This window comes from Streptomyces sp. A5-4, from assembly GCF_051131715.1.
Lineage (GTDB): Bacteria > Actinomycetota > Actinomycetes > Streptomycetales > Streptomycetaceae > Streptomyces.
This window is the reverse complement of sequence record NZ_CP178591.1, coordinates 3690344-3746782: the sequence shown is the minus strand read 5'-3', so window position 1 is coordinate 3746782 and position 56439 is coordinate 3690344. Positions and strand designations below refer to the sequence as shown.

The 56439-nt window shown below is 67.9% G+C and carries 48 protein-coding genes and 5 pseudogenes (2 of these 53 only partly in view); 29 read left to right on the top strand and 24 right to left on the bottom strand.

Annotation, left to right across the window (positions count from 1 at the left end):
* The 4 genes and pseudogenes from ACLLJJ_RS17165 to ACLLJJ_RS17150 form a co-directional block, all read right to left on the bottom strand.
* Positions 1-512, bottom strand: the 5' portion of a protein-coding gene (locus ACLLJJ_RS17165) for an NAD(P)H-dependent oxidoreductase (RefSeq protein ID WP_434592071.1). The gene continues 133 nt to the left of window position 1, outside the view; 512 of the gene's 645 nt are visible here — the first part of the coding sequence; the start codon lies at positions 510-512; its stop codon lies beyond the left edge, outside the window.
* Between the two features lie 153 nt (positions 513-665).
* A pseudogene (locus ACLLJJ_RS17160) lies at positions 666-1504 on the bottom strand (class I SAM-dependent methyltransferase).
* Positions 1505-1582: 78 nt separating this feature from the next.
* Positions 1583-1797: pseudogene (locus ACLLJJ_RS17155) on the bottom strand (polysaccharide deacetylase family protein); the annotation flags it as partial.
* 184 nt (positions 1798-1981) lie between these two features.
* Complete coding sequence (locus tag ACLLJJ_RS17150; RefSeq protein WP_434592068.1) at positions 1982-2557, bottom strand: CGNR zinc finger domain-containing protein; 576 nt, start codon at positions 2555-2557, stop codon at positions 1982-1984.
* Between the two features lie 102 nt (positions 2558-2659).
* On the opposite strand from ACLLJJ_RS17150, the gene ACLLJJ_RS17145 reads away from it, so the two are divergent.
* Both ACLLJJ_RS17145 and ACLLJJ_RS17140 read left to right on the top strand, forming a co-directional pair.
* Positions 2660-3832 carry an epoxide hydrolase gene (locus tag ACLLJJ_RS17145; protein ID WP_434592066.1) on the top strand — a complete coding sequence of 391 codons (1173 nt, stop codon included), beginning with the start codon at positions 2660-2662 and terminating at the stop codon, positions 3830-3832.
* A gap of 132 nt (positions 3833-3964) precedes the next feature.
* Positions 3965-4480: a hypothetical protein gene (locus ACLLJJ_RS17140; RefSeq protein WP_434592063.1), complete on the top strand. Its 516-nt coding sequence runs from the start codon at positions 3965-3967 to the stop codon at positions 4478-4480.
* A 101-nt stretch (positions 4481-4581) separates the two neighbouring features.
* Here ACLLJJ_RS17140 and ACLLJJ_RS17135 read toward each other — a convergent pair whose 3' ends face one another.
* Positions 4582-5817, bottom strand: coding sequence for an SWIM zinc finger family protein (locus ACLLJJ_RS17135; RefSeq protein ID WP_434592061.1), 1236 nt, complete (start codon positions 5815-5817; stop codon positions 4582-4584).
* Complete coding sequence (locus ACLLJJ_RS17130; protein ID WP_434592058.1) at positions 5814-8702, bottom strand: DEAD/DEAH box helicase; 2889 nt, start codon at positions 8700-8702, stop codon at positions 5814-5816. Before ACLLJJ_RS17130 ends, ACLLJJ_RS17135 begins: the two co-directional genes overlap by 4 nt.
* Positions 8703-8893: 191 nt before the next feature.
* Here ACLLJJ_RS17130 and ACLLJJ_RS17125 point away from each other — a divergent pair, with 191 nt between their 5' ends.
* The 3 genes from ACLLJJ_RS17125 to ACLLJJ_RS17115 all read left to right on the top strand — a co-directional run bounded on the left by ACLLJJ_RS17125 (position 8894) and on the right by ACLLJJ_RS17115 (position 9943).
* Positions 8894-9205, top strand: coding sequence for a hypothetical protein (locus tag ACLLJJ_RS17125; RefSeq protein ID WP_434592055.1), 312 nt, complete (start codon positions 8894-8896; stop codon positions 9203-9205).
* A 100-nt stretch (positions 9206-9305) separates the two neighbouring features.
* Positions 9306-9545, top strand: coding sequence for a hypothetical protein (locus tag ACLLJJ_RS17120; protein ID WP_434592052.1), 240 nt, complete (start codon positions 9306-9308; stop codon positions 9543-9545).
* Positions 9542-9943 (top strand): DNA-binding protein, encoded by a 402-nt coding sequence (locus ACLLJJ_RS17115; RefSeq protein WP_434592049.1) that lies wholly within the window; start codon positions 9542-9544, stop codon positions 9941-9943. The genes ACLLJJ_RS17120 and ACLLJJ_RS17115 overlap by 4 nt, the downstream gene beginning before the upstream one ends.
* Positions 9944-10538: 595 nt before the next feature.
* Here ACLLJJ_RS17115 and ACLLJJ_RS17110 read toward each other — a convergent pair.
* The 5 genes from ACLLJJ_RS17110 to ACLLJJ_RS17090 all read right to left on the bottom strand — a co-directional run bounded on the left by ACLLJJ_RS17110 (position 10539) and on the right by ACLLJJ_RS17090 (position 15224).
* The gene (locus ACLLJJ_RS17110; protein ID WP_434592046.1) at positions 10539-10961 is read right to left on the bottom strand and encodes a PIN domain nuclease; all 423 of its coding nucleotides are present in this window, start codon (positions 10959-10961) and stop codon (positions 10539-10541) included.
* Positions 10958-11173 carry a type II toxin-antitoxin system VapB family antitoxin gene (locus ACLLJJ_RS17105; RefSeq protein ID WP_434592043.1) on the bottom strand — a complete coding sequence of 72 codons (216 nt, stop codon included), beginning with the start codon at positions 11171-11173 and terminating at the stop codon, positions 10958-10960. Before ACLLJJ_RS17105 ends, ACLLJJ_RS17110 begins: the two co-directional genes overlap by 4 nt.
* A 77-nt stretch (positions 11174-11250) precedes the next feature.
* Entirely contained in the window at positions 11251-13680 is a 2430-nt protein-coding gene (locus tag ACLLJJ_RS17100; protein WP_434592040.1) for a helicase-associated domain-containing protein, read from the bottom strand.
* 520 nt (positions 13681-14200) lie between these two features.
* The gene (locus ACLLJJ_RS17095; protein ID WP_434592038.1) at positions 14201-14479 is read right to left on the bottom strand and encodes a hypothetical protein; all 279 of its coding nucleotides are present in this window, start codon (positions 14477-14479) and stop codon (positions 14201-14203) included.
* A gap of 196 nt (positions 14480-14675) precedes the next feature.
* Positions 14676-15224: a hypothetical protein gene (locus ACLLJJ_RS17090; protein ID WP_434592035.1), complete on the bottom strand. Its 549-nt coding sequence runs from the start codon at positions 15222-15224 to the stop codon at positions 14676-14678.
* A 523-nt stretch (positions 15225-15747) separates the two neighbouring features.
* Here ACLLJJ_RS17090 and ACLLJJ_RS17085 point away from each other — a divergent pair.
* The 4 genes from ACLLJJ_RS17085 to ACLLJJ_RS17070 are packed head-to-tail and all read left to right on the top strand — an operon-like array spanning position 15748 to position 24515.
* Positions 15748-17007 (top strand): helix-turn-helix domain-containing protein, encoded by a 1260-nt coding sequence (locus tag ACLLJJ_RS17085; RefSeq protein WP_434592032.1) that lies wholly within the window; start codon positions 15748-15750, stop codon positions 17005-17007.
* A gap of 60 nt (positions 17008-17067) precedes the next feature.
* The gene (locus tag ACLLJJ_RS17080; RefSeq protein WP_434592029.1) at positions 17068-18312 is read left to right on the top strand and encodes a hypothetical protein; all 1245 of its coding nucleotides are present in this window, start codon (positions 17068-17070) and stop codon (positions 18310-18312) included.
* On the top strand, positions 18309-21638 hold the full coding sequence (locus tag ACLLJJ_RS17075; protein ID WP_434592026.1) for a hypothetical protein: 3330 nt from the start codon (positions 18309-18311) through the stop codon (positions 21636-21638). Before ACLLJJ_RS17080 ends, ACLLJJ_RS17075 begins: the two co-directional genes overlap by 4 nt.
* 24 nt (positions 21639-21662) lie before the next feature.
* Entirely contained in the window at positions 21663-24515 is a 2853-nt protein-coding gene (locus ACLLJJ_RS17070) for an RNaseH domain-containing protein (protein ID WP_434592023.1), read from the top strand.
* 338 nt (positions 24516-24853) lie between these two features.
* On the opposite strand, the pseudogene ACLLJJ_RS17065 reads toward ACLLJJ_RS17070, so the two are convergent.
* A pseudogene (locus tag ACLLJJ_RS17065) lies at positions 24854-25320 on the bottom strand (NUDIX hydrolase).
* Positions 25321-25601: 281 nt separating this feature from the next.
* Between ACLLJJ_RS17065 and ACLLJJ_RS17060 the strand changes: the two are divergent.
* From ACLLJJ_RS17060 to ACLLJJ_RS17040, 5 genes are all read left to right on the top strand, one after another.
* On the top strand, positions 25602-26999 hold the full coding sequence (locus ACLLJJ_RS17060; protein ID WP_434588185.1) for an IS1380 family transposase: 1398 nt from the start codon (positions 25602-25604) through the stop codon (positions 26997-26999).
* A gap of 209 nt (positions 27000-27208) precedes the next feature.
* The gene (locus tag ACLLJJ_RS17055; protein ID WP_434592020.1) at positions 27209-28438 is read left to right on the top strand and encodes a helix-turn-helix domain-containing protein; all 1230 of its coding nucleotides are present in this window, start codon (positions 27209-27211) and stop codon (positions 28436-28438) included.
* Between the two features lie 119 nt (positions 28439-28557).
* Positions 28558-28977, top strand: a complete 420-nt coding sequence (locus ACLLJJ_RS17050) for a hypothetical protein (protein ID WP_434592018.1) — start codon at positions 28558-28560, stop codon at positions 28975-28977.
* A gap of 177 nt (positions 28978-29154) precedes the next feature.
* The gene (locus tag ACLLJJ_RS17045) at positions 29155-29514 is read left to right on the top strand and encodes a hypothetical protein (RefSeq protein ID WP_434592015.1); all 360 of its coding nucleotides are present in this window, start codon (positions 29155-29157) and stop codon (positions 29512-29514) included.
* Between the two features lie 5 nt (positions 29515-29519).
* On the top strand, positions 29520-29981 hold the full coding sequence (locus ACLLJJ_RS17040; protein ID WP_434592012.1) for a hypothetical protein: 462 nt from the start codon (positions 29520-29522) through the stop codon (positions 29979-29981).
* A 9-nt stretch (positions 29982-29990) separates the two neighbouring features.
* On the opposite strand, the gene ACLLJJ_RS17035 is transcribed toward ACLLJJ_RS17040, so the two are convergent.
* Entirely contained in the window at positions 29991-31589 is a 1599-nt protein-coding gene (locus tag ACLLJJ_RS17035) for an ISL3 family transposase (protein ID WP_434588078.1), read from the bottom strand.
* 29 nt (positions 31590-31618) lie between these two features.
* Between ACLLJJ_RS17035 and ACLLJJ_RS17030 the strand changes: the two genes are divergently transcribed.
* From ACLLJJ_RS17030 to ACLLJJ_RS17020, 3 genes are read left to right on the top strand one after another with little or no spacing between them, the layout of a single operon-like run.
* A complete protein-coding gene (locus ACLLJJ_RS17030) occupies positions 31619-32581 on the top strand; it encodes a radical SAM protein (RefSeq protein WP_434592010.1) in 963 nt (320 codons plus the stop codon).
* Positions 32578-33483, top strand: coding sequence for a radical SAM protein (locus ACLLJJ_RS17025; protein ID WP_434592009.1), 906 nt, complete (start codon positions 32578-32580; stop codon positions 33481-33483). Before ACLLJJ_RS17030 ends, ACLLJJ_RS17025 begins: the two co-directional genes overlap by 4 nt.
* 36 nt (positions 33484-33519) lie before the next feature.
* Positions 33520-34290: a hypothetical protein gene (locus ACLLJJ_RS17020; RefSeq protein WP_434592006.1), complete on the top strand. Its 771-nt coding sequence runs from the start codon at positions 33520-33522 to the stop codon at positions 34288-34290.
* Between the two features lie 58 nt (positions 34291-34348).
* On the opposite strand, the gene aspS is transcribed toward ACLLJJ_RS17020, so the two are convergent.
* Positions 34349-35659, bottom strand: a complete 1311-nt coding sequence (aspS, locus tag ACLLJJ_RS17015) for an aspartate--tRNA(Asn) ligase (RefSeq protein WP_434592004.1) — start codon at positions 35657-35659, stop codon at positions 34349-34351.
* A 344-nt stretch (positions 35660-36003) separates the two neighbouring features.
* Here aspS and ACLLJJ_RS17010 point away from each other — a divergent pair, with 344 nt between their 5' ends.
* The 3 genes from ACLLJJ_RS17010 to ACLLJJ_RS17000 are packed head-to-tail and all read left to right on the top strand — an operon-like array spanning position 36004 to position 38985.
* Positions 36004-36480 (top strand): GNAT family N-acetyltransferase, encoded by a 477-nt coding sequence (locus ACLLJJ_RS17010; protein ID WP_434592001.1) that lies wholly within the window; start codon positions 36004-36006, stop codon positions 36478-36480.
* A complete protein-coding gene (locus ACLLJJ_RS17005) occupies positions 36480-37424 on the top strand; it encodes a hypothetical protein (protein ID WP_434591999.1) in 945 nt (314 codons plus the stop codon). Before ACLLJJ_RS17010 ends, ACLLJJ_RS17005 begins: the two co-directional genes overlap by 1 nt.
* A 43-nt stretch (positions 37425-37467) precedes the next feature.
* Positions 37468-38985: an amino acid permease gene (locus ACLLJJ_RS17000; protein ID WP_434591996.1), complete on the top strand. Its 1518-nt coding sequence runs from the start codon at positions 37468-37470 to the stop codon at positions 38983-38985.
* A 247-nt stretch (positions 38986-39232) separates the two neighbouring features.
* Here the strand turns inward: ACLLJJ_RS17000 and ACLLJJ_RS16995 are convergent, their stop codons facing one another.
* Positions 39233-39406 (bottom strand): hypothetical protein, encoded by a 174-nt coding sequence (locus ACLLJJ_RS16995; RefSeq protein ID WP_434591994.1) that lies wholly within the window; start codon positions 39404-39406, stop codon positions 39233-39235.
* A gap of 68 nt (positions 39407-39474) precedes the next feature.
* On the bottom strand, positions 39475-40461 hold the full coding sequence (locus ACLLJJ_RS16990; protein ID WP_434591993.1) for a hypothetical protein: 987 nt from the start codon (positions 40459-40461) through the stop codon (positions 39475-39477).
* A 343-nt stretch (positions 40462-40804) separates the two neighbouring features.
* Between ACLLJJ_RS16990 and ACLLJJ_RS16985 the strand changes: the two genes are divergently transcribed.
* The 4 genes from ACLLJJ_RS16985 to ACLLJJ_RS16970 all read left to right on the top strand — a co-directional run bounded on the left by ACLLJJ_RS16985 (position 40805) and on the right by ACLLJJ_RS16970 (position 43223).
* Positions 40805-41173 carry a hypothetical protein gene (locus ACLLJJ_RS16985; protein ID WP_434591990.1) on the top strand — a complete coding sequence of 123 codons (369 nt, stop codon included), beginning with the start codon at positions 40805-40807 and terminating at the stop codon, positions 41171-41173.
* A 265-nt stretch (positions 41174-41438) separates the two neighbouring features.
* Positions 41439-42158 carry a DUF317 domain-containing protein gene (locus ACLLJJ_RS16980; protein ID WP_434600442.1) on the top strand — a complete coding sequence of 240 codons (720 nt, stop codon included), beginning with the start codon at positions 41439-41441 and terminating at the stop codon, positions 42156-42158.
* 93 nt (positions 42159-42251) lie between these two features.
* Complete coding sequence (locus tag ACLLJJ_RS16975) at positions 42252-42689, top strand: hypothetical protein (protein WP_434591988.1); 438 nt, start codon at positions 42252-42254, stop codon at positions 42687-42689.
* 90 nt (positions 42690-42779) lie between these two features.
* The gene (locus tag ACLLJJ_RS16970; RefSeq protein WP_434591985.1) at positions 42780-43223 is read left to right on the top strand and encodes a hypothetical protein; all 444 of its coding nucleotides are present in this window, start codon (positions 42780-42782) and stop codon (positions 43221-43223) included.
* Here ACLLJJ_RS16970 and ACLLJJ_RS16965 read toward each other — a convergent pair.
* Positions 43185-44357 (bottom strand): annotated as a pseudogene (locus tag ACLLJJ_RS16965) (IS30 family transposase); the annotation flags it as partial. The gene ACLLJJ_RS16970 and the pseudogene ACLLJJ_RS16965 sit on opposite strands and share 39 nt — an antisense overlap.
* Before the next feature lie 110 nt (positions 44358-44467).
* Between ACLLJJ_RS16965 and ACLLJJ_RS16960 the strand changes: the two are divergent.
* Positions 44468-46066, top strand: a complete 1599-nt coding sequence (locus tag ACLLJJ_RS16960; protein ID WP_434588078.1) for an ISL3 family transposase — start codon at positions 44468-44470, stop codon at positions 46064-46066.
* A gap of 87 nt (positions 46067-46153) precedes the next feature.
* Positions 46154-46408, top strand: coding sequence for a hypothetical protein (locus tag ACLLJJ_RS16955; protein WP_434591983.1), 255 nt, complete (start codon positions 46154-46156; stop codon positions 46406-46408).
* A gap of 157 nt (positions 46409-46565) precedes the next feature.
* On the opposite strand, the gene ACLLJJ_RS16950 is transcribed toward ACLLJJ_RS16955, so the two are convergent.
* The 6 genes and pseudogenes from ACLLJJ_RS16950 to ACLLJJ_RS16925 all read right to left on the bottom strand — a co-directional run bounded on the left by ACLLJJ_RS16950 (position 46566) and on the right by ACLLJJ_RS16925 (position 53136).
* On the bottom strand, positions 46566-46946 hold the full coding sequence (locus ACLLJJ_RS16950; RefSeq protein WP_434591981.1) for a hypothetical protein: 381 nt from the start codon (positions 46944-46946) through the stop codon (positions 46566-46568).
* 202 nt (positions 46947-47148) lie between these two features.
* Complete coding sequence (locus tag ACLLJJ_RS16945; protein ID WP_434591978.1) at positions 47149-48798, bottom strand: relaxase/mobilization nuclease domain-containing protein; 1650 nt, start codon at positions 48796-48798, stop codon at positions 47149-47151.
* Complete coding sequence (gene mobC, locus ACLLJJ_RS16940; protein WP_434591975.1) at positions 48795-49331, bottom strand: plasmid mobilization relaxosome protein MobC; 537 nt, start codon at positions 49329-49331, stop codon at positions 48795-48797. Before mobC ends, ACLLJJ_RS16945 begins: the two co-directional genes overlap by 4 nt.
* 180 nt (positions 49332-49511) lie before the next feature.
* On the bottom strand, positions 49512-49958 hold the full coding sequence (locus ACLLJJ_RS16935) for a hypothetical protein (protein WP_434591972.1): 447 nt from the start codon (positions 49956-49958) through the stop codon (positions 49512-49514).
* 53 nt (positions 49959-50011) lie between these two features.
* On the bottom strand, positions 50012-51334 hold the full coding sequence (locus ACLLJJ_RS16930) for a hypothetical protein (protein WP_434591969.1): 1323 nt from the start codon (positions 51332-51334) through the stop codon (positions 50012-50014).
* A 274-nt stretch (positions 51335-51608) separates the two neighbouring features.
* Positions 51609-53136: pseudogene (locus ACLLJJ_RS16925) on the bottom strand (DnaB-like helicase N-terminal domain-containing protein).
* Between the two features lie 328 nt (positions 53137-53464).
* Here ACLLJJ_RS16925 and ACLLJJ_RS16920 point away from each other — a divergent pair.
* The 3 genes from ACLLJJ_RS16920 (at position 53465) to ACLLJJ_RS16910 (ending at position 56194) form a co-directional block, all read left to right on the top strand.
* A complete protein-coding gene (locus ACLLJJ_RS16920) occupies positions 53465-53989 on the top strand; it encodes a helix-turn-helix domain-containing protein (protein ID WP_434591966.1) in 525 nt (174 codons plus the stop codon).
* A 124-nt stretch (positions 53990-54113) separates the two neighbouring features.
* Complete coding sequence (locus tag ACLLJJ_RS16915) at positions 54114-54413, top strand: helix-turn-helix domain-containing protein (protein WP_434591963.1); 300 nt, start codon at positions 54114-54116, stop codon at positions 54411-54413.
* A gap of 11 nt (positions 54414-54424) precedes the next feature.
* Positions 54425-56194, top strand: a complete 1770-nt coding sequence (locus ACLLJJ_RS16910; protein ID WP_434591960.1) for a tyrosine-type recombinase/integrase — start codon at positions 54425-54427, stop codon at positions 56192-56194.
* A gap of 94 nt (positions 56195-56288) precedes the next feature.
* Here the strand turns inward: ACLLJJ_RS16910 and ACLLJJ_RS16905 are convergent, their stop codons facing one another.
* A protein-coding gene (locus ACLLJJ_RS16905; protein ID WP_434591958.1) for a type I restriction endonuclease subunit R crosses the window boundary here: on the bottom strand, positions 56289-56439 show its 3' end. 2927 nt of this gene lie beyond the right edge of the window; the window shows 151 of its 3078 coding nt (coding positions 2928-3078); its start codon lies beyond the right edge, outside the window; the stop codon is at positions 56289-56291.

The following is a 56439-nucleotide window of genomic DNA, read 5'->3' as shown; positions in this document are numbered from 1 at the left end:
AAGACGACCCGGCGAATGTCCTCGACCCCGGTGTACGGCAGGACGCAGGCGGCCCAGATCCGCTGGAGCGGGTCGCCGAACTCGCTCCCCTCGCGGTCGCCGGGGGTGTCGGACGTGTTGAGCACCAGGGCCCGCCCGGCCTTCAGCAGCCCGGTGGGCTTCCCGGCGGCCGTTCCCAGCTTGTAGGCGACGCCGGGGACGAGCACGCGCTGCATCCACCCGGTGAGTACGGCGGGCGGCATGCCCCACCAGTTGGGGTGGACGAACACCATGGCGTCGAGCGCCGCCACCTCCGCCCGATGCCGGGCCACCTGCGAGTCCGGCGGAAGGAGGGCCGGGAGGACCGTGTCCGTCTCGTCGGCGGACAGCACCGGGTCGAAGCCTTCAGCGCAGAGGTCATGGGCGAAGACGCTCGCCCCGCGCCCGCGCAACTCCCCGACCACGGCGTCGAAGAGAGCGTGGTTGAAGCTGCCTGGACGCGGATGAGCGAGATAGACCGCGATACGCACCATGGTTCACTCTTCCCGGCTGTCTGCCTGTTCCCGGCTGTCGCGGCTGTCCCCGACTGATCATCATTGTCGGCGGGGCCGGGGTCCGGCTCGTACGGAGTCGGCTTGATCGGGTGCGCGACCGGTGAGTGATCGGGTGGGTGACCGGATGTGCGGTCAGGCGTGTCGGCCGCGTGCGGTGACGCGGATCTTGGACTGGCCGTGTGGGCGTGTCTCCCAGTCCTCCATGAAGCGTGCGGCGAGGCCGCGCTGTTCGGCCAGCCGGATCAGCGTTTCCGTACGGTAGTAGAAGTCCTCGCGCAGGACCTGGTGTTCCACGCCCTCGGTCCGGTCGAAGGTGAAGTCGCAACAGCCGCCGGGAGCCGGCACCCGCCCCACGCGCGCCCGGCACCCGCCCCACGCGCGCCCGGCACCCGCCCCACGCGCGCCCGGCACTCGTCGATGATCTCGATGGGCGAGTGCGAGAACACGCTGTGCGCGTGCACCACGTCGAAATGCCCGTCGGGCAGGAAGTCGAGGGTGAGGTCCCGCGTGATCGTCAGATACGGAAGCCGATCCTGGAGCGCGGACCTGGTCACCGTCTCCTTGGCCGACACCAGAATGTCCGGCGAGATGTCGATCCCGTAAGAGTGGCCGGGGGCCAGGTACTCGATGAAGTACCGCCCCGCACGCAGGTTGCCGCAGCCGATGTCCAGCATGCGGTGCTCGCTCCGGAGGCCGTGCTCCGTCAGGTAGTCGAACCGCATCTGCCCGAGAACCAGCCATCGGTCAGGGCTCTTGCTGCCCACGGCCGCCTCGGGATTACGGGCCGTGTCCGACGTCATCACGGCCCGGCAATAGGCGACATGGTCCGGGTGCTTGAGGCTCAGCCACCTGTCACGGGCCGAGCGCCGCAGATGGGGGGCGACCCGGGCGGGGTTGCGCAGGGCGTAACCGGCGCGGTGGGAGAGGGCGGAGCGATTGGCGGAAAGTGACGTGGCCGTCTTCTTCGGCATGGGCTTCCTTCGAGTGGCGAGAGGGTCGGGCAAGGGCGTGCGGCAACTGACGGGCGGCAACTGACGCTTGGCGCCCCAGGGTTGGCAGACCGCGCCCGGCCACGCCGTCGCCGGCGTCAGGAGCTGGGGGACGGTGACGAAGGTGTAGCCCCGTGCGTTGAGCGCGCTGATGATCCCCGGGACGGCCGGCACGGTCCGTCGTAGATGTCGTGGAGCAGGATGATGCCGTCGCGTTCGGAGGCATCGAGGACGCGCCGGGTGATGAGGTCCGAGTCGGTCGTGAAGAAGTCCTTCGGACACGGAGCAGCCTCGTACGGCAGGGCTGCCGGCCTGCTCGATCTGCTTCAGACGGCGAGCCGCCTTCGGCCCGGCGTCGGCCAAGGCGGCGGGCGGTTCATCGAGGGCGTCGGCCAAGTCCCGGCCCTTGGGGATGAGGCAGGCCGCTTGCGTCGGACGTGGATGCACCGAGGGCAGCGATCACTCCGCTGAGCTGGGCTTTTTGCGCTGGTTGGCAGTGAAGCGCGCCTTCTTCTGGCGATTCCCACACGTGTTCATGTCGCACCATTTGCGGGAGCGACTTTGGCTGGTGTCGAAGAAGGCGGCTTGGCAGCTTGGTGATGCGCACAAGGCCAATTTTCCGTCTCGTTCGCCCGCGATGATGCTGACCGCGTCGGCGGCGACCACGCTGAGGGCGTCTTCCACGCAGGAAGTCGAGCCGAGTCGCCATCGCCGATCGCCCTCGGGCGTCAGGATCGCTGCGGCCCGGCCCTGAGCGCTGCAGTCATTGATGACTTGGACAGCAGACGCGGGGAGAGCGTCCTGGATCGCGACCGCTGTCGCGGCGGCGTGAATCGACTCCCTCAGTTCCCGAGCCAGGTCGAGCTGGGCAGCGGTGCAGGAGTCCACGGCGAGGCCGTTCACTGCCAGCCAGTCGACGAGTCGGCAGGGCGTGGGAATGCGCTCCACAGCGTTGCCATGACGTTCCGACAGAGTCCCCGTGAAGCTGGTCGCCAGCACGCTACCGAGGCGGAAGTCCGGGAAATCAGCACGCATGGAACCACCTTAGCCGGTTGCCCGTCGGCACGGAGGCATGTTAGAACCGCCTTAGCCGGTTCGAGGTGGTCTTGGCCGGTTCCGCGACGGCCAGGAGGTCTCATGCCCCGTCCAACCAGCGACGTACAAGCATTCGAAGCCCACGCAACTGACGCCGACCTCGACGATCTGCGCGCGCGATTGGCCGCGGCGCGGCTGCCGGAAGCTGAGACGGTCCATCGCGCCGCGCGCGGCCCTCGCCGATGGGAACAGGGCGTTCCGCTCGCCGACCTTGTCGATGTCGTGAACTATTGGCGCACCGAGTACAACTGGCGGTCATTCGAAGCGCGCCTCAACCGGATCGGCCAGTTCCGCACGACCATTGATGATCTGGGAATCCACTTCCTGCACCGCCGATCCGCGCGCGCGGATGCCACTCCGCTGATCTTGACGCACGGCTGGCCGGGCAGCATTGCTGAGTTCATCGATGTTGTGGACGAGCTGGCAGATCCGAAAGACGCGGACGCGCCGGCGTTCCACGTCGTGGTCCCGTCGTTGCCAGGATTCGGGTACAGCGACAAGCCGGCCACCACCGGGTGGGGAATCGAAAAGATCGCGGCCGCCTGGGTGGAACTGATGGGAAGGCTCGGCTACAGCAAGTTCGTGGCTCACGGGGGCGACTGGGGAGGTGTGATCACCACGGTCCTCGGCGGCAGGTTCCCGGCGCACGTTCTCGGCATCCACACAACGACCGCGCAGGCACCACCCGGATTGACAACGGACGGGCTGACGGCTGCGGAGCGCGAATGGACCGAGGAAACCCGCGATTTCTGGAGCCGACACGCGGCGTACGCGAAGCAGCAGGCGACCCGGCCGCAGACCATCGGCTACTCGCTCGTCGACTCACCGGTCGGGCTTCTTGCCTGGATCCTCGACAAGTTCGCCGAGTGGTCGGACACCGAGGACAGCCCATTCGAGACGATTTCGATGGACAGAGTTCTTGACGACGTCACCCTTTATTGGCTGACGCGGACCGGCGCATCGGCAGCCCGCATTTACTACGAAAGCCACAACTCACTCGACCCCGAACTTCGGGTCGACGTACCGTCAGCAATCAGCGTGTATCCCCGCGACATCGAGAAGTGTCCGCGCGGCTGGGCCCAGGAGCGGTACCGACGGATCGTCCGATGGAGGTCGCCCGAAACCGGGGGGCATTTCCCGTCGCTGGAGGTTCCCGAGTATTTCGTCAAAGATCTACAAGAGGGCCTCGCGGCAGTGCTGGCCGCCCATCGGTGAACGCGGCTGGGCGCCGTCACTCGATCACCGCCCGATCCGGCTCAAGGCATTCTCCAAGCCGGTCCGGGAGGCCCGCGACAGTATCCGCGACCTGCCGTCGAACTGATGCCGAAGTCCTGGAGAGAAGAGACCATGACGACCATCGCGGTAACCGGGCACACGGACCTGACCGAGGGCAGTGTCCTGCTGGTCCGAGCCGCCTTGACCAAGCTACTGAAGCAGTACGACGCGGGCGATCTCGTCGGCGTCTCCTGTATCGCCAGGGGCGCCGACTCGCTGTTCGCCGAAGCGGTCCTCGCCGCCGGCGGACGCCTGGTAGTCGTCATCCCCTCCCAGGACTACCGCCGGAGCAAGGTCAAACCCGATCACGAACCCCTCTTCGACCGGCTCGTCGAGGCGGCCGACGAGCTCCTCGTCATGGACCACGAGACGGCGAACCGGCCGGCGTACGAGGCCGCCAACGCCGTACTCCTGGAGCGGGCCGACCGGCTCGTGGCCGTATGGAACGGAGAACCCCCAGGCGGTAAGGGGGGCGGCACGGCCGACGTGGTTGTGGAGGCGCGGGAGGCCGGCCTTCCCGTGGACGTGGTCTGGCCCGATGGCACGGCCCGCGTCGGCCGACGGCTGATTTCCCGGCCACCGGACTGAAGACCACCGCCGTCGCGATCGCGTCGCCTCCCGCCGCAGGACGGTCACCGCGACGGACGGAACGGAACGCCGTGGTTGCCGGTCAGCGGGGGACCGTCTCCTCACTCCCCGTTCTGCGACCAGGCCGCGGTGAGAGCCGCGACCGGGTCGGCGTCGGCCGGTGCCGCGGGCCACCATTCGCCTCCTTCGTCCTGGAGGCAGGGGTACCAGCGGGCGTCGGGGCCCAGGCGCAGCTGGATGCCGTGGTCGGTGAGGGTGAGGCGGTTGCGCCACGCTCTGAGGTGCACGGGGGAGTCGGTCATCTCGGTGAGGGCCGCGGTCAGGGCGGTACGGGCGGCTGTCATCACCGCCGGGTCGGGGGTGTGGGGCTGTTCGGCGACGGTTAGGCCGGTGGGGCCGCCGTGGCGCCAGGCGCGGGTGAGGCGGGCGAACGCGGTCGGTTTGGTGCCGGTGTTCTGGATCAGGTGGTGGAACCACTCGGGTCCGGGGGTGCTCGCGGCGATGCGGACCGCGTCCTGGTGCTGGGTCAGGTGCAGGCTGGTGGTGTCGCCCGTGAGGATCTGCGCGGCTCGCGCCGCGGCGTCGGTCATGAGGTGCTCCAGGTCCGCGGTGGTCAGGCCGGCTCCGGGGGGTGGGGCGACGGGGAGCGCGGCGGCGTGGGCGGCCGGTTCCGGGAGTTCGGGCAGGCGGGGAGTGTGCTCGGCCCAGTGGGCGTACGCGGCGGTGGCCGGGATGCCCGCCGGTGCCGGTGGGGCGGTGGTCTCCTGTGCTGCCGTGCGGCGAGCGCGCAATTGGGCGAAGACCTCTTCGCGGCCGCGGCCGCGCAGCGCGAAGAGCACGAACGGGTCGGTGTCGATGGTGGTGGCGATGGCGTAGCAGAGCGCGGCGGCGTGCTTGCAGGGGTATCCCCAGTCGGGGCAGGAGCACTCGGGATCGAGTTCGGTGGGCTGTGGGAGCAGGGGGATGTCTGCTTGCCGGGCGTCGTCGACGAGTTCGGCGGGCATCTCGTCGTCGAGTAGAGCCGCGAGATGCCCGGCGCGGGCCGCGATGGTGTCGAGCAGGGTGCCCCACTGTGGGGTGGTGAGGACAGGCAGGTGGACCGAGGAGCGGTACGGGCGCGGGCGGCTGCCCTGGACGGCGGCCTTGACCTGGCCCGGGGCGACGGTGATGGGGCCGACCATGCCTTTGCGGGCGTAGGTGCGTCCGCGCGCCAGGCGCCCCGCGTCCAGGGTGGAGTCCTCCAGGGCGGTCACCCATGCCTGGCCCCACCAGGTCGTGGCGAAGGCGCGCTTGCCGAGGGCGGGTGCGCGGCGCGGGCCGGGCAGGGAGGAGCTCATGACTGCCTTCCCAGGGCGACGAGTTCGACGAGATCGGCGTCGGACAGTTCAGTCAGTGCGGCCTCGCCGGAGCCGACGACGGATTCGGCGAGCGCGCGCTTTGCTGCGAGCAGCCGCGCCACCTTGTCCTCCACGGTTCCCTCCGCGATCAGCTTGTGTACTTGGACGGGCTGCTCCTGGCCGATGCGGTAGGCGCGGTCGGTGGCCTGGTCCTCGACGGCCGGGTTCCACCAGCGGTCGTAGTGCACGACGTGGGTGGCGCGGGTGAGGTTGAGTCCGGTGCCCGCCGCCTTCAACGACAGCAGGAACACCGGCACTTCACCGTTCTGGAAGCGGTCCACCATGTCCTCCCGTCGCGCGACGGGGGTGGCGCCGTGCAGGAAGAGGGTGGGGATGCCGCGTTCGGCGAGATGCTTTTCCAGGAGGGACGCCATCTGTTTGTACTGGGTGAAGACCAGCACGGATTCGCCCTCGGCGGTGATGGTGTCGAGAAGTTCGTCGAGCAGGTCGAGCTTGCCGGACCGACCCCGCAGGGGTGTGGCCTGGCGCAGGCTGTGCTCTTTCAAATACTGGGCGGGGTGGTTGCAGATCTGCTTCAGTGCGGTGAGCAGCTTCAGTACGAGGCCGCGCCGGGCGATGCCCTCGGACTCCTTGATCCTGGCCATGGTCTCGCGGACCACCGCCTCGTACAGGCTGGTCTGCTCGGCCGTCAGCGAGACGACGCGGTCGGTCTCGGTCTTGGGCGGCAGTTCGGGGGCGATGCCCGGGTCGGACTTCTTGCGGCGCAGCAGGAAGGGACGTACGAGACGGGACAGGCGCTCGGCGGCCTCGGGGTCCTCGCCCGACTCGATGGCACGGGCGTACCGGTCACGGAAGGCGGTGAGTGTGCCGAGGAGTCCGGGGGTGGTCCAGTCGAGGAGCGCCCACAGCTCGGAGAGGTTGTTCTCCACGGGGGTGCCGGTGAGGGCGACGCGGGCGCGGGCGGGCAGGGCGCGCAGTTCTCGGGCGGTGACGGCGTAGGGGTTCTTGACGTGCTGGGCCTCGTCGGCGGCCACGAGCGACCAGGCGGCCTCGGCGAGGACTTCGCGGTCTCGGCGCAGCACGCCGTAGGTGACCAGGACGATCTCGTCGTCGGCCAGGTCCTTGAGGTGGCGGTCACCGCCGTGGTAACGGCGCACGGGGGTGGCCGGCGCGAATCTGGCGGCCTCGCGCTCCCAGTTGCCGAGCAGCGAGGCGGGACAGACGACGAGGGTGGGGCCCGCGATGGCGGGGTCGCTCTGGCGGTGCAGATGCAGGGCGAGCAGGGTGATGGTCTTGCCCAGGCCCATGTCGTCGGCGAGGCAGCCGCCGAGGCCGAGTTCGCACATCTCGGCCAGCCAGGCAAGGCCCCGCTTCTGGTACTCGCGCAACGTGGCCTTGAGAGCGGCGGGCTGGGCAGCGGGAGTGCGGGACTCGGGGTCACGGATACGGGCGACGAGGTCGCCGAGCGTACCGACCGCTTCGCAGGCGAAGGTGTCCCCGGCCCGCTCCACCTCGCCGGTCAGCGCGGCGCTCAACGCCTCCATGGGCGTGAGCGGTTCCATCCGGCGGCGCCTGGCGCGGGCCACCAGCTTCGGGTCGGCGACCACCCACTGGTCGCGCAGCCGGACCAGAGGGCGCCGGGCCTCAGCCAGGGCGTTCATCTCGGCCTCGGTGAGCGGCTCGCCGCCGAGCGAGACCTGCCAGCGGAAGTCGAGGAGGGCGTCGGCGTCGAGCAGACCGCCCGCGCTGGAACCGGGGGCGGTGCGCTGCCCGATCTCCGCGGTCGCGGTGAGTGCCTTGACCAGTTCGCGCGGCCAGTGCACGTCGATACCGGCAGCGCGCAGCGCGTCGGTGGCGCCCCCCAGCAGCTCGAAGGCTTCGTCGTCGGTCAGCCGGAGCTGTTCGGGAGCGGCGTCCTTGAGGAGCCGCTGAAGCGGGGGCCAGACGCGGGCGCCGCGGCGTAGCGCGAGCAGGGTCTCGGTCTCGGCGCGCGGGCCGAGCAGCCGCTCCACCTCGCCGGGCTCGCTCCACAGCCGTGCGGTCTCGACGACGAGCGCCGGATCCGCCGCGGTGTGCAGTTGCAGGACGGCCCGGAACTGCCGGCGCCGCCCCTCGGGTACGTCGACGCGCAGCGAGACACTGACCTCGGCGGTGAGCGCCGCCTCGGTTTCCTCGGCCCACTCGCGCAGGGCGGGTACGGCACGCGTCTCGCGCCAGGCATACGGCAGCGCCCCCATGGCGAGCGGAGCGGCCGGAGTGCGGACCAGGTCGTCCGCGACCGCGTCACAGAACTGGCGTACCAGCGCGGCCGGTTCGGCGATCCGCACCGGAGCCGGGCCGGGCTCCGGCAGGCAATGGGCGTGCGGTGGGAAGGCGGTGGCGAGGGCGTCCAGCGCCTGACGCTGGGCGGCGGTGAACGGGCCCGCCCGCCAGCTGTCGTAGCCGGCCGGGGTGAGAGTGGGGTGGAGACGGCCATCGGCAAGCAGGCGCAGCGCGAAGCGGGCGGCGGCTTGCCAGGCGGCGGAAGAGGGATGCGTCGGCCCTGCTTCGACCAGGGCGGAGACAGCGAGGGCGATCGGCAGCGCGTAACCCTCGACCCTGCGCCGCCTGGCCGAGCGGCCGTGCGGCAGGACCAACTCCACCGCCTCGGTCTCGACGCCCGCGGGCGCCAGGCCGTCCTCGGAGGCCGCCCCGGCGGGCTTCCACAGCAGCAGCCGCCCGAGGCGGGCGGGCTCGCCGGGCAGGAACACCGCCGCCCAGCCGCCGTCGAGCAGCCGCCTCGCGAAAACGGACGCGTCTGGCGCGGCCGGCGGCGGCGCGCTCCTCGCGCCCGTACCCGGTTCTCGTACCACGACTCGTGTCACTCTCGCCCGCCCTGTCGCCCGCCGGGGCCCAGGCCCGTGCCCCGATCACCACCGAACCACACCAGGCACGGTCACCCACTGGCAAGTTCGGGCCTTGCCTTCACCGCCGGAAACGAGCCCTGTTCGCAGCGGATACGTAGCCTTTGAACACAAGGGCTGTCGCCCCTGCGGCGCAGCGCTACGGTGAGGCCATGAGCGCCTTGGACCCAGCCGCGCTGGAGACGTTGATCGAAGAGGCCACCGTCGACGCCTACGGTGAGGAGGAGCAGCTCAGCGGCCTCTTCGCGATGATCGAAGAGAACCTCGCCCTACCGTTCACCACGACTGTTCTCGGCGTCGAGGTGAACGTGATCGGTGTCGATCTGGCCGAGGGCGGGCACGTGATCGCCTGCTGTACCCGGGGGTCGGTCCGACAGAACATCGGGATTCTGGACCTGCCGCTGCCCGAGCCCGCCCCAGAAGGGTCGCGCTGGATCGAGGCGTACCGCCACTGGGCCCGCTGAAGTCATCTGGGACGGCGTCGAGTTGACGGATCGGGCCGACGAGGATCGACCGCAGAGGCGAGCAGGTACGCGGTGCGCATACTGGAGCATGCTTGCGCCTATGGCTGATACCACTCGCATCACGGTGACGCTCCCCGCCGAGCGGGTGGCGGAGCTGAAGAAGCTCACGGACAACGTCTCCGGTTACGTGGCCGAAGCGGTGGCCCGGCAGATCCGGCACCAGCTGCTCGGGTCCGACCTGCGCAGCCACACGGACGAGCACGGGGCCTTCAGCGAGGAGGAGCTGGCCGAGGCCCGAGCGCGGATCTTCGGCGCGACGCAGGCCGCGGGCGCCGTGTGAGCGGGCACATCGGGACCGTTGTCCTCGACAGCGAGGGGCTGTCGAGCTGGACGGCCCAGGACCGGAAGATTCTGGCGATGTTCCAGGTGTTCCACGACATGGGCGCAGACCTCGTCGTCAGTGCCAACACCATCGTGGAGGTGGGCCACTCCCGGGTGAACCTGCCCCGGATGCCATGGGCGCTGTCCCGGGCCAAGGTGGAGCCGGTCACGGAGGCGGCGGCCAAGGCGGCGGCACAGCCACTCAAGCCCACTGGTCTGCACGGGCACAAGTACGCGATCGACGCGACAGTCGCGGAAGCGGCCCTGCGCCAGCCCGGCCCGGTCGCCATCCTCACATCGGACGTCGATGACATGACCCGGCTGTGCGGCGGCAAGGTCCGGGTGATCGGGCTCTGACCGCGGCATCGTCCCGTCACCGTAGGCGGATCCGCAGAATCGCCGCGGGCCGGCCCGAGATGGGTGAACGATGCTTGGCCGATGCGGGGGCATGACTGCGTTCGATGCCAAAGCTCCTCAGGGGCGCAACGCCTGCTGGCGGCTCAGGGCGGCGACCACCGCGTCGTCGACGCCGTTGAGGGGACGGCCAACTCATCTATGGGGCCTGGCGGTCGGCAATCGCGGTGACGTATCCCGTCAGATGCCGTGACTCCGCCGCGCAGTCCGCGTCAGTCGCCCCATGGGGCGTGCGCCCTTCCCGCTTGAAGATATGTCCCAAACGTCGGCTATAAACGCAACCAAAACTGCAACCAGCGCACGCCGAAGAGTCGAGCCACAATCGCGGCTCGGCTCTTCGTTTCGCCTGGTCAGGCGGGTGCGGAGGATACGAGATTCGAACTCGTGAGGGGTTGCCCTCCACACGCTTTCCAAGTCTTCGTCTGGGGGTTCTGGGTCGTACGGGAATGTTCTGACCTGCGGTGCAGCCAGGTCGGGCGGCGCTTCTGGGCGGTGCTGTACGGCGGTGAACGCAACCAGAACCGCAACCACGGCCGACCTACTTGCCGCGCTCCGGGCCGTACCACTGGAGAGGTTGCCCGGTTACTGCGGCGATGCACTCGAAGTCGTGATCGCGATGGAGCAGGGTGAGCCCTTGCAACTCGGCCGTCGCGGCGACGACGAGGTCGACCGCCCCCGCACTGCGGTGCCTCCCCTGCTTGGTGAGGGCTTCCTGGACTTGGCAGGCGCGGTCGTAGGCGCGGTCGTCGACGGGAACCCAACCGAAGATCAGTCGCATCTCCTCGAAACCTAGTGCCCGGTCGGCAGCCGACCGGGCACTGTAGAAGAACTCCAGCTCTGTGATGGGGCAGGTGGCGATGAGTCCGGCGGCTGCCGCCTGGTCCCAGCCGTACTGCTCCGCGTCCGCGCGCAAGAAGCGTGCGAGCGCGCTGGTGTCGATCAGGAACTGCGCCGCGTTCACAGCCGGTAGTTCCCCTTGTTTTCGAACAACTCCAGATCGAATGCGCCTTCACCGGCCGCGGCCCGCAGGCGGGCGAGAGCCAGGGCGCGGCGTCGGCTTTCCAGCACCTCGCGAAGGGCGGTGTTGACCGTCTCCTTTTTGGTGCTCGTCCCGAGGGCTTTCGCCACATCGGCGACCAGCTCGTCGTCCAGATCGATAACGGTCCGAGTCATCTGCGCCTCCCTGATATCAGGTATGGGTCCAAGTATATCTCCAGAGGTGCATCGGGTCGCGGTCGGCTGCGAGGGCCCTACGCGGGCATAACGCCGTGGATCCGGGAGAGGGTGAAGACGCGTTCGGCTTCGCGCAGGTGGCACCAGGCGTCGAGGTAGGGCGGATCGAGAGCCACGCCGCTGAGGGTGCGCACGGTGCGGCTGCCCGAGGTGGCAACGTACTCGACCGTGATGGCTGCACCGGCATCGATGGCGTGGGCGAGCTGGCGGACGTCGCTGTAGGACAGATGCTTCGCGTATCCGGCAACGATCTCCTCGGTGTCCGTTCCGAAAGGGATCCCGCTGCCGAACGGGTCGGGTTCGGGTGCGGTCGGTGGGCTCTTCAGGAGCCGGGCGGCCAGGACGTCCATCCCGGCGGCGGTGGGTACTCGCGAGAGGGGGATGGCTGTGGTTCGGGTGCCGCGCCGCCCACCGTTCCTTTGTGCGGGCGGGACGGGAGCGGCGGCCCTCTGCGGCAGAGTCTTCTCGATGAGTACGGTTCCATCGGGGGTCTCGGCGACCGGGGCGTAGCCCTCGGCGCGGAGTGCGGTGAGGGTCTTGCCGAGTGGGCTGCGGCTGACCAGGACGGTCGGGGCGAGTTGCCGCAGGCCGAGCTTGGAGAGTTTGCGGTGGGCGGCGAGTTCGGCCAGGAGCGCGGGCTCGTCGCCGTGGATGACGCAGGCGGCGGGGGCGACGCGTACCCGTCCGTGGCCGCGCGCGGTGTCGGCGATGAGATAGGCCAGAGGCTGTGGCAAGGCCGTGGCGGCGCAGGCTGTCAGGTCGGCGCTGATGTCGTCCGGGGTGCGGCCGACGTCCAGGGCCCGGCGGACGCTGGCGGTGCTGAACCGCCACACCGACGCCGTGCCGCTGATCTCCCGGTCGGCGACGGAGTCCAGGAGTGTGGCGAGCCGCGCGGACGGAGTGCCGGTGACGACGGCCGTGAGGTCGGCGCCGATCCGGGCCCTCGTGGTGGCCGGGGGAAGGAGCCGTCGGGCCGTGGCGCTCAGCTCTTCCTCGGCATCGGCCAACAGGTGGGCTCCGAGGGGAGACAGCACGCCGCGAGCCAGCACGCCGAGCAGTTCGGCCTCTCTGATCACGGCGCCGAACGGGGTCGTGTCCTCGGGCGAGGCATCGTCGGCCAGCGGACGGTGCCAGGCCACGAGCGGCCCCAGATCCGAGGCAACCCCCATGCCTTGCCCTGCCGGGAGCTCCGCCGCCGCGGCGAGCAGTCCGTGGCGAGCCTGCAGACAGCCGCCGCAAGGAGGCGCACCCGCGAGTGCGGGGAGCGCCTTGTTGTCTTCGTCGCGGGCCCGGGTGGGGGTGAGCGGCAGGTTCCGCCATGCCTGAAGCAGTACGGCGAATCGTTCCGCGGGCTCCTGTTCAGCCCAGGCGTCGTATGCCTCGGTGGGAGAGACGTGATCGCCGTCGCGGGCCAGCATCCCGGCGACGTACGCGGTCTCCAGGGTGATGCGTACGACGGCGTCGTCGGCCTGGGCGGCCTTTCCGATCCGAGCCAGTTCACGTGCGCCGATGCCGCCCGACTTCAGCCGGGCCGGCGGAGCCGTCGCGCAGGTCGACAGGATCGAGGCGGTATGGGCTGCGAACGCGGTGGCGGCCACCGCGGTCTCCCGCTCCACCTCCGCGGAGGTGACGGGCACCAACTGTGCGACCGGCGGCAGAGGTTCGAACGGAGCGTGCCAGCAGGGGCCACGCAAGGCCAAGGCCGTCTCGACCGGCATGCGGGCGGGCCCGTACTGGTGACGGTCCTGGAGCAGAAGCCCGCGGTCAAGTGCCCATCGGGCGCCTGGCTGGAGGTCGCGGCCAGGAGCACCGAACACGACGAACAGTGACCGACCCTGCATGGACCGCGCGCTCTGTTCGAGCAACTTGCGTGTGGCCGTAGGCGCTTGCGCCACCACCGCGGTCACCCGTTCCGGGTCACTGTGGTGGTCCACCAGGACCGCGAGTCGCTGCTGCTTGGATCCGGGCGGCTTGATGCCCAGGGCCGCCAGCATGCCGCGCAGTTCCTCCGAGGTCGTGCCCGCCAGCAGCTCTTCCAGCGGGGCGTCGAGTCCCAGCGGAGCATCCCATGCCTGCCGCAATGGCGCGGGCGTGCGGAGCGTCCCGTTGCTGTCGGGCCAGACGAGCGCGTAATCGGACAATGCCTCCAGGGTCGTGTCCAGCGCATGTACCGCCGCTGCGGTCGTCGCGCCGAGCAGCTCCGCGAGGCTGTCCCGGGTCGCCCGGGCTCCCAGGGCTGCCAGCGCCTCGGCAGCCTGCAGGCACGGCAGTGTGAGTCGTGGCAGGGCAAGTGCCACGGACCCCGGGCGTTGGAGACGGTCTGCCAGTTCCCCCACCGAGCGTGGTTCCGGTGAGGAGGCAGCGTCCCCGCGCATGGAGAGCACGCGTGCCAGGCGGGAACCGTCGAGTTCGCACAGCCATGTCACAAGCGACGATCGGGACTTCATACGGGGGACACCTCGACAGGCCGGGAATATCATGGGCGGGCCGAAGCCGGTTCGGCGCAGAGCTCAAGGATGGCGCAGTTCCATGATCTGCGGATGCCGCACTGAGATTGATACGCGGGGAGATCTCGGTCAGCCTCCCGGCGCCGCGGTCCATGTCCGACGGGACGAGCCAAGCGGCAGCACAAGATCCGGCCACCCGTTCACCGAAATGCCCTAAATAAGCCGATATAAACGCAACCAAAACTGCAACCAGCGCACGCCGAAGAGCCGAGCCACAATCGCGGCTCGGCTCTTCGTTTCGCCTGTTCAGGCGGGTGCGGAGGATACGAGATTCGAACTCGTGAGGGGTTGCCCCCAACACGCTTTCCAAGTCTTCGTCCGGTAGTTCGGGGAGGATCAGGACCGTCCTGACCTGCGATGAAGTGCCTCGCATCCGATCATCTGAACGGCCCTGAACGTAGGCGAATGAGACCAGAACTGAGACCACAGATCGGCCGCGTCCTGCCCTGCTGGCCAGGGCCTACTCGGCGGACAGGTCTGGCCGCCACTCTCGGATGTCGTCGTCGAAGGCGCCGTCGCGTACGTCCTTCAGCGCTGTTGCGTATCCGATCTCGATGGCCTCGGCGATCAGTTGCTGCAGCTTCATCGGGGCGTACAAGAGCGAGTGGCCGGCGCCCGAGCAAAGATTGGCAGCGGCGTGCTCGGCTGCGCGGGCGTGGGTGCCAGGGACTGTCGCTAAGTGCATGTCCGAGATGGCCTGTGCGGCGTTCCTGATCTCTTCTTGCGAAGGCGAAGTCATGGCGGCCAGTATCCGCATGATGGCCAGTGGAAGGAATGCCGTCTGATGAACTGACTGTGGCCAGGAACGCAGCGAAACGCTCAGCTGGGGTTTCCCGCTGAGCGTCTCGCGTGGGTGGCTGTTCAGCTCGGCAGCGACGGACGTCCGGTCTTCGGGGGCATGGGTGGACAGGCCGGTGCCCTAGGGGAAGCACACATCAGTCTGATTTTGGAAGAGTCTCCGCAAAGGGGTGAGCCGGCCGGAAGCGACGCTTCTGCCCGTCTACTCCCCAGACTTCCGCGTAGTGCGTCTCCCTCAGCACTGTTTGCAGATCGGTGTGCTCGAAGAACCCCTTGCCTGCCAAGTGCGTGATCATGCCCATCAGCTCGCGGTACGTCTGCATACGGCCGGTCGCCCAGGCGTATCCGTCCCAGTGCTCCGACGGTCGGCACCGGTAGTGAAACACCCGCCACGGAGCAGGGGGCGGAACATCGCTCGGGTGGTAAGCAGCCGCCGCAAAGCTGTTCGGCTTGGCGGCGGCACGCTCTTCGCGCTTTCGGTCGAACATCTCGCGATCGTCCCGTGCCTGCTCGTGCTCGCGGCTGCTGAGCGACATCTCGCCCTCGCCCGGGGCGATCTCTTCGCCGCACTGCTGGCAGTAGGCCATGATCTCTGCTGCCAGTTGCCGACGGACTTCGCTATACGGCTGCCCCGTCTGTGCCATCCGGGATCGGATTTCCTGTTTACGGGCGCGACTTCTGGTCATCGTGTTTCCTCGCCGACGGCGCCCCACACGCACCGCCGCAACACGGCTGACTTGGATGCATGATGTCGTGCGAGTCGGTGACCCTTGTCCTCGTCGCTGCTGGCGGTGTGGGCGCCTCTGCAGCTAGGAAGCGGGCGCGCACGATGCGCCGCTATGAGAGTGGAGTGTAGCGACACACCGGGGGACTGCAGGCCAAGGACGTAGCCGGTGGGGCTGTCCGGACTAAGGGACATCAAGCGCTCTTGCTGGACGGGGCTCGCGCCGAAGTCGACCGAGGCCATGGCCACGGTTGCTGCGGTCACGGGTGAGTCGGGGTGCAGGGCGATGAACAGCGGGGAACAGCGGGCGACACCTACGGCTGCTTGAAATGGCGGCCGAGGCCGGTAGTTGTCGTGAATGCGGTCGTCGTCTGCCGGTTCGGTAGGTAGCGCGATCCACATTTCTGGAGCAGCTGGTGGACGTCATCCCTGTGGTTGGAGCGGTGCCATTGCAATGAAGTCTTCATGCGACTTCCATAGATGGCATGCCATCGCCGTTGCGCACAGTCGATCCGGTACGTCTGGCGGCTCGACGCGTCGAGCTGGGACTCTCCCGCGCCGCCCTAGCCGCCCTAGCTGGCGTTTCAGCTCGGATGATCTTCTTCTACGAGGAGGGCCGTCACACCCCCACTTCACCGCGCCTGGAGCAGTTGGCGACCGCGCTCGGATGCAAAGTAGAGGCTCTCACCGGTGCCCCGCGTGGTCAGGAGACACTGGTCGATCTCAGGTATGCCGCCGGGCTGACCTTGGAGCGCGTCGCCGAACTGCTCAAGACCACGCCAGCGGGGAGGGAGCTGCGCGTGTCCGCGCCGAAGGTCTCCGCGCTGGAGCGCGGGGGACAGGTCACCGGGCGGCACTGGCAGGACCCCGAGGCGACGGGGCGCCTAATCAGTCCCCTGGCCAGGGCGTACGGCGTTCCGGTACGCATGGTCCTTGACGCATGGCTGCGCACCAGGCCGGAAGATCCTGCTCCTGCGTTGTCGGATAAAGCCAAGCAGGCACCTTCGAGGGCAGCGCTGGCAACATGGGATTCGTTGAACGAGCGTCAGCAGGTCTACCTAGGGGAGATCATGCGGGACGACCGGATGACCGCGACCGAGATGTGGATGCGGCGGCTTCAGCGGCTGCCCGTGCCCAAGGCTGCTGAGTGGCGCCGACTGCCCCTGGCCCTGAGGGCCGCACCGTCCGTTGCCGGATATACCCGGTTGCAGGAGCGGCTTCGCCAGCGTGGCGTTCACGATCCCGGTGTGGGTTCGACGGTGCACGCTCTAGAGCGTCGGGGGCTGTTGGTGGTCAGTGAGGATTCCGTTGACCACCCGGCTGTTGGGGAGGTTGGACGGGTGCTGGTGGAAATCACCAGGCGTGGCCGGGCTGCTGCCCGTGCGGGGCTCGGTGAACTGCGCAAACCGGATCCTGCGCCCCACCTGCTTTCGGAGTGGCTATGGGGCGTCGTTGCCCGCGTTGCTTCCGCTGAGCCTGCTGGCCTGGAAGACGATCAACTAGCCGGCCGCTCTCTGTTCTTCATCGGAGTGGGCTACCGGGGCAGGTCCGGAGCGCAGCCGAGTCGTGGCTTCGTGGACTCCGTCCCGGTCATGGCACCGGGAGGGACACACGTCTCGGAGTACCGCTGGCGGCTGACCCAGCTCGGCCTACGTCATGTAGCGGAGTACCTACACGTCTACCGAGACCTATATCCGAGTGTCAATACCACAGGACTCGAAGCAATCTCGGGTGACGTGCCATAGTTCGCGTCTTTTTTCTTCGGGCGGCCCGATTGTCAGAGGCGCCGCTTACGCTCCATGGCTGTGACGAGTTCAACGGAGAACGGCACGCAAGAACTTGGCGATGTCCGGGTTCGCTACCTGGTGACCCGCGCCGCCCTGCGTGCGGCAAAGGCTGTGACTGAGCCTGGACTTGAGCCGCAGCAGCGGCTGGCAACCCTGATGGAATGCCACGGAACGCTGCATGCGGCGCGCGGCCCCGGGATACCTCTACCGTTCGGGGAGTTCCGCCGCGCGCTCGGAGAGAATCTGGCTGCCCTGCTGCCCGACGGTGTGGACCCGCTGGACTTGGAGGGGATGCTGGTCGTCGACCGGGATGGACAGGTGACGGAGGATGCCTTCGATCTCGATCTTGAGCAGCAGATGCTGCTGCACACGCTGCGGAAGCTCGACACGACCGCGGGCGTGGTGAGCGACAGGGAGCTTCAGTCGGAGATCGACCAGGAGACCGCGTTCACGCTGCTGTACAAGCAGGGTGACCAGGCCGTCTACGAAGCCGGGCGGTCGGACTTAATTCGTTCTCCTGCCGGTGCCGTGGACGACCTCTGCGAACTACGGCTGCCCCCGTTGGTCTCGGACTTCTACCGGGAGATTCCCTACAACTCACAGTTCGAGGGTTGGTGGTTCCCGTGCCCGGTATGCCGGTGGCCGATGCGGATCGTCCTACGTAAGAACAGCGGCGCTCTGGTAGGAGCAGTCCGTTGCTGGCACGCTCCGCACGCGGACATGGGGGCCTCCTACCTGTTTCGGCCGACCACGAATGCCAGTGCCCCCGAGTTGCTTCCTGAACCGTCGCCGGCGCGGCCGAGTGGCCGTGAGGCAGTCCTGTATCCGGACCTCGGGGACATCCCGCTGGCTGTGCCCGTCGCTGGGCACAAGGCCGTCAGCCGGGGGATTTGGCGGTACACGACCGTTCCCGGACTTCCTGAACTCTCGCTGTACGACCGGCTGGTCGATCGCGGCCTCAAAGTGAAGCTGTGGCCAGGACTCGATGCTTACGACCTGCTAGTCGAGGCCGGGCCCAAGCGGGCCAAGAAGGTGCCGTTCAAGGTTGACGTGAAGGACTACACCTCAGCGGCGACGCTGGCCAAGCTGATCCATGCCCAGGACGGCGACCGCGGCGGTGCCGAGTGGCTGGTGGTGCCCGACTACCGGGCCCGCCAGGTCCCGCTGCTGTCGGGGGTGTGCGAGAAGTACAGCATGCGGGTGGCGGCGGCCTCCGAATTCGGCGAGATGGTCTGCGAGAAGGCTGGGGTGAGCTGGACATGAGTGATGTGCCGATCGCAGAGACCGCCGTCTACACGGCGCTGGCCCTCGCGGCCCACTACTTTCCCAAGTCTGTCGACGGAGACTCCCGCACTGCGGCCCCGTTCGCCGAGGCGGCATCCCTGGTCTCGGGGAAATACCGGGCTTGGGACCGATGGAAGGAACTGCCTCACGACGAGAGGCAGCGCATCGCCATGGTCTGCTCCATCGCCCCCGGCGAACTCGCCGACGTCCGCACATTCTCGGTAGCGGCGCGCACCCTGTTGTCGCCGCTCACCGCGGACGCAACTAGCAGCGTCCCGGTGATGGGCCCATTCGAGCTCGTGGGCACTGACCCCTTCACGGCGGATTCCGCGTTCCCCAGGCTCGGCGGTGATCCTCTGGGCTACGTCGACCGCATGACCAGCCGGTTCCGACGCCCCAGCGCCCGTTCCAAGCCTCCGGAGTTCGCCGGGCCGGGGACGTGGCTTACCCGGGAGATCTTCGTCAAGAACGTGGGCCAGGTCCACGGCCGGCTGCAGATCCCCACCTACCCCCAGTTCACCGAGGCGCTCGGCCACGACAGTCTGCCCAGCGTCTCGACCGTGCCGTACCAGGCCGACTTGCGCATCTCCACGCCGGAACTGCTGCGCTTGGCAGAAGAGATCGACCTGCGCTTTCCGGAGGGCAAGCGCTACCTGCACAGCACTCTCGGGCAGTTGTTCAAGGTCCTGAAGACCTCGGACACGGTGTCCCCCGAGGAGGCTCTTTCACTGACTGCCGGCGGTATGGAGATCTTCAACGCACCCACCGGTACCGGCAAGAGTGTCCTGGTCCGCGTGATGGCTGCCTGGTTCGCTGCCAATGATCTGCGCATCGCCATCGTCCTGCCGGATATCAAGGCATGTCTGGCCATGACCTGGAATGTGCGCGAAGACCTGGATCACCTGCACCGTTCCGGGATCATCGAGCAGAAGCGTACGTGCGCGCACCTGATGTCGTCCTCCGGGATGCACGACCGCGCTCTCAAGCTCGCCTCGCTGATCAACGAGTCTGTGGACGCGCCGGGCGAGTGGGGCGAACGAGCCGAACGTGACGTCGATCCCCTGGCATATGGATGTGCCCAGAGGACGTTCCTCGAATCCACTGGCGACTACCCGCCCGGACGCGAACCGTGCCTGTCGCTGCATCGACAGGGCGTCGGGTCGGCAGCCTGCCCCTGGATCCCCACCTGCGGGAAGTACACCCCCGTCTACGAGGCGGCCACCGCCAACGTCGTCATCATGAACCACTACGTTTTCATGCAAGGCACCCTGAAGATCGGCATCAACCTGGACGGCCGACCCGTTCGCAGTATGACTGCAGCCGAGTTCGCCTTGCGGACCTGCCACGCGGTGGCGATCGACGAGGTCGACCAGTTCCAGTCCCGAGCCGTGGACAAATGTGCCAGTGAGATCGTCTTGCACTCACGCCGGCACTGGTCGGCAGCGCCCCAGGAGATGGACACCGACGCCAAGCGGCTGCGCATCGACGATGAGCACAGCCTGCTACCTGCCGTCAGCCATGTCCGGCTCATGGCCGAGTTCCTGCTGCTGAGCATCTGCAAGAACGCCCTCAGCCTGCACGCCACCGAGGACGACCGGGCCCAGGCACGCATCCCCGACCAGACCAGCACTCGCTGGCACCTGGCCCGCGGACGGGACCGCACCCTCCTGCGGCTGCTGTGGCCGGAAACCGCAGCAGCGGACGGGGCGGACATCCCCGTCGAATACTTCCAGCGGCTCAACGCACTCATGCCCGCCCGCTACCAGCGCCTCGACCCGCTCAGCGGACAACGGAGCCTGCTCGAACCCGACTGGCACGAGGTCAGGAGCGAACTCAGCGCGCTGGTGGCGCCCCGTGGCGAACACCTGCTGGATGCAGTCAAGCTCGAACTCCACCGAGTCCTCGCGGACACCGTCAAGGACCCACACCAGCGGACGCAGGCGATCAACCTGCTGGTCACCAGGACCGCCATGATCGAGCTGGATGAGGCACTCTCGGCACTCCAGGAGAAGGCTCACGGCTACCGCTCCTCCGGCCTGCGCTCGGCCCAGAGGATTTCGAAGGACCTGCAGTCCGGCGCCGTCGCCTCCGTCCTGCCACTAGGCATGCTGGGCCGAGCGATCACCGGCTACCGTGTCACCGGTCTGGACGACAAAGAGAAGAACGCCGCCTTGGTCGCCCAGACCATCGCCGGCGACCCGCATACCTTCACCGCCGAACTGGGCGGCATCGTCTCGCTCATCCTGGCCGGCGTCGAGCGGCCGGTGATGGGGCTGTCGGCCACCGCGTACTTCCCCCAGGCGGTACGTGAACACCTACATGCCCCGGTGCGCTGGTGGATGACCGACGCCCAGGCCAAGTCCATCCGAGCTCGGAAGCACCGCATCGACTACGGCGAGGGCCACCCTCTCTTCGGTGACCCCATCAAGGTCTCCGGCACCCACCCCAGCCGTAAGAAAGACGCACTCATCGAGCTGGGCAGCAACCTGTACGACCAGTACATCCACCGCGAGCTCGAACGCACCGCCGCCAAGGACCCGGACCGGGCACACGTCCTGGTCGTCGCCAACTCCTACGAACAGTGCGCCTGGCTCGCCCGCGGCATCGCCCGGGCCGGGCGCTACAACGGAGGGCTCTGCCTGGCGGTCAGAGCCGAAGACCTGCACAGCCCCAATCCCGAGCTACCCCGAGAGAACGTGGCCGTACGTCTGACCGCCGAGGAGTTCGAGGACTTCCCCCGGCACGGGAAGATCCTGGTCGTGCCGTTGTCGCTGATTGCCCGAGGACTCAACATCGTCAAGGGCACCCGCTCAGCAGTTCGCTCCGTCTACCTGTGTGTGCGCCCCCTCGCCCTGCTCAACGACCCCGCCGAGATGTACGGCAGCATCAACGCCGCCGGACTGCGAGCCCTGCCGACGGGCGGCAGCCCGCTACCCTCACAGGCCCTGACTGAGGCCAGGGACGCCGCCTGGGACCGTCTCGCACTACTACTACGTACCGCTCCCCAGTTCACGGCAATGCACAAATCTCTCCAGGAGGAGATCGTCGCTGGCATGATTGTCGACCTCATCCAGCTTGCTGGCCGCGCCCGCCGCGGCGGCACCGAAGCCGTTCTGCACATGGTCGATTACGCCTTCCACGAGGACACCTGGAGCGCCGACCTGGAAACCGTCCTCAAGCGCATCCACTCCCAATGGACGCCGCAGGTACGGCAGCGCATGAACGACCTGTACGGGGAGGCACTCAACGCCTTCCTCTCCTACGCCGGCATCGAACCCCACGACACCGGCCTCCCGGGCAACTGAGCGAGCAGAGACGGAAGAGGACACGTGACCCAGCAGGACCGTGAACCCGGCAAGTACCTGAACACCCTCGCCTTCCGCTGCACCCCTGAACTGGTCGGCGACGCCGCGGTCCACGTGCGTCACTTCGACGAGGCGACCTGGAAGCTCTGGGACGACTTCGACAGGCTCTGCAAGAAGAAGTTCAGGAACGACTCGGCCCAGGCCCCCTACTCCATCGCCACCACCGTCCTCAACATGACCAATGGCGGCTATGTCTACTTCGACCCCGACCGCCGCGCCCCGTTCCTCGCCTCCCTCCAACCCCTCGACGACAAGCTGCTCCGCCGCGTGTTCACCCTCGCCTATCACCTCGCCCTGGGCCAGGACGTCAGCACCATCGACCTCACCGCTCCTCCCGAGCTCGCGAAGCGGTTCGCCGACACCCCCGAACACAAGTACTCGCTAGCCACCTATCTCCAGACCACGAAGAACGCTCAGCCCAAGGCCCCCAACTGGCTCTACCGAACAGTTGCCTGGCAGCTCTCCCAGCAGCTCGCCACCGAGCCCTGGGCCATCTCCGACAGCCGGACCGTCAAGCTGCGGCCCGACACCACCGGCGGCCTGGCCGCCTTCAATGACCCCTGGACGAATGAGCAGGGCGGTCGCTACGCGCTCTCCCGAACAGCCCTCAACCTGAAGACGCTGCCCAACGTCGCCAACCCCGTACTGCTGCTGACATCACGGGTAACCCGGATCTCCTCCTCCCTGGTCTTCTCCAACACTGCCCTCGCCGAGCAGCCCGGCCAAAACCACCCACTCCTTGAGGTCATGCTCAACGGCCGTGGCGGTGCTCGCACCATCAACCGCCTGGCGCTGCAGGCCCTCGGCCGCCTGGAAGTGGACTACTCCGTCCTGCGCGCTATCGATAAGCGGTCGCAGGCGGAGCAGAAGCTGCTCGCGGAGGCGGCAAAGGCAAAAGCCGAGGGCAAGGAGCCGCCCCGCTTCCCCAGCGAGCACCCCGGCCAGGTGTGGCCCATCCTGCCGAAGAATTTCTCCTTCCCCGTCGGCACTGGTCCCGGCATGCAGCACCTGCGGCTCCTGCACCAGCACTTCACCAAGGTCTTCGACACCGAGGCTGTGCCGCTGGAGGCACGCGAAGTGCGGATGAGCCTGCCGCACCGGCCGACGGACCCCGAGAACATCTCGAAGACGGAATACCTCCGCCGCAAGGCCGAGCGGAAGGCACATCCGGAGCCGAAGACACTGGGCCCGATCCGCAAGCGCGGCACCCTGTTCCCCACCCCGGCATCCATCTTCGCCTCAGTCGAGGCCGCAGGCTTCAAGAAACTGCGCATCGTCTGCCTCTGGTATCGGGACGACGCCCGGCTGCGGATGCTTGACACCTTCTGCAAGAGCTTCGATCTCGATCCCGAAGGGCTCGACCGGGAGAACGGCGAGGAACTCCGGCTGCACGGCGATCAAATCGTCGCAGAGTTCCACCATGCCCCCGACTTCCTCAAGCCCGGCCCCTCCGGCGGACGCAGGGACGCACTGGCGGCCACCGGCGCGCCGATCCGCTCCCAGAACGGGGTGCTTGTCGCGGCATGGTGCGAGACCGAGATTCCCACGTCGGCCGTGGCCGAGGAGTATGCGGGGATCAGCTTGGACGATCTTGACGCCAAGCCGCAGACCAGGAACATCCTCGGAGACCTCGGCGTACCCAGCCAGTACCTCCGCGGCCAGGACGAGAAGGGTGTCGTCTTCAAGCCCAAGGCCAAGGACCACCCCGCCGAGATGGCCCTTCTCGACCTCTACCGGTCCCTCGGTATCGTCGATGACCGCATTGCGGACGCGCTACGGCCGGAGAAGGCGGGATACCCGGTCGACCGCATCGCGCACGTCGGCATCCACGTACGGCAGCAGAACCGGCGCAAGGGGGAGTTCGGCCAGCCCAAGGTCGTTATCACCGCGTCCGCCCTCGTGCCTCCGCAAGCCACCGGTGGCACGTGGACCATGCTCGGGTGGAGCTCTACCCGGCCCGAATGGCAGGCGTACCACTTTGCCCAGCCGGCCTTCCACGCCAGCGCCTACCCGGAGGGAACAGGCGACAAGAAGACCTACCGGCAGCGCTGGGACGACGCGGCCGAGACCGTCGAACGCGCTCTCGCCGACCTCGCCGACGAACTCGACGGCACTCCGTACGTGGTCACAGTGGACGAGCCGGCCTCCCGCCGGATGTGGGACGGGCTGCAGAACATGCGACAGGGAGGCTCGCCAGGTGACGGCAACAGCCGCTACTGGCTCCCCGGCATCACGCTGGACCGCGATGACAGGCCGCAGGCCGTCGTTCGCATCAACATCGACAGCGAAGCAGTGCCGCAGCCGGTGAGCACCACCCGTTTTGTCAAGGCCAAGGACAGCGAGCCGGTGGAGCAGGACACGGCGACCACGCTCTACCAGGTCACCCCCGACTTCGGCGCACCTGCATGGATCCTCTGCAACGTTCCGCGAGCCTTCGACGGCGACGGAGCGGGCCGGCTGGGATCGAAGTACACGCGTTGGGATGCCAAGGCATCCGTCTTTTCCGACAAGAAGGAGGACCGCCGCAAGGGGGAGATGCCGCAGAACTGGTACTCCATGACGGCCAGCGAAATCTACCCGCTCGCCTGCGCTGCCGGAGTGTCCGAGAAAGCCCTCGCCATCACCACGGCGAAGCTCTGCCACCAGAGCCAGTTCTGGGACGGCCGCTCCCGTTTCCCTGTCCCTCTGCACGCCGCGAAGCAGATGGATCTCGACCACCCGCAGTACCGACGCACGGCCGCGCCAGAGGAGAAGCTGAGCCTGGAACTGGGTCTCGGGGACGTTACTGCCGAGGGGACCGAGGAGCAGAAGCAATAGGGCTTGTAGGGGGCGGCTTCACCGAGTTCCGTGATATCGCCCCCCCTCGAACCCGTCGTCGCCTGGGTAGCCTCCCTCGGTGCGACACTCCTGCACGCTCATCAGCGTCGAGCCCGAGTCGTCAGCTGTGGCTGTGCCCGCGATGGGGGAGCCCACGGCCAGCAGCCCAGCGGGGTTGCCGAGGCCGGCTATCCGTCGAAGAACCAGGGCACCTCCTGGTGCGGTCGGAGGATCACCACGTGCGAGGCCGAACCACCCAGACGAGGGCAAAATATTACGAAATGCCCTGAACATCACCCGATCGACAGCATCAGCAGGGTTCAACGACAGGTGAGCAGCTATCCCAAATAGGGGTAGGTGCCGGCCAGGTAGTCGCCGATCTGCTGGCGCATGCTGGCGTGGATGTCGTACCCGTCGAGATCGGCAGGCTGGATGAAGCGGACGCCGTCGGCTTCGTCGTTGACGGTGGGTTCACCGCTGATGGGCGGCCGATGTAGGTGTTCTCGTACTGCTGGCGGATCTCACCGTCGGTGTAGGCAACGATGTGGTGCGGGTTCGTATAGACGCCGAGGAACCCGGTGATCTCGGCGACGATGCCGGTCTCTTCCTCGCATTCGCGGACGGCGCACTGGGCTGCGGTCTCGCCGATGTCCTGGGCGCCTCCGGGTAGGGCCCACTGGCCGGTGTCGCGACGTCGTTGAAGGAGGATCTCGCCTTCGTCGTTCACGACGAGCAGGTTGCTGGCAAGGATCAGGGTGTTGGCCTTGGGGGCCTTGGGGTCGTTGTAGTACTCGGTCCTGCCCACTGCGGTGGTGCTCCTGCCTGTTGAGCGCCCTGGGGCGCGCTGTCTTCCAGACCGCATCGAAGCCCGCGTCGTACCGAACGAACCAACGCGGTCGGCCTCGCCAACAGTGCAGTTGGCCCGTTAACTCTTGGCGACGGGCCTACTGGCGGTCTTCCTTAGCCTTGATCCACCGATTTGGTGCCTGTGGGTAACTTTTGGGAAAACGAAGAAGTGCCTTGTGACCTGCGATGATGGGAGTTCTTGAGGCTTCCAGCACACACAATCAGCAAGGCACTTCCGAGATGCAAGTTTCCCATACCCGGGCGGCGGTCTCCGCTGCGTTCGACGACGAGAATCTGATCGCGCATGCCGGGCTGGTCCCGGTGATGCGGCTGGCCGAGCGGTGCGGGCTTTCGCGCCTGGCGGCGGAGAAGGTGAAGCTGACGGGGGCGGCGAACGGCGCGGGCGCGTCGGCCGACGCCAAGGTCACCAGCATCGTGGCCGGGATGGCCGCCGGGGCGGACAGTATCGACGACCTCCACGTCCTGCGACACGGTGCGATGCCTGTCGTCTTCGCGGGCATCCGTGCCCCGTCCACCCTGGGCAGCTTCCTGCGCGCGTTCACCCACGGTCACGCACTCCAACTCCACGCCGTGCACCGGAAATTCCTTGCGGAGCTGGCCGCGCATACCCCGCTGCTGCCCGGCGCCGACGCGATGGCGTTCATCGATGTCGACTCCACCCACAAACGCGTCTACGGCCGGACCAAGCAGGGCGCCGAGTACGGACGGTTCAAGGGCATCCGCACCCTGCACCCCCTGCTGGCCACGATCTGCACCCCCCGGTCGAGGCCGGTGATCGCCGCGGTGCGAATGCGCCGCGGCAAAGCGGCCGACTCCCGGGGCGCCCCGAAGTTCGTGGCCGAGGCCCTGGCCACCGCCCGGGAAGCCGGCTGCACCGGCACCCGCATCCTGCGCGCGGACTCGCAGTTCTACAACGCCGGTGTGATCGCCGCCTGCCGCCGGGCCGGAGCCCACTTCTCGATCACCACCGGCATGAACCCCTCCATCAAACGGGCCGTCCACGCCATCCCCGACCACGACTGGCAGCAGATCACGTACCCGACCGCGGTACCCGACCCCGACACCGGTGAGCTCATCTCGGACGCCGAGGTCGCCGAGATACCCGCATACACCGCGTTCACCGGCCGCAAGAAGAGCGAGCACGTCACCGCCCGGCTGATCGTGCGCCGGGTCCGTGACCTGGCCAAACCCGCCGTCGTGGGCGAGCAGGGCGAACTGTTCCCCCTCTGGCGCTACCACCCCTTCTTCACCGACAACCCGGCCCAGACCCTTCAGGCCGAGCGGGAACACCGCCACCACGCCGTGGTCGAGCAGGTCATCGCGGACAGCAAAGCCGGAGCTCTGGCCCACCTGCCGTCTGGACACTTCAATGCCAACGCGGCCTGGCTGACCCTGTGGGCGATGACCTACAACCTGCTGCGGGCCACCGGTGCACTGACCTCGCCCTTCCACGCCAAAGCCACCACCGCCACCCTGCGCACCCACCTCGTCCACGTCCCCGCCAGGATCGCCCGCTCCGCACGACGCCTCACCCTGCACCTGCCACGCAACTGGCCCTGGCAGCAAGCCTGGACACACCTCTTCGACACCGTCCACGACCCACCCCCGCCAGCCTGATCCCCTGACCACCCCGCCCACCAGGGCCCAACCGGAACCGAACACGTGGAAACGCTGGGCAGACCAGCGGCTACAGGCTGCCCAACCTCAACGGACATCCCGAACCCGGCTCAGAAATCAGTCAGAAGATCACTTTCAGACCACGTCGGTGGATCAAGGCTTAGTCCGTACCCTGGCCACAATGCTCCGATCAGCGAGGGGAACTCGACGTGGGTGAGAACTTGATGCTGGGGGACCGGCTCCGGTCGGCACGCAAGACGCGGGGGCTGTCTGCTGCGCAGCTTGCCCAGCGGGTCGCGGTCTCCGCCAGCCTGATTCAGAAAATGGAGTCCGGTGCTCGGAAGGCGACGCCGAGTCTGGCATTGGCTCTGGCGCGGGCGCTGCACTTCGGCCCGGAGGTGCTGACCGGGCAGCCTTACTACGGGGAACCGGAGGCCGAGGACGGGGTGCACGCTGTCATTCCGGAGCTGCGGCGCATTCTGCTGTGCTTCGACACTCCCGACGAGCTGGAAGCCCGTCCGCGTGCGCTGCCGGTGCTGGCGTCGGAGGTAGACCAGATAGCGGCTCTCCGGCGTGACGCCCGGTACGTGCCGATGGGGCCGCTGCTGCCCCCAGTGATAACCGAACTGACCCACGTGGCGCTCGGCGCGAGCGGCGACGAGCGGCAGAAGGCGTTCTGGCACCTGGCCCGCGCCTACCGTGCGGTCAACAGCCTGGCCCACAAGATGGGGCACCACGACCTGGGCAACACAGCTCTGGAGCGGGTGCGGTGGTCCGCTGACCGTACCGGCGATCCGCTCATGCAGGTCACGGCCGGCTTCCTGGTGGCCGGGGCGATGCTCCGCCAGGGTGCCACCGAGTCGGCTCGTCGCAAACTCAGGGGGCTGCGCGCGGAACTGGAGCGGCTTCAGCCGGAACGGTCGTACAGCGACGACGCGTTGGCAGTCGACGGGGCGCTGCTGCTGAAGCTCGCGGTGGTGGATTCGCGGGAGAACAACCCCGAGGGGGCAGAGGAGCTGTTGCGGGAAGCCGGTCAGGTCGCGAGCATGGCGGGCAACCGAGACAGCCTCGCCTACGAGATGAGCTTCGGGCCGACGAACATCAAGATTCATTCGGTGCACGCGCTGATCGATACCGGGGATAACGAGCAGGCTCTGGCCCGGCTCGCGGATTGGGGCGAGGGCGGCACCGAGTGGGCGCCGCCTTCCTCGACAGTGGGCGAGCGATCCAGCCATCACCACATCGACGTCGCCTCGGCGCGTCTGGTGGAAGGCGACCGCGGGGGCGCGTTCGCCGAGTTGAAGCGGGCGAGGAAGATCGCCCCGAACCACACACGCTTCCACCCATCCGTCCGCGAAACGCTCGGTTCGCTGGTGCGCATGGACGCGCACCCCTCCGCAGAGCTCTCGGCATTCGGCACTTGGGCGGGCGTCGCTTAGCACAACGCGCTTGCTAGTGACGGCAGTTGGCCTGAATTGGGCGCGGACAGTTTGTCTGCGCAGGGCCACCTTGAGCGTGGAATGGTCCTCTCACACCCAGTTGTGAGGGGGCCTTTCCTATGTCGGACGCGATCCCGACCGCACGGCTGCCGAGATGGATGCCCATCGGCAGTGCGCCGGAGCTGTGTCCCGCCGGTACATGGTGGGACGCGATCCGGGTGCCTGAACAGGCAGGGCGCCGAGCCGTGGCGCTCATGGAGGAGGAAGGGCGGCGCGTAGGGCCGGTCATCCTCGACGAGGGCGGTCGCGAGCCGCGCATGTACTTCCTGACGCCGGTCGGCACCGCGGCACGGTGGGAGGAACTCGGCACCGTCGCGCTGGGGGCGACCTGCCACGTCGTGGTACCGCAGGCGGATAGGACCGTCAGCCCCGGACTGCACTGGCACCGGCTGCCCGCGGGGCCCCACGCTCTTACCGTGCCTGACGCACTACACCGTGCCTTGACCAAGGCAAGCAGGGAGCACGAAAGCTCCCCGTAGAACTCGCTCTGTGGCCCGCGTGCTCCGCTGGTCTGAGGGCCGGCGTCGGTGCGGTCGGTCACCGCAGAGCCGCCAAGCGCCGCCCCACCCACACTCCCCGGGCGGGGCGGTACCCGCTGAACTTCGGCGGATGCAAGGGGTTGTCACAGCACGTCCAACACAAAGAGAGGATCAGCCATGCCTCAAGCCAGGCGAGAGAAGAAGGACCATTTGATCTACGCGGACGTCGTGGACTCCAAGTCCAAGGCGGGCGTGTGGATGGGCGAGCGCGCCTCCTTCCAGGAGAAGCAGGGTCGCATCATCGAGGCGCTCAAGGAGCGGACCGACTGGGTCGAGCTGCAGAACGCCGTCATGGTCATCGGCACCGACCCGGCCGGCATCACGGTCATCGCACCCAACCCGACGCTGCCTGGTGTGATCGTCCTCGCCGACGGTGGTTCCCCGGCCGCCTCCGCGACGCTTCAGGCAGCCGCCGAGGAAAAGGTCCGCACGGTCATGGGCGAACTCGGGATCGCCGAAGAGGAAGCGACGGCCTGACCCCCATGGCCGTCCCCCAACTCTTGTGGGGGAAGTACTTCCAGTACGAGCGGAACGGGGAAGCAGTTCTCCTCGACCCAGTCACTCTGGACAGTGCCTTCATCGACCCCGGCGAGGTCCACGACCTCGCCGGGGTCCCCCCGACCGCGACCCATGAAGCCCTCGCAGGGCTCGGCTTCACCCCCGACGGCCCCCCGGCCGACCGGCGCGAAGCACTCCACGACCGCCTTCGACTCCTCGGCCTCGACGCCAGCCCCCGCAGCATCAGCGGCCTCCGCGTGGTCGTCACCGACCGCTGCAACATGTCCTGTACGTACTGCTTCGTCGACACGAATTCCGGCAAGCCGGACATGACGAAGGACGAACTCTCGGCGGGGTTGGAGTTCCTGTTCGAGCAGAACGCCGGACAGGAAGAGGTATCCATCTGTGAGCGATCACGAAATTCGGCTCTGTCGCTGATCTTGTGACGGGGTGGGTCAGGGTGTGAGGAGCACCCGCTTGCGGAGGAAGTCGAGGTTGGCTCGTCCGTATCCTTGCCTTTTGAGGAATTTCACTCGTGTGACCTGGCCTTCGACCTGGCCTGAGCTCCAGGGGGTGGACAGGCCGGCGGTGACGGCGTCCTGGTCCCGGCGCAGGCCGTTGACCAGGGAGTGCAGGGCGGGCAGGTTGTCGGCGAGGACGCGTTCCATCCAGGCTGGCAGCTGGTCGCCGCGCAAGTCGCTCATCATGGCGGCGAAGTCGCGGACATGGTCGGTGACGGCGTCGAGTTCGGGGCAGTCGGCCCGGATCTCTTTGAGGTCGGCGGCGTCCACGGCTGCCAGGTTTCCGGGGGCGGTCATGATCCAGCGGACGATGCGGCGGGGCCGCGGAGCTGGACGGGGCACTGGCGGCGCGGTGGTGGAGGTCTTGAACGGGCGGAGGTAGCGGCGGACGGTCTGGATGCTTCCGGTGAACCCCCGGGCGACGATTTCCTGGTGGAGCTGGGCACTGTCGCGACAGCCCTCGTTCCATCGCTGGTGGAGGTAGGGCGTGTGCTCGTCCAGGAGGGTGGACCGGTTTGTCGCCTTGACCAGCAGTTCGTCGATGCTGGTGGCCCGGGCGAAGCGGCGCACGGTTTTGCGGCTCAGCCGCAGTGTCCGGCAGATCCCCTCCAGCGTGCTGCCGCCGTCCAGGAGTTCCCGCACTGCGGTGTAGCGTTCCCTGGTCCGGGTCACCAGACGGCGTTCGCGTCCGCAGACATCGAGCATCGCGTCAACCGGGGGCGGCGTCTGCCAGATGTCGTCGCTGGGCGGCGGCTTGGCCGGTACGGTGTTCTCGAACGCGGCCCGGGCGCAGGCGTGGTGGGCGGATACGGTCTTCTCCACCGCCTCGCCGAGGTTGTGCCACAAATGCCAGGCGTCTGCGACCTGGACCGCCTGCGGGGCGCCGCTGCGGGTGCCCTCGGCATACGCTCCGGCCCTGTCCCGGCACACGATCTCTATTTCCGGGTGGTTGCTCAGCCATGCGGCCAGTGGCTCGGCCTCACGGCCGGGCAGCACGTCGACCGGGCGCCGGGTCTCCAGGTCCACCAAGATCGTGGCGTACGTCGCACCCCTGCGGAGCGCGAAATCGTCGACACCGAGCACACGGATCTCTCCGACAGGCTCTTCCGGCACCGCACGGACCAGACGTAACAGAGTGTCCTTGGCGACGTCCAAGCCCAATACCCCGGCCAGGCGGGCCCCCGCGCGGCCGGCCAGCGCGAGAGCGATCGAGGTCAACTGGCCGCGCAGCAGCGGCGTATAGCGGGCATGCGGGCTGGTCAGCCCCGCGATCTGCTCAGCGAACGTCACCGCCCGGCACCCGGGGTTCAGGCACTTGAACCGCCGCACCAGCAACTCGATCACCACCCCGGCGCCGCTGGCCGCCGCGTCCGCGAGCCGCCGTACGTACCGTCCGTGCACCCGGCCCGACGCGCTACCGCAGTGCGGACACACCCCGCCCGACGACCGAGCACGCGCATGCATCGAGACCACACCGGACAACGACCGCTCGACCACCTCGACCACAACACCGGCCAGATGAGGGAACAACACCCCGAAACTCCGTGAAGTACACCTGGCTCATGATCACAGCCGCCACTGACACCACCCGCCCCGTCACAAGATCAGCGACAGAACCGAATTACGTGATCGTTCACACCATCCAGTGGTTCGGCGGCGAGCCGACCATCCGCTTCGACCTCATGCAGTACGGCGACCAACTCGCCGACACACTCGCCACCCGCTACGGCGTGGCCAGGGTGCGGCGCACGGTCGTTACCAACGGTGCCCGTCTGACCGATGAAGCTCTCGACCATTTCGTCGCGTACGAGTACGGGGTCGGCATCTCCATCGACGGCCCGCCAGGCATCAACTCCGCGCACCGCCTCCTGCTCGGCGGCCAGCCCGCGGATGACCGCATCCGACGCAATGTCGCCCGGTTCGTCGAGGCAGAGGGCCTGCACGTGGGCTGCAACCTCACCCCGACGGCGGCGAATATCGGACGCCTCGCCGAGACGGTCCGGTGGATCATCGACGACCTTGGGCTGACGTTCATCTACGTCAACACGCCCATCCCGACCGCAGGCCAGTGGCAGGTCAACGGCAATGAGCTGGCCCGTGAGTTGTACGAGGCCCGCCTTGCCGCTCTCGGGCGAGGCGGCATGCTGTTCTCCGTTCTGGACCGCGCTTTCCAAGCCCTCGACACCCGTCGGCCGATGTTGTTCGACCACATTCAGGGCGACCGGAGTCTGAACGCCGCCCTCCTGCCCGGCAACCGGGTCAGCCTGTGCGACATCAACTTCACCGAGCCGTCCTTCCTGCATACCCTCGATGAGCTTCGGGCCGACCCCGGTCGCCTGGCCGGCGTGGCGAAGAAGGTCGCACCGATCCCCGAGTGCGGCGACTGCCCGGCGCTCGCCATTTGCGGCGGACCGTCTCGCAACGAGCAGGCACTCATCGGCGGGACCACTCCGGACCCCGAGATGTGCGCCTTCTACACGAGCACCGTAGAGATCGCCGTCTGGGACAACATGGGGGTGCAATGAGTACCCACGTCCGGACGGCGATGGTGTCCACGGCAGGGCACTGCAAGGTGGCCTGCGGGTTCTGCTTCCGAGCCGACCGAGCCCACGGCTTCCTCGACACCGCGACCTACACCCGCACCCTGTCGCGCCTCAAGGAGGCGGGGGTGGAGGGGGTGTGTCTGACCGGCGGCGAGCCGACCCACCACCCACAGCTCCGAGAGCTCGTCAGGCTGGCGCACCAGTTCGGCATGTCGGCGTCGTTGGTCACTTCGGCTCGCACTGTCGCCGAGGTCATCGCCCTCTCCCAGGTGGCGCATCTGCTGGCCAATGTGACCGTCTCCGCCGATTCGCAGGGCGCGATGCTGTTGGGACGTACCACGCGCACGGCGTCCTCGGGCATTGACACGCTGCGTGCCATCAGCACCGAGACGAAGGTCCTGCATGTCACCTGCTGGGGGCTGAACGACGAGGAGTGCCAGGAGCTGGCCGGCCTCGTGGCCGAGGCAGAAGTGGCGATCCAGTTCAGTCCCGTCGTCCTCGACGAGCGCGCCCTGCGCCGCGACGGCAGGTCGGTCCAGGACTATCTGGTGCAGCACCATCTCGACGCCGACCGGCTGGGCGGCTACTTCAACCTCTCCGACCGGTACCGGGATTATCTCGGGGAGCTGAAGGATCTGCAGTTACCCGAGTCCGGGGGCGAGCGGTGGCTGTGCCGCTCGGCGACCGCGTACGTGTCCGCCGACGGTCACATACGGCGCTGCCCCTACGGTCAGGAATCAGTCAGCGCCCTCGCTCCCCGTTCCGCTATCAGACGGTTCCTGACTGCCGCGCCGCAGGACCGGGTGGCCCCGGACTGCGCCGCCATCTGTCGCCCCGCCGCCCTACCCGATGAGGCGAGCACGTCGTGCTCTGCGCAGGCGTGAGGCCGACTCGACGCATACAACCCCATGGACAGCTCTATGAAAATCACGACGCCCGAAGACTTCGCTCACCGCTGGCGCGAGCCGCCGAACTTCCCCCTGGAGGTCCTCTTCGAGCACACGTTCCTGCCCGCCGTCGACGTCCTCGACCATGTACGTAGGGACGAGGAAGCCCGGTTCACGATCCTCGGGGACGACGACTGGCAGGTGCGCATGGATCGCACCGCCGCGTTTCGCACCGCCCCGGTCGAGGAAGTCGTCACCTGGCCGTTCCGGCTGGTGCATTTCAATCTCAGCCGCTTCTACGACGATCTCCTGGGCGGCTTCCAGGACGAGGTCATGATCCCCTGGCGCACGCATCTGTCCGGCCAGGGCTTCACCTGGCAACGCCTGGCACCCATCTTGTTCCTGTCCACCGAGGGCGTGTCCTCGACCTACCACAACGACAATTCGCATGGTCTCGTCTGGCAGATCCACGGCACCAAAACCTTCCACAGCTACCTCGACCCCGACAAGCACCTGCCGGCCGACGCGGCAGTCGTGGGCGAGAGCACTGCCGAGGAGCCGCCTGAGCACGACGTGGCCGACCGTAACTCCGTCACCATGCGGCCCGGTGACCAGCTGTGGAGCCACGCACTGACACCCCACTGGGTCACGACCGAGTCGGCACTCGCCATGAGCGTCACCCTCTCCCATGGCGGCCTGTGTCACCAGGGCCGGTTCTCGGAGCGTGAGTTGGCGCTGCGGGCCTACTGGGACAAGAACCCCGGCGAGGCGTGGACGCATGACCTGCGCAATGTCCGCTACTGAGACCGCGCCCCACGACACGAGGCACTGGCCCGTGTCGTGGGGCGTGACCCGCGGCCGGTTACGGGGTGAGCCGGTTCGGCCCGCGGAAGAGGAACGTGGCCTCGCGGATCGACTCCAGGCCGAGGAGCACCATCAACACCCGACCCAGGCCCATGCCGAGCCCACCGTGCGGCGGGCACCCGAACCGGAACGCGTTCAGGTAGTCCTGCAGCGGCTCGGGGTTCATGCCCTTCTCCGCGGCCTGACTCAGCAGCACGTCGTACCGGTGCTCGCGCTGTGCCCCGGTGGTGACCTCCAGTCCCTTCCACAGCAGGTCGAAGCTCAAGGTCACGCTCGGGTCGTCGGCCGACCGCATGTGGTAGAAGGGCCGGATGCCGACCGGGTAGTGCGTGATGAACACGAAGTCGTGTCCAGTGGCCTGCTTGATGTGAGCCGAGATGCTCCGCTCGCCCTCCGGGTCCAGGTCCACCTTGTTTCCCTCCGGGTCCCAGCCGCCTTCGCGCAAGATCTTGTGCGCCTCGGCCATGGTGATGTGGGGGAAGGGGGTTGCGGGGACGGCGACTTCGACTCCGAAGTGCTCGGCGATCGCCTGGCCGTGCGCGTCGGCGACCTTGCTGATCGCGTGTGCGAGCATCTGCTCCTCGAACGCCATCACGTCCTCGACACCGTCGATCCAGGCCAGTTCCGCGTCGACGCCGGTGAACTCGGTGGCGTGCCGGGAGGTGAAAGACGGCTCCGCGCGGAAGACCGGCCCGATTTCGAAGACCTTGTCGATCCCGGCCGAGATCGCCATCTGCTTGTAGAACTGAGGCGATTGCGCCAGATAGGCGCTGCGGTCGAAGTAGCCCAGCTTGAAGACCTCCGCGCCGGACTCCGAGGCGGTGCCCATGAGCTTGGGGGTGTGCATTTCCGTGGCGCCCTGCGCGTAGGCGTACTCGCGCATGCCCTGCTCCAGGGTGGTCTGCACGGCGAACATCAGTTGGGTGGCGGGACGGCGGCGCACGTCCAGGAACCGCCAGTCGAGGCGCTGCTCCAGGCCGGTGTGCTCGTCGATCGGCAGCGGTGTGGCGGCCAGGTTCAGGATCTCGACCGTTTCGGGAACGATCTCCAGCCCGCCGAGCTTGACCTGGGCGGCGTCGACAACGCGGCCGGTGATGCGGACGGCGGACTCGGGAGTGAGGGCTTCGAGCTGGACCTCCAGCGGCCCGTCGTCGCGCTTGTGGGTCACCTGCACCATGCCGGTGCTGTCCCTCACGACGATGAACTGCATCTTGCGCTGCCGGCGGAGTGTGTTCACCCACCCGCAGACGGAAACCGTACGGCCGACATGTTCTCGCAGGTCAGAGACGTGTACGCGGCTTTGGATCATTGCGGTCCTCCGAAGGACATCGACATGATCCCTTGGGAGTGCGGGCGAGAAGGGAACTCGCGGTGCCACCGCACTTTCGCCGCCAGCAAGTGGCGGCCTCATTCGGGCCCTGTGACGGGGGCCGGCCGGCGGGGCATTGGACCACGGCGTGGTCATTCCTCCCCGCGCTCAGGAGGGTCTTCGCCTCGGGGCGCGAGGCCGCCTTCCCAGCTTCCGGCGGCTCTCTCAACTCGCGTGATCCGTGGCTACTCGTCTCCATCATCGCGTTGCCAAGCAGGATACGGACCTCGCGGGCACCGCCGCAATCAAGAACACACTCGTGATCGGGAGGATCTGTTGTGAGCGTGTCCGTGCGACGGGCGGTAGTCGCCGATGCCGGGGAGCTGGCCCGCCTGCGCCAGCTTTCGCTGACCTGCCCGGCTGTCCCTTGGACCAGGCCGAGGGAAGTACTGGACGGCCCATGGGTCGAGGAGTGCCAGGAGGCCATCGCCACTATGCTCCGCGACCAGAACGCGGTTGCCGCGTTCGTGGTCGATGTCGGACCGGGCCATATCGGGGCTTGCGCCATGGGGCTTCTTCTGCCCAGGCTTCCGGGCCCCAGTAGCGGCAAGCCGTTCAACGGCGACATCAGCACCGTCGCGACCGATCTGGAGTTCCGTGGTCGAGGTTACGCACGGGCCGTGGTGACAGCGCTCATGGACTGGATGGTCGCGAGCGGCTGCAAGGGCATCAGCCTTGCCTCCAGCCCCGAGGGTGAGCCCCTGTACGCGTCACTCGGGTTCGCTTACGACGACCCGCGAATGTCCTGGCGGGCTCGTTGATGGCGCGACAGAGTCACGACCGTAACCCTCTACTCGACCCGCATCCGGTTCGCGATGACGCGGCGCTGCGGCCAGTGGTGGAGGACGCGGCGATGGGGCGGTGGGAGAGTGCCCGGGATCTGCTGATCGCGACGGGCCCCGACTGGGACCGGAGGATCTTCCGCCTCCAGATCCTCGCCGAAGCGGGGGCGCGGCTCAGGTTCGCCGATACCTGGGCCAAGGCCGAGCCACAGTCACCGCACGCCCTCGCGCTCCTCGGGAACGTACAGGCCCTGCGCGCGATGATCGCCGGACGCGACACTGGCCGGTCGCTCATGGAGGAAGCCTGGGCCACCTGTCGCACCGCGCTGGACTCGTGGCCCCAAGACGTGGCGCCGCTGGTCGTCATGCTCGCGCTACTGCGTACCCATGCCCCCGACCGAGACACGCTCGGCCGCGTGTGGGAGGAGATCAAACAGCGCGATCCGTGGAACCGGGAGGCGCACCACGAGGTTGTCGCCTATCTGCTTCCGCGTTTTCACGGCGCACAGGGGGAGGCGGCTTGGTGGGCCGAGGAACAGGCTTCGATCGCTCCCCGAGGGCTGCCGATCGCCGTTCTGCCCTTGGTCGTCCTGGCGGAGGCACACCGATCCCGTCAAGAGCGGGACCAGAAGGCGTACGGGCTGACGATCCACCCCTGGGTCAGGTGCCCGCAGATTGATCCCGTGCTGGAGCAGTGGTGGCACTACCGCGCCCCACGGCCGCACGCCTGTTTCGCCGATGACGCCAACTATCTCGCCCACGCCCTGTCTTTCGCGAACCGCCACAACGAGGCCCTGGAGGTCTTCGACGCGATCGGCCCGTACGCCACCCAGGTCCCCTGGTCCTACTGCGGCCAGGCCGGCGACCTGTTCCTGCGGCACCGCTCCTGGGCCTACAGCCCACCACGGCGTCGGCACCACTGAGCCCCTTGACCCATCCCTTTCCTGCACGAAGGACGGAATCCCTGTGCCTCTCGATGTCTCCCGCGTTTCCGACGAGGAACGCCTCAAGCAACTCGGCTACCAGCAGACGCTGTCGCGCTCGATGTCCGGCCGCGCCAACTTCGGAGTCAGCTTCACGATCATCTCCATCCTGTCCGGCTGTATGACGATGTACGGCTACGGCATGAACACCGGCGGCCCGGCAGTCATCATCTGGGGATGGCTGTTCGTCGGCCTCATGACGCTCTCCGTCGGGCTGTCCATGGCCGAGGTCTGCTCTGCCTACCCGACCAGCGCGGGCCTGTACTTCTGGGCCCACCGCATGGCGCCGAAACGCTCGGCAGCGGCGTGGGCTTGGTTCACCGGCTGGTTCAACACACTGGGCCAGATAGCGGTGACCGCGGGCATCGACTTCGGCGCCGCCACCTTCCTCAACGCCTTACTGGACCTCCAGTTCGGCTACGGTGCCGCTCCTGGCCACACCGTCATCCTGTTCGGGATCATCCTCGTTCTGCACGGTGTGCTGAACACCTTCGGCGTGCGCATCGTCGCCGTCCTCAACGAGGTCTCCATCTGGTGGCACATCCTCGGCGTCCTCGTCATCTGCGGTGCCCTGGTGCTCGTTCCCAGCCATCATCAGTCGACCGGCTTCGTGTTCGGCGAGTTCGTCAACAACACCGGCTTCTCGTCCAGCATCTACGTGGTGCTGATCGGTTTGCTGATGGCGCAGTACACCTTCACCGGCTACGACGCCTCCGCCCACATGACTGAGGAGACCATCGACGCCTCCACCGCCGGCCCCAAGGGCATTGTCCGCTCGATCCTTGTCTCTCTCGCCGCCGGGTTCGTCCTCCTCTTCGGCTTCACCTACGGAATCCAGTCCTACGCCGGCTCCCTCGACTCGGGCACCGGAGTGCCCCCGGCACAGATCCTCATGGACGCCCTCGGCGCGGCGGCCGGCAAGTGGCTCCTCGTGGTCATCATCATTGCCCAACTGTTCTGCGGCATGGCCTCAGTGACCGCGAACTCTCGCATGATCTATGCCTTCTCGCGCGATGGCGCCCTGCCCTTTTCCCGGACGTGGCACAAGCTCAACCCGGCCACTCGCACTCCGGCCAATGCCGTCTGGCTGGCCACCGGAGGCGCGTTCGTCCTGGGCCTGCCCTACCTGTGGAACAGCACGGCCTACGCGGCCGTCACCTCGATTGCGACCATCGGCCTGTACATCGCCTACGTGATCCCCACCTTCCTGCGCCTGCGACAGGGGGACCAGTTCGAGCGTGGCCCGTGGCACCTGGGCTCTTGGTCCAACTTCGTCGGCACGATTGCCGTCGTGTGGGTGCTGGTGATCACGGTGCTGTTCATGCTGCCGCAGAGCTCACCCATCACCACGAAGACTTTCAACTACGCGCCGGTCGCGGTCGGCGTCGTCGTCGTCTTCTGCGGCGCTTGGTGGCTCGGCTCGGCTCGCAAGTGGTTCCTCAACCCTGCCCACCCCCGCAACTCCAGCCCCGGCCTCAAACGGGAAGCGGTGCGCTCGTAACGCGCGCTGGAAGGGGAACGGCTGAAGCCAGTCGGTCGAGCCACGAAAACACGCTAGTCGCCGGGGGAGTCGGGTAAGGCGCTTATCCGAGGCGAAACGGGCCTGAGCTGCGTCGACGTCGCATCTCGGGCCCATTTCGTTGCCAGTTGTCCGCTGTCATCGAATAGAGGCGTTTGACAGCGAATCCAGTCGCCTCGGCTTCCTTGCCAGCGAACCTAGTCGCGAGAGGGCCCTCGGCACAGAGCGGTCATCGCTTCCGGCGGTAGCGAAGGAAGACGGCAGCGATATCTGGCAGTTCCCTGGTGACGGCGACGATGTCGGTCCGGTCGGCACGGCTCAGGGCGACAAGACAGACGACTGTGGCGCAGATGAGGCCGAGCAGGAGTGCGAGCGGAAGAAGTAGCCATACTTCGATAGGCACGGTTGGTCTCCACGGTTGGTGGGCCGGGGGATGTCCCCTGCGGATGACGGACAGATCGGGGGAAGAAATCACCGTGCCTGTGGGTCCGCCCAGCCGATGGCGGAATCGGCCGTGGCGCGAGCTGCGGCGCGACGTTCTTCGGCCCGGACGGCGAGACGACGGGTCTTGCGACGGACTCGTTCACCGAACGCAGCCGGGTCAGAGGCGCCGGCGTGGGCAGCGGCCTCGGTCCAAGTTGCGCCGTCACCGGCGGCCAAGGCGATTACGACCAAGCGTTCCTCGGACGTCAGGTGCTGCACGATTCTTAGGAGGCGGTCGTCGTGGATGGCCGCGCCGAGGCGGGCGTCGGAGAGGTCGGCCCGGTCGGCGACGAGGTCATAGAGGCACAGGCCGTCGCCGAGCGGGGCGTCCAGAAGTAGCAGTCGGGAACGCCGTACGCGTCGGCGCCACAACGGGACGAGCTGGCGGTGGATGGTGTGAACCTCGGCGCGCAGCTGGCCAAGGACTTCTGATTGCAGACATCCGCGCTCGTCCAGTGACCTGGTCCAGTCACCCAGCAGGGCGGTGGAGACCGCCTCGTTCCAGCGTGTACTCCGGTTCACCCCCAGAACGCGCGCGGCGAAATTCTCTACCTTGTCCTGTCGGTTCTGGAGTGCATCGGCGCGTGCCTCCAGCGCCGCCATCAGGTCCGGCACGGGCCCTTCGGAGTCCTTGACCCAGTCCGTGTTGTAGCGGGCGTCCTCGCCAACACGCAGCCGCACTGTGACGCCCGGGAGGGCGATGGGGGACGCTGGTTCCAGGGCGGCCATGACGGCGTCCACCGCGGGCTCCCGGATGATGTCCCGCAGATGGCGCTGTGCGAGACCGCCGTCGTCAGTCTCGTACAGGAAGGCCCCCATGGGGAGGCCCGTCTCCTTGTGGATTCCGCCGGAGGTTGCGCGGATGCGAACTTCGTGGCTCTGGACATACCAGATCGGTGGGATCGGTGGGAGTACCAGCTTGGTGAGGACAGGTGCGGACGACGTAGCGGTGGTGGAGAGTTCGAGATCAAGCACGGTGGGCTCCTGGGTTCGGATCAGCGGCTTCACCTCTTCGGTCTCGGCAGATGCCTTGAGCGGCAATAAATCTTATATGGATTCGGCAGACGGTTGTTGGCCCATCACACGGTAGTTGCGGGCCGAGAGAGTTGCCTGCGATTCAAGGGGCGCGCTCTCGTTTCCCACGCCGCCGGGCGGCGCCTTGAGTCTGTACGGCCTGCTCAGCGGGCAGGAGGAACGAGCTGCGAGACCCTACAGCTTCCGGCTAGCCGCCACCGATGCAGGGTCACGACTCTCGGTGTCGGTGCGCATACGTAGGGTTCCAATATGATCAAGCATCTCTGATGCCACACTGCACCGGTTGAACACCGAGGTCCTAGAGGCTGGCGGCTGGCTGCCGTTCGGCGGGATGTTCGACATGATCAAGGAGTGGCCGGCCAGCCTCCCGACCAAAATCGGTGTCTACGTCTTCTTGATCGGCGGGGACGAGCCCATCACCTATCCGGTCGGCGAGTCCTCAATCGTCTACTTCGGCAAGGCCGAACAACAACGTGGAGTGCGGGGCCGGGTCAGCCAGCATCAAGGCACGATTATGAGAGGCCCTCGCAGGCGTTGGCCAGGGCACGCCGCGCACGAATGGCTGATGGCACGAGGTGGCTTCTGCATGTACTCCCTGGCTCCCGACCATGATCCCTTCAGCTCCGCATGGGTGGAACGCGAGCTGGTCTAGGCGTTCCAACGTCTGCATCGCACACGACCTGTGGGTAACGGAACCGCCGCCTGATGTAGGCGGCGCACTCCGTTCACGCTGCACGACTGGGTTCTGTGTCAATCGCCTTGATTGGTTGGCAAAGGACACCAGTTCGCTGGGGGCAGACGGGAAAGATCGTTGAATGACTGGTGCGCTGCCGGAAGGCATGTCAACGTACGACACCTTGCCGAGCACCACCCCCTTCCCCGAGCCCACGGAGGCGCCCCTGTACCCGCACCAGCCTATGGACCCCTCTCCCTCCGATTCGACGTATCCGGTGTACTGGGTCACCCCTCGCCACCTGGCCGGTGACGACGGCGCTCTTGCCGAGCGGATCGGCGACACCCTCGTCGGCCTCGGCTGGCGTATGTGGCCGAGCTCTCGCAACACCCTGCTGTATGTGAGTGAGGACGGGCTGTGTGGTGCCGAGTGGATACTCGCCAGCAACCCGTTCCAGCTCGGCGGCATGCCTGTTGCCTGGCAGCTGAGTGCCCGTGCGCATGACGGTTCCGCGATGACGGAGTGGAACGCCTATTTCACCTGCGGCGTCCCGTACGAAGCGCTCGCCGATCTCCTCATCGCGATCGACGCCCCGACGATGCCCGGCACCGGCTTCGCGGGCCCGGAGACCGTCCTCAAGGCGCTCGGCACCCAGGGCTGGTTCCGCGATGTTGATCGTCCGCGTACCACTGCGATGGACCCTGGGTTCTGCGCCAGTGTCTCGCTGGAGCTGCTGCCGCCGCTGGTCCTGGACGCCGATCCTCGCCCTGATCTGGTGGGCTGGCAGGCGTGGGCGGAGTCCTCGCCAGGTGCCCCGTATTTGTGGTGCTCGACGTTCAGCGCGAGCGTCCCGCACGACCTGGTCGCCGCGTTCGCCTCCTCGCTGGCCTCGCCGGTTCCTGTGCCGCGTCGCACGCTGCCTGAGAGCGTCGAGGGCCGGCTGACCGTCGTCCGCCGCAGCTGACACCCCGCATGGCTCGGCCGTACGTGTGCCGGTGCCGTCGTTGCCCGTGAGTTGCCTGTTTCCCGTGCCGCAGAAGACAGAGATGGAGCCTTCATGTTCCGACGACGTGCTCGCGCCGACCGTAAGTTCCGTGACGCCCAGCGTGCGGGCCAGGCAATGCTGGCCATGCACGGTGGGTGGCAGCCGCCAGACGGCTGCGGCCCGGCAGCCGTTGAGGTGCCGGCGGTGGTGGAGGCGGATTTCCTGCCGCCTGACTTCCGGGCGCCCTCCCGCCAGGACGTCTCGGGCTTCATGATGCGCTGGGAGAAACCGCTCGTCATCGACGGCGAGGTCCGTCAGTGCCCGGCATGCGGCTCTTACCGGGACTGGGTCGTCTTCTGCATGCGCGATGACTCGGTCTGGCTGCGCTGCAAGAGCGGCCACGAGACGAAGGAATCGGGCCTGGACGCGGCCTGGTACAACCGCAACTCCGGTCCGGCCGACCACTTTCACCCCACCCTCGAAGAGGGCCTGCGCCACCTCGGCCACTAACCCCGCGACACCCCTCCCCCACTCCTACGGATCGCCGGCGCCCGGAGGGCCGGCCTGGTCAGCCCATCCGCACCATCTTTGGGGTATCGCATGCGTCTTCACACCACCACCGCACTGGGCCTGAGCATCCTCACGGCCCTGACCCTGGTCGGCTGCTCAAAGAGCAGCCCTTCCATCAACGCCCCTGCCCCAGCCGCGTCTCCTTCTACGTCGGCGTCGCACGGCAGGAGCGCTTTGGTGACCGTGCCGTTGTCCTCGGCCGCGCTGCGCGGGTTGCTCCTCGATGAGGGTGATCTGGGCGAGGGCTACACCCGCGCGCCGGAGGTGGGCGGGCGGCACGACGACGTCGCGGTGATTGGCTGCCCGGCGCTGGAGGCGCTCGGTGACAGCGCCGCAGTCGGTGCCGGCTTCGCGTTCCCTCGTAGGGCGAAGGTGTCCTTCACCTACGCGGGCGGCACTGGTTCCAACGTCGCCGAGGAGGTGTACAGCTTGGGTTCAAGGAGTCGTCGCAACACTTCCGCTTTGTGTCGATAGTAGGTGACTGTCGAGAGTCTCGGCTGGGGTCCTCCAGCCAAGGGTCTTGCGAGGTCTGCTGTTAAGGGCGGCGGCGACGGCGGCGAGGTCTTCGCGGGTGTGCCTGCTGAGGTCGGTGCCCTTCGGGAAGTACTGCCGTAGCAGGCCGTTGGTATTCTCATTGGTTCCGCACTGCCAGGGGCTGTGCGGGTCGGCGAAGTAGATCTCCAGACCTGTGTCGATGCGGAGCAGGGCGTGCTGCGCCAGTTCCGAACCCTGGTCCCAGGTAAGGGACTTGCGGAGCTGGGAGGGAAGGTCGACGATCACTTCCGCGAGGGCTGCACGTACGGCCTCGGCTCCGTGACCGGCAAGCGCGGGGCCGTTCTTGGTCCGTGGGCCGCCGTGGCCGGGCATCGGCGGCAGGTGCAACAGCATCGTGAACCTGCTGCTGCGTTCCACCAGGGTGCCGATCGCGGAGCTGTTCAGGCCGATGATGAGGTCGCCCTCCCAGTGACCGGGGACCGCCCGGTCCTCCACCTCAGCCGGCCGCTGACTGATCAGCACCTCCTCGGTGACGAATTTCTTCCCCCGGCCAGCGGTGCGGGCCCGGGGCACTCGTAGGGCTCGGCCGGTACGCAGGCAGGCGACGAGTTCACGCTTCAGCCCGCCGCGGCCCTGGACGTAGAGCGCCTGGTAGACCGCCTCGTGCGAGATACGCATGGACTCATCATCGGGGAAGTCGACCCTCAGCCGGTTGGATATCTGCTGTGGGCTCCACGATGTGGCCCAACGGCGGTCCTGACGCCTCGGCTTGTTCCGTCCCTTCCACCGCGATACCGCGGGCCCCGGCGCAGGTGCACCGTCCTGGTAGCGGATCTCTCCGGCCAGGCGGTCCTGGACGTACTCGTGCAGCCGCTCGTTGCCGGCCAGCTTGGACAGTTTCGGCCGCTGCGCGGCCAGTTCGGCCTTCCACTGCGCGATCGACGCCCGGTAGGCGAGCTGTCCATTGCGGGTGGCGGCGTTGCGCCGCAGTTCCCGCGAAATCGTCGAAGGGGTCCTGCCCAGCCTGCGGGCGATCTCCCGGACCCCGGCGTCCTGAGCCTTCAGCAGAGCGATCTCTTCACGCTCTTCGAAGGAGAGATACCTGCCCGACACCGGGCTGTGAGCGATCACGAAATTCGGTTCTGTCGCTGATCTTGTGACGGGGCGGGTGGTGTCAGTGGCGGCTGTGATCATGAGCCAGGTGTACTTCACGGAGTTTCGGGGTGTTGTTCCCTCATCTGGCCGGTGTTGTGGTCGAGGTGGTCGAGCGGTCGTTGTCCGGTGTGGTCTCGATGCATGCGCGTGCTCGGTCGTCGGGCGGGGTGTGTCCGCACTGCGGTAGCGCGTCGGGCCGGGTGCACGGACGGTACGTACGGCGGCTCGCGGACGCGGCGGCCAGCGGCGCCGGGGTGGTGATCGAGTTGCTGGTGCGGCGGTTCAAGTGCCTGAACCCCGGGTGCCGGGCGGTGACGTTCGCTGAGCAGATCGCGGGGCTGACCAGCCCGCATGCCCGCTATACGCCGCTGCTGCGCGGCCAGTTGACCTCGATCGCTCTCGCGCTGGCCGGCCGCGCGGGGGCCCGCCTGGCCGGGGTATTGGGCTTGGACGTCGCCAAGGACACTCTGTTACGTCTGGTCCGTGCGGTGCCGGAAGAGCCTGTCGGAGAGATCCGTGTGCTCGGTGTCGACGATTTCGCGCTCCGCAGGGGTGCGACGTACGCCACGATCTTGGTGGACCTGGAGACCCGGCGCCCGGTCGACGTGCTGCCCGGCCGTGAGGCCGAGCCACTGGCCGCATGGCTGAGCAACCACCCGGAAATAGAGATCGTGTGCCGGGACAGGGCCGGAGCGTATGCCGAGGGCACCCGCAGCGGCGCCCCGCAGGCGGTCCAGGTCGCAGACGCCTGGCATTTGTGGCACAACCTCGGCGAGGCGGTGGAGAAGACCGTATCCGCCCACCACGCCTGCGCCCGGGCCGCGTTCGAGAACACCGTACCGGCCAAGCCGCCGCCCAGCGACGACATCTGGCAGACGCCGCCCCCGGTTGACGCGATGCTCGATGTCTGCGGACGCGAACGCCGTCTGGTGACCCGGACCAGGGAACGCTACACCGCAGTGCGGGAACTCCTGGACGGCGGCAGCACGCTGGAGGGGATCTGCCGGACACTGCGGCTGAGCCGCAAAACCGTGCGCCGCTTCGCCCGGGCCACCAGCATCGACGAACTGCTGGTCAAGGCGACAAACCGGTCCACCCTCCTGGACGAGCACACGCCCTACCTCCACCAGCGATGGAACGAGGGCTGTCGCGACAGTGCCCAGCTCCACCAGGAAATCGTCGCCCGGGGGTTCACCGGAAGCATCCAGACCGTCCGCCGCTACCTCCGCCCGTTCAAGACCTCCACCACCGCGCCGCCAGTGCCCCGTCCAGCTCCGCGGCCCCGCCGCATCGTCCGCTGGATCATGACCGCCCCCGGAAACCTGGCAGCCGTGGACGCCGCCGACCTCAAAGAGATCCGGGCCGACTGCCCCGAACTCGACGCCGTCACCGACCATGTCCGCGACTTCGCCGCCATGATGAGCGACTTGCGCGGCGACCAGCTGCCAGCCTGGATGGAACGCGTCCTCGCCGACAACCTGCCCGCCCTGCACTCCCTGGTCAACGGCCTGCGCCGGGACCAGGACGCCGTCACCGCCGGCCTGTCCACCCCCTGGAGCTCAGGCCAGGTCGAAGGCCAGGTCACACGAGTGAAATTCCTCAAAAGGCAAGGATACGGACGAGCCAACCTCGACTTCCTCCGCAAGCGGGTGCTCCTCACACCCTGACCCACCCCGTCACAAGATCAGCGACAGAGCCGAATTACGTGATCGTCCACAAAGCTGTCCACCGGTATCGGACGGATCTTCGACGCCATGACCGAATGCTCGAAATATCAGGTCGTCGCGGGCGGTGCCGCGGTGACGGTCACTACCCGCGTGCTGCCTGTACCCCCGCTGGGTGATGAGCGGTGGAGCCAGCTGATGACCTTCACCGCTGGCGGCCCCACCAGCGTGGTCAAGCAGACGGCCGTCCGTACAGGGCGGGTAGTCGTGGTCGTCTCGGGCTCGCCCGCACTGGTAGACGCCCAGGTGGAGAAGGCGGTGGAGAAAGCCCGAGTGGCGCACTGAGATGGCGACCCTATGCCGCAGGCCCGACCGGAGGTTTCCGGTCGGGCCTGCGGCATGTATGGGGGGACCGGGAACTACGCCCACGGGCTTGGGGGATTAGGGCCAGGTGAGAGCCGTTCGCTCAGTCCTGCGGGCGCCACGCGAGGTGGCAGCTCGGTCAGAAGGTGTTGGCCGTGAAGGGTCGGATCGGGTCAATGGAGAGTCCGAGCAGCCGGTCGAACTCGGTCCGTTCGGGGGTGGTCATGAGCTGGACGGCGTTGCCCAGGTTCTTCTGCGTGAGCTGTTCCATGAACGGGGCCAGGAAGCTCTGCAGGGTATTGGGGCTTTCTTCCTTCGTACGCAGGTACTCCATGTAGCGCTGGTGCTGTGCGCCGAACTCCTCGAACTCGGCCTTGGTGGCGGAGAGGGCCGTTGCTTGCTCCTCTTCGGTGAAGGGGCGTCCGGAGCTGTGGCTCCACGTGCTGGTGTCCGAGCGGAGCTCGAAGTCCGAGTGGCACAGGAGGGCGACGATGTGCGGTCGGATTTCAGTCGAGGGCATGTAGGGGGTTCCTTCCGGAGTTCGGGGTGGAGGCCCAAATGCTCCGGAGAATCGCCGGTTTGGCTAACCGGCGATCGTCGGCTATGTTGCGCCCGCTTCCCCCGTCCAGGCCGAAGGCCGGACCGCCTCGCTACCAGGACAAATTCCCTCTGCATGTGACATCTTGCGGATTGAAGGCTCCAGGGCAGAGACCGAGCTGCGGTCAGCGGCGGGTGCGGTGTGCGCCTGGTTGCGGTGCCTGTATCAGCGAGGGCGCTGTGGCCGGCGTTGTGGCGTGGGGGACTGTCGCTTGATGGGCGGAGCGCTGGATGCGCCAGACGAGGAGTCGCGCGGGGTGCCGTGCGTCATCCAGCGGGCGCTGGGCGACTGCCTCCCTGAGGGCCTCGGCGGGGTTGCGGCCGGAAGCGTCGGCGCGCGCGAGCATCGTCGCGAGGGCGGCCCAGTCCGAGCCGTCCAGGATTCGGTCGGCGTGCTCGGGCAGGGTGACGCGCACGATGTGTGCGTAGCGGAGCCGTACGGCGGGGCTGGTGGGTGCTGCCCGCTTCAGGCCGGCCAGCGGGGTGGCGGCGGCCCGGTCTGCGGCGGTCTGGAGATGGGTGAGGGTTTCGCGGGCTGCGGCGACTTGTTGGTCGTGGTGGTGGAGGTCGTGCCAGCGGGCCGCTGCGGTGACGGCCAGGACGAGGGTGTCGAGGAGCAGGGCGAAGAGGATGCCGTCCGAGCTGTGGGGCGGCGGCGTGCGGAGCATGCTCGTGACGGCTCCGCGCAGTTTGGCGGCGTGGTGGTGTTCGGCGTGGATGCGGGAGCGGGAGGCGCGTTCGAAGGTGATGGCCGCTTGCCGGAGTTCCTGCTGGTAGGGGGCGGGTGCGAGGAGGGGCAGGGTGTCGAGGGCTTCGGCGAGCGCAGCAACATGGGCCTGGGCGGCGGGTGCGTCGTTGTGTGCGAGGGCGGTGGGGATGTGTTCGGCGGCGGCGAGGGTGTCCTGCCAGGGGAGGCCGGCCTTGGCCGAGGAGGCGAGCCGGTCCTGGATCTTGGGGAGGGACAGGTCTGGGGAGAGCTCGGAGCCGGAGAACCAGATCGGCTCCTGCTTGCCGTTGACGTCGCCGTTCAGGGCGACGGTGTAGCCGCGCATGTCCCCGGAGGGGAAGTACTTGACGTTGACCAGGACGGTCTCGGTGTTCTCCAGCAGGCTGATGAACTCCTCCACGCTGGTGGAGGCAGCCACCGCGGTACGCACCGTGGTGCGCAGCCGTTCGCGGGCGGTGCGGTTGTGGCCGGCCCGCTTGGCCTTCTCCTGCTCGGCGCGAGTGGGGCGATTGGCAGCGGTTCGATCCCCGCGGACGACCTCGAACAGGCGGTACTCCTTCTCGACAGCGGCCAGTTCGCGATCCGCATTGAGGTAGTCGTTCCAGTGCCGGGCACCGCGCAGGTCGGCCCGGACTTTGGTGGCGGCGATGTGGATGTGGTCGGGCGCGTGCCGTACGGCAACCCACCGGCAGCCGTCGGGATCGCCTTCGGGGGCGATGCCGGTGGCGGCGACGACCCGGCGGGCGATGTTCCCCCATTCCTCGTCGGTGAGGTGCCGGTCGGTTGGGGCGGCGCGGATCGAGCAGTGCCACACATGCTGTTCGGGGGCGCGGCCGAGCCGCTCGGCCTGCTTGACGTGCAGGTCCAGATCGGCGACGAGGAGCTTCTTGGTCGCGTCGAAGTCCTCTGCGGTGCGCCCGGGGTCGGGGGTGAAGCCGTCGAAGGAGGCGACGAGGTGTGGGTCGGTGTGGTCCTTGGCCTTCTTCGTGTCGTACAGATACCGGACGAGGTCGGCGGTGCTCTTGCCGTTGCGGATCTTCGCGATCATCGGGCGGCCTTGCCGCTCAGTGCCTGGTTGGTGGCCGCCGCGATGTGCCCCACTGCCGCACCGACCGCGTCCAGGGTGCGATCGGTCTGGGCCAGCAGGGCGCTGTCCCCAGGGTGTGGATGGTCGCCGGAGTTGAGCTTCTTGGCGATCTGGTTGACGTTGTGGCCGATCTGGGCGACCTGCTGGCGCAGTGCGTTGAGCTCGTCGATGTAGTCGTCCAGTTGGGTGCGCTGGCCGGGCAGGGTGAGGTCGCCGTGGACGTGGGCCAGGGTGACGACGGCGACGTAGTGGGCGCCGCTGACGTTCAGCGCCTTGGCCTCGGCGAGGATGATCGACTTTTCTTCGGCGCTGTAGCGGGCATCGACGCGTTTCTTGCGCTGGCCGCCTGGGTCGGGCTTGCGCCGGCGGGCGACGCGCTGCAGGGCGGCGACTTCGGCGGCACGGGGCAGCGGCACAACAGCGGCGGCAGGGTCGACGGCGGCGGTGGTCTGTTCCCCCTCGGGTGCCCCCTGGCGCCCGAGAGTCTCCGCCACCCCCGGGGCGGAGGCTTCCCCGTGGGACCGGCCTGTGGACGGTCCAGCGGGATACCTTGCTGACGCAGTTGTGGCTGGTGGTGTCATCATCTCCATGCTGTTGGTGGGCAGTTCGGTGTCCTGGTTGCGCACGTCAAGATGTCCTTGCCTTGGCGGGTACGGTGCGGGGGTCGGGTGGTCTTAGGCGGTTCGCGGTCGTGTGTAAAGCTCGGCGAACTGTTCGGCGGCGAGGTCGAGCAGATCGACCTGCTGCCGGGAAGTGCGACGGGCGGCGGTGGCCAGGACCTTGTTGATACGCGGGTCGAGGGTGCTTACGGCGTCCAGTCCGGCGGCGCGGGCGACAACCAGACGCAGCTCGGCATCAAGCCAGGACCAGTCCTCGATGGGGGGCACTGGGGTGCCGTCATCGATCTGGCCCAGGGGGCCGACCATGAGCCGGCTCAGGTAGTCGCCGCCGGCGGACAAGATGTCAGGCAGGGGGATCTCGTCGCAGGCCATCCATCGGCCCTGTTCCAGCAAGGCGAGGATGGCGCAACGCAGCTCGCTCATATCGTCGCGCTCTGGGGAGTTGCAGATCGGGCAGGCGTCGAAGGAGCAGGTCCAGGCGGGTGCGGTCGAACGGGGCATTGCAGAAGGGCCTTTCAGCGATGGAGAGTTAGAGGTTGTCGGGGTAGCTGCGTTCAGTGGGGGTGACCTGAGGGAGAGGAGCCTTGGCGCTCGGCCTTGACGGCGTTGACGACGCTCTGGGCAAGGTCGGTGCCCACCTGGTGGCCGTCGGCGCGCACGGCTGCCTTGAGCGCGTCACGCGAGAGGCGCCCGGTCTCGCGGTAGATGTGCTCCGCGTACGCGACGAGGGCGTCCCTGGTCAGATCGGGCTTGCGACCCGGGCGCTTACGGTCCGGCTCCGGCTCCGTGTCCGGATCGTGGTCCGTTGCCCTGCCCGGAATCACCTCCGAGCTGGCGTCCTGCGGGAGTTGCGGTCGGGTGGCCGATTCCGGGCGGTCCGCGCTGTGCGGACCTTTATTGCCCGGATCCGGCACGGCTGCTGGTCGCGCGTCCTGTGTCCGCATCTGGGCGGCAGGGAGGAACTGGGAGGCGTGGGCATCGGGCGTCTCCCAGCGCGCGGGCAGTGGAAGCGAGGCCAGTCGCGTGACCTGCTGGCGGGTGGCGAGTTTGCGCAGGAGCAGCTCGTCCTGGAGCGGGTCGCCGTCGACGTCGGCCTGCTCCAGCGCCCGGTGCAGGCGACATCCCAGGCGTCGTGCCCGCCGAGTGCCACGCTTCTTGGTGGGTATGGCCTCGGCGCGCAGGATCAGGGTGACCGCTTCGCTCAGCGCCCGCTCGCGGATGAGCCGGGCAGCGTCCGCGTCCTGGTCGGCGATGCCCAACCGGGCAAGCAGCCGTTCGCGTGCCTGGCGGACGAGAACGGAGGCCAGGCTGCGGGAGGCGGCCTCGGGGGTGCGGTGGCGCAGCTCGATGCCCATGGCCAGGTGCCAGAGCATCGCTGCCATGACCGGTCCGATCACGGCCCGCATGGTGCCGCCCAGCAGCCCGAATTCGGCGTAGGCAGGAAGCAGCTGCACCGCGGTGATCACCCACACAAGGACACCGGGCACGCCCGGCGCCCGCGTCGGCCCGTTCAGGTTCTGGCGCGCCATCAGGGCGGTCGCGAACAGAGCCAGTTCAGCGATGGCGAACATGAAGGCGCGCTCGGTGGTGCTGGCCATGTCGAGGTAGTCGGCGGCGAAGCGCCAGCTGGTGTCCGCGCTGTAGGCCGTACAGCCGAGCGCGGCCACGGCCGCGACCCGTACCGCGGTGGTCGCCTGCCGCCGGCCGTGGCCAGTTTCCCGGAGCCGCTGCCGGCGGATCAGCCACGCGGCGAGCAGGACGAGAAGCGCGAGCAGGACGAGTAGCGCTGCTGTGAAGGCGGGGGAGACCGCCCAGCTGGGGAGGATCGAGGTGCCAACGTTCGGGGCGGCCTGGGGCACGGGGCCGATGGGGGGCATGCAGGGGTCTCCAGGGCAGGGGAGTGTGGTTTATGGGGTGGGAGTGAGAGGCGCTCACGGAGGGGGCGTACACGCGGGCCCCCTTCTAAAGGGGGGCCCGCGCGTGAACGGTGGGGTGCGTGTACGGCGTGAACGCTTCCGTGATCGTTTGACCTGCGGTTTTGCGTTGGGCGTGAACGCTGTGTGCGGTCCGTGGGGGTGTGTAAGGACGGGGGCCGCGTGAACGCTTCCGTGAACGCTTTTGCGCGGGGGGATCGCAGGTGGTCGCGGGGGTTCAGCCGACGGAGGTCAGGTGGCGGGCGGAGGCGTAGAAGCGGGTCTGCTGCCCGCCACCGGCTCCTCCGGCGATGCCGTCTGCCCTGGTTGCCAGGCCGCTGTCGACGAGGCGGGACAGGTGGCGCCGTGCCTTCTCCACGTCGGCGCGCTCGGGCTCGCCTCCGCCGATCAGGACGGTCGCCAGGTCGCGGGCGGTCATCCCGCCTGGTGCGTTGCGCAGGAGGACGGCGGGGTCCTTGGTGGGGTCGACCGTGGTGGTGCCGCGCACGTGGTCGTGGGTGACGTCCAGCGGGCCGATCTCGCCGGTGGGGGTCTTGAGGTGGTGCAGGGTGACGGCGGGGTCGCCGGCTTTGCCGGTGACGAACAGGACGCTTCCCGCGCCGGAGACGTACCAGGTGGAGCCGTAGACCTGGTCGAGGGTGGGGCGCTGGCCGCGCGGGGCGTCGGCGGTCGCCTTGCGCTGGTGGTGCAGTTCCAGGATTTCCACGCCACCCCGCAGGGCCCGGTTGCGGGCGTTGTGGAAGGCGACGGCGAGGCTGTCGTCGACCATGGTGCTGACCGCGTCCTTGAGGCTGTCGATCACGATCGTGTCGGCTTGGTGGGCTGCGGCGAGGTCGGCGAGGAGGTCGGGCTCCTTGTCCAGGGTGGCGGGCAGCGGCCCCTCCCAGACCACGAGCCGTTCGCGCAGGATCGTTTCGTCGGTGGGGAAGACGAGGCGCTTCATGGCCTTGGCGATCTGCTTGGGTCGGTCCATGGCCAGGTAGAGCACCCGCCTGCTGGGGGCGACTGGCATTTCCAGAGCAGTCGCCTGCAGGCCGAGGCGGGCGAAGATCACCTGGTGGGCCAGGGTGGTCTTCCCGACGCCCGGAGCGCCGACGATCATCAGGCTCTCGCCGGAGGCCCAGACGGTCTTCTCGCGGGTCCCCCACAGGGGTTCGGTGTCCGCGCCGGTCTCCTGGACGAAGGTCCAGCCGTTGGTGGCGAAGCGGTTGAGGCGTCCTTGGCCCGAGGCCAGTGCCCGCTCGCGCTCGGCGCGCACTTCCGTCTCGATCTCGCTGCGTATCGCCTGGGGATCCGCTCCCGGCTCTTGGGCGCTGGAGGGTGCGGATGGCGGAGGCGTGCAGCCGGCGGAGGTCCGCCTTCGCACGGATTATCTCCGCGTGGTGTTCCGCGTTGCCGGTGCCGTAGAGCAGGTTCGCCAGTTGGTGCACGTAGACGGGACCGCCGACGCGCTGCAGGTCGCCCTGCTGCTGGAGCAGCTCAGTGAGGACGATCGGGTCGGTTGGCCTGTCCTCACGGCGTTGGGCCAGCAGCGCGCGCCAGATGGTCTCGTGCGCGGGCCGGTAGAAGGCGTCGTCGCCCAGCACGGACCGGACCGTGTCGACGACGGTCCCGTCGTGCATGCAGGCACCGAGCACCGCGCATTCGGCCTCGTTGTTGAACTGAGCCTGCGCGGCATCGGGCGGCTCGGCACCCGCTACGGCGAGGGATGGCGAGTACGGGGGCAGGGGCGTACCCTGGTTCATGAAGCTCCTCTCCTGCAGGCCATAAGGGACGGCAATCCCGGCCAGGCAGGTTGATCGCTAGGGATGGCGGTTGTGAGGTTTGCGCTTTGAACCCCTCGGTGCACACCGAGGGGTTTTTTGTGCGTGGGCTCCTGTCGGTGGCGGGGCTGGGCTACAAGTATGCCACATGATCTGCAAAAGGCAACGCCTCTCTGCCATGTGCAGAGCGTGAAGCGGCGACTGCGTACTGTGCGATTAGCAGCACTCCTCTGCCGTATGCAGATTCCATGTTATTGTTGTAGCTCGACTGCAAGCCGCAGGAGAACCCTGCGACAGGAAGGAGGGGCGGATGGCGGACGACGAGACTCCCGAGGGAATCCTGCTCAGCGGCGAGGAGAACGCCGCTGTACGCATCAAGCTGGAACGCGACAAGCGCGGATGGAGCACGACCACGCTGTCGGAACGCCTGAACGAGGCCGGCTACGACATGAACCCGTCCGCGGTGTGGCGCATCGAGAACCGCAAGCGCCGCATCAACCTCGACGAAGCCATCGGATTCGCCGACGTCTTCGGCGTCGACCTCCAGAACTTCGCCGGCCCCCCGCGGCTCGCCGCGAAGGGCCGGGCCATGGAACTCATCGGCAAGGTCGTCGCAGCCCAGCAAGCGACCATGCGCGCCCAGCACGCCTTCGCCCAGGCTCGCGACGGCTTCGACGCCTACATCGCAGAGCACCCCGATATCCGCGAAGACGCGGAGGTGATGGTCTCCAACGCCATCGCCGAAAGCGTCATGCAAATGAATACGGAGATATTCGGACCTCCGCCCGGCCCGCCGGCCGAGGCCGAACACCCCGACACCACCTCTGACGAGTAGCTCGTCTCATCGCCCGGCCTGGGACCGCGAACCCCCAGGTACCGGAAGCACACCGCACTCATCCCGAGATCAACCGGCCAGGCCGGGGTTGCCGCCCCACCGCCAGCCAGGAGAAGGACTCCCCATGCCTGAAAACGACCTGCCCGTCGCCCAGATCGCCCAGCTCCTCGGCGTCCCCGAGGCGGCCTTGCGCACCCTGGTCGGCCAGCGCGACACCACCCATGGGGATGCGACCCTCGTCGGCCTCACCGTCGCCGAAGCAGCCCGACGGATCGGAATCGGCCGCACCAAGCTGTACGAGTACGTCGCCTCCGGCGAAATCACCTCCGTGAAGATCGGCCGACTGCGCCGCATCCCCGCCGAGGCGGTGAATGACTTTCTCACCAGGCTCCCCCGCGCAGCGGACTACACGACCGCGGCCTGAAGGGGACGACCATGGCCAAGCCCCCGAACTCCCGCCAGCCCAACGGCGCCTCCACCATCTACCACGGCAAAGACAGCCGCTGGCACGGCCGTGTCACCGTCGGTGTGAAGGACGATGGCACGCCCGACCGCCGCCATGTCAGCCGCAAGACCCGAGCCGAAGCCACCAAGGTTGTACGCGAGCTGGAAAAGCAGCGTGACTCCACCGGTGTGCGCAAGGCCGGCCAGTCCTGGACGGTCGAAACGTGGCTGAACCACTGGGTGGAGAACATCGCCGCATCGAGCGTCGCCGAGAACACCATCGACGGCTACCGCGTCGCGGTCTACCACCACCTCATACCCGGCCTGGGCGCCCACCGCCTGGAGAAACTGGAGCCCGAGCACCTGGAGCGCTTCTACAAGAAGATGCAGGCGAACGGCAGTTCCGCTGGCACCGCCCACCAGGTGCACCGCACCATGCGGACCGCGCTCAACGAGGCAAAGCGCCGCCGCCACCTCACCTCCAACCCCGCTTCGATCGCCAAGGCGCCGAAGCTGGAAGAAGAGGAGGTGGAGCCGTACTCCCTGGAGGAGGTCCAGAGCCTCCTCCTCGAAGCGAACAAGCACCGCAACACCGCCCGTTGGGTCATCGCCCTCGCGCTCGGCCTGCGCCAGGGCGAGGTCCTCGGCCTGCAGTGGAAGGACGTCGACTTCCAGGCAGGCGTGCTCCTCGTACGCCGTGGACGTCTGCGGCCCCGCTACCAGCACGGCTGCGGCGACAAGTGCGGTCGCAAGCCGGGCTATTGCCGACAGCGGATCAGCGTCCGCCGCGAAACGAAGGACACCAAGACGCGCGCGGGCAAGCGCCCCATCGGCGTGCCCGAGGAACTGGTGAAGCTGCTGCGCCTGCACAAGGAGCAGCAGGACCTTGAGCGGGCTCTTGCCCGCGATCTCTGGGTGGACAAGGAGTACGTCTTCACCTCGCCGACCGGCGAGCCGCTCAATCCCAACACCGACTACCACCGGTGGAAGGACCTGCTGAAGGCAGCAAAGGTCCGCGACGCTCGCCTCCACGATGCCCGCCACACCGCTGCCACGGTCTTGCTGATCCTCGATGTCCCCGACGCGGTCGTCGACCGGATGCTGGGCTGGGAACCCGGGAAGTCCGCCCGGATGCGCAGCCGCTACCAGCACCTCACCAGCCCCGTGCTCCAGCAGACGGCCGCCAAGATCAGCGGCCTGCTCTGGGGGAATACGCCGCAGACGCCCCCGCCGGCACTTGTAGCCTCCGAGCCTGTCCCGAGTCGGGACACGAACCTGGCCGGGGTGACGGTGTTCGTGGCTGTCCTCGACACTCGCCTCGTCCCCTTTCTGCACCGAGACCATGCGGATGCCGTGGTCTCACGGTGGGGCGCCGACGGCCCAGACCGCTTGGCGGAGGTCGAGGAATGGAAACAGGCGAAGTGGGAGCAGGAGGGCCCCGGCGGTTTGCCGGCCATCCGTGACCGAATGCCCGATCGTCGACTCGTTCACCACGCCCAGGCTGCGTTCCTGCCCGGCGGCGAACGGCTCAACACCGGCCGCCGGGAGCCATGGTCGGTGACGGCATGGGAGTTCGAGCCGCACCTCTACACCGACCTGCCAGTTCGTTGGCACACCGCGCGCCGCCTCGGACAGGAGGTCGAAGTCCACGTCCGCGGCGTCGACCAGGAGTCCGTTGCGGCCGCCCTGCGTGAGGCTTGCGCACAGGCCGTGGACAGGGCGAGGAATCCGGGAAAGTACGGAGACCTCGACGTCGGCTAGCTCGCCGTCAGGTGCGGCCCAAGGGATAGGCCGGAGATCGGGCAACGCTACGAAGCCCGGCAACCGTCATAGGTTGCCGGGCTTCACGCGTTCGTCAGTCGACGAGGTAGTGGGCCTGGATGTAAGCGACGGTCGAGCCATACGGCTCGCCCACCGGCTTCATCATGTACCGACGGAAAACCGCGGCGGTGGCGCGGCGGACGCCTCGATTGCGCGCGTCGGCGTTGTCCCATGATTGGGCGAGG

Excerpts from the sequence above, each read along its gene's own strand:
- ACLLJJ_RS17150 (WP_434592068.1), bottom strand. The coding sequence starts at position 2,557 with ATGCGTGCTGATTTCCCGGACTTCCGCCTCGGTAGCGTGCTGGCGACC.
- ACLLJJ_RS17145 (WP_434592066.1), top strand. The coding sequence starts at position 2,660 with ATGCCCCGTCCAACCAGCGACGTACAAGCATTCGAAGCCCACGCAACT.
- ACLLJJ_RS17140 (WP_434592063.1), top strand. The coding sequence starts at position 3,965 with ATGACGACCATCGCGGTAACCGGGCACACGGACCTGACCGAGGGCAGT.
- ACLLJJ_RS17135 (WP_434592061.1), bottom strand. The coding sequence starts at position 5,817 with ATGAGCTCCTCCCTGCCCGGCCCGCGCCGCGCACCCGCCCTCGGCAAG.
- ACLLJJ_RS17125 (WP_434592055.1), top strand. The coding sequence starts at position 8,894 with ATGAGCGCCTTGGACCCAGCCGCGCTGGAGACGTTGATCGAAGAGGCC.
- ACLLJJ_RS17120 (WP_434592052.1), top strand. The coding sequence starts at position 9,306 with ATGGCTGATACCACTCGCATCACGGTGACGCTCCCCGCCGAGCGGGTG.
- ACLLJJ_RS17105 (WP_434592043.1), bottom strand. The coding sequence starts at position 11,173 with ATGACTCGGACCGTTATCGATCTGGACGACGAGCTGGTCGCCGATGTG.
- ACLLJJ_RS17100 (WP_434592040.1), bottom strand. The coding sequence starts at position 13,680 with ATGAAGTCCCGATCGTCGCTTGTGACATGGCTGTGCGAACTCGACGGT.
- ACLLJJ_RS17095 (WP_434592038.1), bottom strand. The coding sequence starts at position 14,479 with ATGACTTCGCCTTCGCAAGAAGAGATCAGGAACGCCGCACAGGCCATC.
- ACLLJJ_RS17090 (WP_434592035.1), bottom strand. The coding sequence starts at position 15,224 with ATGACCAGAAGTCGCGCCCGTAAACAGGAAATCCGATCCCGGATGGCA.
- ACLLJJ_RS17085 (WP_434592032.1), top strand. The coding sequence starts at position 15,748 with ATGCCATCGCCGTTGCGCACAGTCGATCCGGTACGTCTGGCGGCTCGA.
- ACLLJJ_RS17075 (WP_434592026.1), top strand. The coding sequence starts at position 18,309 with ATGAGTGATGTGCCGATCGCAGAGACCGCCGTCTACACGGCGCTGGCC.
- ACLLJJ_RS17060 (WP_434588185.1), top strand. The coding sequence starts at position 25,602 with ATGCAAGTTTCCCATACCCGGGCGGCGGTCTCCGCTGCGTTCGACGAC.
- ACLLJJ_RS17050 (WP_434592018.1), top strand. The coding sequence starts at position 28,558 with ATGTCGGACGCGATCCCGACCGCACGGCTGCCGAGATGGATGCCCATC.
- ACLLJJ_RS17045 (WP_434592015.1), top strand. The coding sequence starts at position 29,155 with ATGCCTCAAGCCAGGCGAGAGAAGAAGGACCATTTGATCTACGCGGAC.
- ACLLJJ_RS17040 (WP_434592012.1), top strand. The coding sequence starts at position 29,520 with ATGGCCGTCCCCCAACTCTTGTGGGGGAAGTACTTCCAGTACGAGCGG.
- ACLLJJ_RS17030 (WP_434592010.1), top strand. The coding sequence starts at position 31,619 with ATGATCACAGCCGCCACTGACACCACCCGCCCCGTCACAAGATCAGCG.
- ACLLJJ_RS17025 (WP_434592009.1), top strand. The coding sequence starts at position 32,578 with ATGAGTACCCACGTCCGGACGGCGATGGTGTCCACGGCAGGGCACTGC.
- ACLLJJ_RS17020 (WP_434592006.1), top strand. The coding sequence starts at position 33,520 with ATGAAAATCACGACGCCCGAAGACTTCGCTCACCGCTGGCGCGAGCCG.
- aspS (WP_434592004.1), bottom strand. The coding sequence starts at position 35,659 with ATGATCCAAAGCCGCGTACACGTCTCTGACCTGCGAGAACATGTCGGC.
- ACLLJJ_RS17005 (WP_434591999.1), top strand. The coding sequence starts at position 36,480 with ATGGCGCGACAGAGTCACGACCGTAACCCTCTACTCGACCCGCATCCG.
- ACLLJJ_RS16980 (WP_434600442.1), top strand. The coding sequence starts at position 41,439 with ATGGACCCCTCTCCCTCCGATTCGACGTATCCGGTGTACTGGGTCACC.
- ACLLJJ_RS16975 (WP_434591988.1), top strand. The coding sequence starts at position 42,252 with ATGTTCCGACGACGTGCTCGCGCCGACCGTAAGTTCCGTGACGCCCAG.
- ACLLJJ_RS16970 (WP_434591985.1), top strand. The coding sequence starts at position 42,780 with ATGCGTCTTCACACCACCACCGCACTGGGCCTGAGCATCCTCACGGCC.
- ACLLJJ_RS16955 (WP_434591983.1), top strand. The coding sequence starts at position 46,154 with ATGACCGAATGCTCGAAATATCAGGTCGTCGCGGGCGGTGCCGCGGTG.
- ACLLJJ_RS16950 (WP_434591981.1), bottom strand. The coding sequence starts at position 46,946 with ATGCCCTCGACTGAAATCCGACCGCACATCGTCGCCCTCCTGTGCCAC.
- ACLLJJ_RS16945 (WP_434591978.1), bottom strand. The coding sequence starts at position 48,798 with ATGATCGCGAAGATCCGCAACGGCAAGAGCACCGCCGACCTCGTCCGG.
- ACLLJJ_RS16935 (WP_434591972.1), bottom strand. The coding sequence starts at position 49,958 with ATGCCCCGTTCGACCGCACCCGCCTGGACCTGCTCCTTCGACGCCTGC.
- ACLLJJ_RS16930 (WP_434591969.1), bottom strand. The coding sequence starts at position 51,334 with ATGCCCCCCATCGGCCCCGTGCCCCAGGCCGCCCCGAACGTTGGCACC.
- ACLLJJ_RS16920 (WP_434591966.1), top strand. The coding sequence starts at position 53,465 with ATGGCGGACGACGAGACTCCCGAGGGAATCCTGCTCAGCGGCGAGGAG.
- ACLLJJ_RS16915 (WP_434591963.1), top strand. The coding sequence starts at position 54,114 with ATGCCTGAAAACGACCTGCCCGTCGCCCAGATCGCCCAGCTCCTCGGC.
- ACLLJJ_RS16910 (WP_434591960.1), top strand. The coding sequence starts at position 54,425 with ATGGCCAAGCCCCCGAACTCCCGCCAGCCCAACGGCGCCTCCACCATC.